This is a genomic window from Streptomyces sp. NPDC051211 (assembly GCF_040689505.1).
Taxonomy (GTDB): Bacteria; Actinomycetota; Actinomycetes; order Streptomycetales; family Streptomycetaceae; genus Streptomyces.
This window is the reverse complement of the sequence record NZ_JBFBAV010000003.1, coordinates 1-56,524: the sequence shown is the minus strand read 5'-3', so window position 1 is coordinate 56,524 and position 56,524 is coordinate 1. Positions and strand designations below refer to the sequence as shown.

At 72.3% G+C, this 56,524-nt stretch carries 51 protein-coding genes and 1 pseudogene (1 of these 52 cut by a window edge); 29 read left to right on the top strand and 23 right to left on the bottom strand.

Annotated elements, in window-relative coordinates; translation table 11 throughout:
• Positions 1-979, top strand: the 3' portion of a protein-coding gene (locus AB0447_RS05395) for an SDR family NAD(P)-dependent oxidoreductase (protein ID WP_366475143.1). The gene continues 512 nt to the left of window position 1, outside the view; only the last 979 of its 1,491 coding nucleotides appear in the window; its start codon lies beyond the left edge, outside the window; its stop codon occupies positions 977-979.
• A 291-nt stretch (positions 980-1,270) separates the two neighbouring features.
• Here AB0447_RS05395 and AB0447_RS05390 read toward each other — a convergent pair whose 3' ends face one another.
• Positions 1,271-1,804: an inositol oxygenase family protein gene (locus AB0447_RS05390; RefSeq protein WP_366475330.1), complete on the bottom strand. Its 534-nt coding sequence runs from the start codon at positions 1,802-1,804 to the stop codon at positions 1,271-1,273.
• A 327-nt stretch (positions 1,805-2,131) separates the two neighbouring features.
• Here AB0447_RS05390 and AB0447_RS05385 point away from each other — a divergent pair, with 327 nt between their 5' ends.
• Entirely contained in the window at positions 2,132-2,302 is a 171-nt protein-coding gene (locus tag AB0447_RS05385) for a hypothetical protein (protein ID WP_366475142.1), read from the top strand.
• A 165-nt stretch (positions 2,303-2,467) separates the two neighbouring features.
• A complete protein-coding gene (locus tag AB0447_RS05380; RefSeq protein WP_366475141.1) occupies positions 2,468-3,448 on the top strand; it encodes an NAD-dependent epimerase/dehydratase family protein in 981 nt (326 codons plus the stop codon).
• On the opposite strand, the gene AB0447_RS05375 is transcribed toward AB0447_RS05380, so the two are convergent.
• Positions 3,434-4,870, bottom strand: coding sequence for a lipase maturation factor family protein (locus AB0447_RS05375; protein WP_366475140.1), 1,437 nt, complete (start codon positions 4,868-4,870; stop codon positions 3,434-3,436). The genes AB0447_RS05380 and AB0447_RS05375 overlap by 15 nt on opposite strands.
• 204 nt (positions 4,871-5,074) lie before the next feature.
• On the opposite strand from AB0447_RS05375, the gene AB0447_RS05370 reads away from it, so the two are divergent.
• The 5 genes from AB0447_RS05370 (at position 5,075) to AB0447_RS05350 (ending at position 11,246) form a co-directional block, all read left to right on the top strand.
• A complete protein-coding gene (locus AB0447_RS05370) occupies positions 5,075-6,556 on the top strand; it encodes a DUF6777 domain-containing protein (RefSeq protein WP_366475139.1) in 1,482 nt (493 codons plus the stop codon).
• 25 nt (positions 6,557-6,581) lie between these two features.
• On the top strand, positions 6,582-8,627 hold the full coding sequence (locus tag AB0447_RS05365) for a SpoIIE family protein phosphatase (RefSeq protein ID WP_366475138.1): 2,046 nt from the start codon (positions 6,582-6,584) through the stop codon (positions 8,625-8,627).
• Between the two features lie 124 nt (positions 8,628-8,751).
• On the top strand, positions 8,752-9,963 hold the full coding sequence (locus AB0447_RS05360) for an MFS transporter (RefSeq protein ID WP_366475137.1): 1,212 nt from the start codon (positions 8,752-8,754) through the stop codon (positions 9,961-9,963).
• A 17-nt stretch (positions 9,964-9,980) separates the two neighbouring features.
• Complete coding sequence (locus tag AB0447_RS05355) at positions 9,981-10,841, top strand: DNA-formamidopyrimidine glycosylase family protein (RefSeq protein ID WP_366475136.1); 861 nt, start codon at positions 9,981-9,983, stop codon at positions 10,839-10,841.
• Positions 10,842-10,856: 15 nt separating this feature from the next.
• Positions 10,857-11,246, top strand: a complete 390-nt coding sequence (locus AB0447_RS05350; protein ID WP_366475135.1) for a hypothetical protein — start codon at positions 10,857-10,859, stop codon at positions 11,244-11,246.
• A gap of 39 nt (positions 11,247-11,285) precedes the next feature.
• Here AB0447_RS05350 and AB0447_RS05345 read toward each other — a convergent pair whose 3' ends face one another.
• Complete coding sequence (locus AB0447_RS05345) at positions 11,286-11,792, bottom strand: hypothetical protein (RefSeq protein WP_366475134.1); 507 nt, start codon at positions 11,790-11,792, stop codon at positions 11,286-11,288.
• Between the two features lie 267 nt (positions 11,793-12,059).
• Positions 12,060-12,593, bottom strand: coding sequence for a sigma-70 family RNA polymerase sigma factor (locus AB0447_RS05340; RefSeq protein WP_366475133.1), 534 nt, complete (start codon positions 12,591-12,593; stop codon positions 12,060-12,062).
• A 260-nt stretch (positions 12,594-12,853) separates the two neighbouring features.
• Here AB0447_RS05340 and AB0447_RS05335 point away from each other — a divergent pair, with 260 nt between their 5' ends.
• Entirely contained in the window at positions 12,854-14,050 is a 1,197-nt protein-coding gene (locus tag AB0447_RS05335) for a CapA family protein (protein ID WP_366475132.1), read from the top strand.
• A 54-nt stretch (positions 14,051-14,104) separates the two neighbouring features.
• Here AB0447_RS05335 and AB0447_RS05330 read toward each other — a convergent pair whose 3' ends face one another.
• Positions 14,105-14,872 carry a sporulation protein gene (locus tag AB0447_RS05330; RefSeq protein WP_366475131.1) on the bottom strand — a complete coding sequence of 256 codons (768 nt, stop codon included), beginning with the start codon at positions 14,870-14,872 and terminating at the stop codon, positions 14,105-14,107.
• 164 nt (positions 14,873-15,036) lie between these two features.
• Here AB0447_RS05330 and lysX point away from each other — a divergent pair, with 164 nt between their 5' ends.
• The 3 genes from lysX to AB0447_RS05315 all read left to right on the top strand — a co-directional run bounded on the left by lysX (position 15,037) and on the right by AB0447_RS05315 (position 20,256).
• Positions 15,037-18,354 carry a bifunctional lysylphosphatidylglycerol synthetase/lysine--tRNA ligase LysX gene (gene lysX / locus AB0447_RS05325; protein ID WP_366475130.1) on the top strand — a complete coding sequence of 1,106 codons (3,318 nt, stop codon included), beginning with the start codon at positions 15,037-15,039 and terminating at the stop codon, positions 18,352-18,354.
• An 89-nt stretch (positions 18,355-18,443) separates the two neighbouring features.
• A complete protein-coding gene (locus tag AB0447_RS05320) occupies positions 18,444-19,271 on the top strand; it encodes a neutral zinc metallopeptidase (protein ID WP_366475129.1) in 828 nt (275 codons plus the stop codon).
• Positions 19,272-19,341: 70 nt separating this feature from the next.
• A complete protein-coding gene (locus tag AB0447_RS05315; RefSeq protein WP_366475128.1) occupies positions 19,342-20,256 on the top strand; it encodes a polysaccharide deacetylase family protein in 915 nt (304 codons plus the stop codon).
• Between the two features lie 27 nt (positions 20,257-20,283).
• Here the strand turns inward: AB0447_RS05315 and AB0447_RS05310 are convergent, their stop codons facing one another.
• On the bottom strand, positions 20,284-20,946 hold the full coding sequence (locus AB0447_RS05310; protein WP_366475127.1) for a class F sortase: 663 nt from the start codon (positions 20,944-20,946) through the stop codon (positions 20,284-20,286).
• 366 nt (positions 20,947-21,312) lie between these two features.
• Between AB0447_RS05310 and AB0447_RS05305 the strand changes: the two genes are divergently transcribed.
• On the top strand, positions 21,313-21,819 hold the full coding sequence (locus AB0447_RS05305; RefSeq protein ID WP_366475126.1) for a hypothetical protein: 507 nt from the start codon (positions 21,313-21,315) through the stop codon (positions 21,817-21,819).
• A gap of 170 nt (positions 21,820-21,989) precedes the next feature.
• Here the strand turns inward: AB0447_RS05305 and AB0447_RS05300 are convergent, their stop codons facing one another.
• The 3 genes from AB0447_RS05300 to AB0447_RS05290 form a co-directional block, all read right to left on the bottom strand.
• Positions 21,990-22,706 (bottom strand): hypothetical protein, encoded by a 717-nt coding sequence (locus tag AB0447_RS05300; RefSeq protein ID WP_366475125.1) that lies wholly within the window; start codon positions 22,704-22,706, stop codon positions 21,990-21,992.
• A gap of 169 nt (positions 22,707-22,875) precedes the next feature.
• On the bottom strand, positions 22,876-23,646 hold the full coding sequence (locus AB0447_RS05295; protein WP_366475124.1) for a hypothetical protein: 771 nt from the start codon (positions 23,644-23,646) through the stop codon (positions 22,876-22,878).
• A 108-nt stretch (positions 23,647-23,754) separates the two neighbouring features.
• A complete protein-coding gene (locus AB0447_RS05290) occupies positions 23,755-23,919 on the bottom strand; it encodes a hypothetical protein (protein ID WP_366475123.1) in 165 nt (54 codons plus the stop codon).
• Positions 23,920-24,790: 871 nt separating this feature from the next.
• Here AB0447_RS05290 and AB0447_RS05285 point away from each other — a divergent pair.
• Positions 24,791-25,621 carry an SAM-dependent methyltransferase gene (locus tag AB0447_RS05285; RefSeq protein ID WP_366475329.1) on the top strand — a complete coding sequence of 277 codons (831 nt, stop codon included), beginning with the start codon at positions 24,791-24,793 and terminating at the stop codon, positions 25,619-25,621.
• Between the two features lie 71 nt (positions 25,622-25,692).
• Positions 25,693-27,807, top strand: a complete 2,115-nt coding sequence (locus tag AB0447_RS05280; protein WP_366475328.1) for an EAL domain-containing protein — start codon at positions 25,693-25,695, stop codon at positions 27,805-27,807.
• Positions 27,808-27,818: 11 nt separating this feature from the next.
• Here AB0447_RS05280 and AB0447_RS05275 read toward each other — a convergent pair whose 3' ends face one another.
• Entirely contained in the window at positions 27,819-28,865 is a 1,047-nt protein-coding gene (locus AB0447_RS05275; protein ID WP_366475122.1) for an FAD-dependent monooxygenase, read from the bottom strand.
• Between the two features lie 157 nt (positions 28,866-29,022).
• Between AB0447_RS05275 and AB0447_RS05270 the strand changes: the two genes are divergently transcribed.
• Together AB0447_RS05270 and AB0447_RS05265 are read left to right on the top strand one after the other, a co-directional pair.
• Complete coding sequence (locus AB0447_RS05270; protein WP_366475121.1) at positions 29,023-29,673, top strand: TetR family transcriptional regulator; 651 nt, start codon at positions 29,023-29,025, stop codon at positions 29,671-29,673.
• A gap of 98 nt (positions 29,674-29,771) precedes the next feature.
• Positions 29,772-30,956, top strand: a complete 1,185-nt coding sequence (locus AB0447_RS05265) for a serine hydrolase domain-containing protein (protein ID WP_366475327.1) — start codon at positions 29,772-29,774, stop codon at positions 30,954-30,956.
• Here AB0447_RS05265 and AB0447_RS05260 read toward each other — a convergent pair.
• Positions 30,942-31,862 carry a LysR substrate-binding domain-containing protein gene (locus tag AB0447_RS05260; protein WP_366475120.1) on the bottom strand — a complete coding sequence of 307 codons (921 nt, stop codon included), beginning with the start codon at positions 31,860-31,862 and terminating at the stop codon, positions 30,942-30,944. The genes AB0447_RS05265 and AB0447_RS05260 overlap by 15 nt on opposite strands.
• A 72-nt stretch (positions 31,863-31,934) precedes the next feature.
• Between AB0447_RS05260 and AB0447_RS05255 the strand changes: the two genes are divergently transcribed.
• The 5 genes from AB0447_RS05255 (at position 31,935) to AB0447_RS05235 (ending at position 38,055) form a co-directional block, all read left to right on the top strand.
• A complete protein-coding gene (locus AB0447_RS05255) occupies positions 31,935-32,630 on the top strand; it encodes a succinate dehydrogenase (protein ID WP_366475119.1) in 696 nt (231 codons plus the stop codon).
• A 2-nt stretch (positions 32,631-32,632) separates the two neighbouring features.
• Entirely contained in the window at positions 32,633-34,582 is a 1,950-nt protein-coding gene (locus AB0447_RS05250) for a fumarate reductase/succinate dehydrogenase flavoprotein subunit (protein WP_366475118.1), read from the top strand.
• The gene (locus AB0447_RS05245) at positions 34,579-35,334 is read left to right on the top strand and encodes a succinate dehydrogenase/fumarate reductase iron-sulfur subunit (protein ID WP_366475117.1); all 756 of its coding nucleotides are present in this window, start codon (positions 34,579-34,581) and stop codon (positions 35,332-35,334) included. The genes AB0447_RS05250 and AB0447_RS05245 overlap by 4 nt, the downstream gene beginning before the upstream one ends.
• 135 nt (positions 35,335-35,469) lie before the next feature.
• Entirely contained in the window at positions 35,470-37,344 is a 1,875-nt protein-coding gene (locus AB0447_RS05240) for a stealth family protein (RefSeq protein WP_366475116.1), read from the top strand.
• A 63-nt stretch (positions 37,345-37,407) separates the two neighbouring features.
• Positions 37,408-38,055, top strand: coding sequence for a hypothetical protein (locus AB0447_RS05235; protein ID WP_366475115.1), 648 nt, complete (start codon positions 37,408-37,410; stop codon positions 38,053-38,055).
• Positions 38,056-38,126: 71 nt separating this feature from the next.
• On the opposite strand, the gene AB0447_RS05230 is transcribed toward AB0447_RS05235, so the two are convergent.
• Positions 38,127-40,532 carry an excinuclease ABC subunit UvrA gene (locus AB0447_RS05230; protein ID WP_366475114.1) on the bottom strand — a complete coding sequence of 802 codons (2,406 nt, stop codon included), beginning with the start codon at positions 40,530-40,532 and terminating at the stop codon, positions 38,127-38,129.
• A 167-nt stretch (positions 40,533-40,699) separates the two neighbouring features.
• Between AB0447_RS05230 and AB0447_RS05225 the strand changes: the two genes are divergently transcribed.
• Together AB0447_RS05225 and AB0447_RS05220 are read left to right on the top strand one after the other, a co-directional pair.
• Positions 40,700-40,942 (top strand): DUF397 domain-containing protein, encoded by a 243-nt coding sequence (locus AB0447_RS05225; RefSeq protein ID WP_366475113.1) that lies wholly within the window; start codon positions 40,700-40,702, stop codon positions 40,940-40,942.
• An 88-nt stretch (positions 40,943-41,030) separates the two neighbouring features.
• Entirely contained in the window at positions 41,031-41,951 is a 921-nt protein-coding gene (locus tag AB0447_RS05220) for a helix-turn-helix transcriptional regulator (protein ID WP_366475112.1), read from the top strand.
• Here AB0447_RS05220 and AB0447_RS05215 read toward each other — a convergent pair.
• The 3 genes from AB0447_RS05215 to AB0447_RS05205 form a co-directional block, all read right to left on the bottom strand.
• The gene (locus AB0447_RS05215) at positions 41,912-42,736 is read right to left on the bottom strand and encodes an SAM-dependent methyltransferase (RefSeq protein WP_366475111.1); all 825 of its coding nucleotides are present in this window, start codon (positions 42,734-42,736) and stop codon (positions 41,912-41,914) included. The two genes, AB0447_RS05220 and AB0447_RS05215, sit on opposite strands and share 40 nt — an antisense overlap.
• A 136-nt stretch (positions 42,737-42,872) precedes the next feature.
• A complete protein-coding gene (locus tag AB0447_RS05210; protein WP_366475110.1) occupies positions 42,873-43,112 on the bottom strand; it encodes a hypothetical protein in 240 nt (79 codons plus the stop codon).
• 354 nt (positions 43,113-43,466) lie between these two features.
• Positions 43,467-44,465 (bottom strand): MsnO8 family LLM class oxidoreductase, encoded by a 999-nt coding sequence (locus AB0447_RS05205; protein WP_366475326.1) that lies wholly within the window; start codon positions 44,463-44,465, stop codon positions 43,467-43,469.
• A 72-nt stretch (positions 44,466-44,537) separates the two neighbouring features.
• On the opposite strand from AB0447_RS05205, the gene AB0447_RS05200 reads away from it, so the two are divergent.
• The gene (locus AB0447_RS05200; protein ID WP_366475109.1) at positions 44,538-45,035 is read left to right on the top strand and encodes a hypothetical protein; all 498 of its coding nucleotides are present in this window, start codon (positions 44,538-44,540) and stop codon (positions 45,033-45,035) included.
• 57 nt (positions 45,036-45,092) lie between these two features.
• On the opposite strand, the gene AB0447_RS05195 is transcribed toward AB0447_RS05200, so the two are convergent.
• Both AB0447_RS05195 and AB0447_RS05190 read right to left on the bottom strand, forming a co-directional pair.
• Complete coding sequence (locus AB0447_RS05195; protein WP_366475108.1) at positions 45,093-45,308, bottom strand: dodecin; 216 nt, start codon at positions 45,306-45,308, stop codon at positions 45,093-45,095.
• 124 nt (positions 45,309-45,432) lie between these two features.
• Positions 45,433-45,585: a hypothetical protein gene (locus AB0447_RS05190; RefSeq protein WP_366475341.1), complete on the bottom strand. Its 153-nt coding sequence runs from the start codon at positions 45,583-45,585 to the stop codon at positions 45,433-45,435.
• On the opposite strand from AB0447_RS05190, the gene AB0447_RS05185 reads away from it, so the two are divergent.
• The 3 genes and pseudogenes from AB0447_RS05185 to AB0447_RS05175 all read left to right on the top strand — a co-directional run.
• Positions 45,536-46,732: an extracellular solute-binding protein gene (locus AB0447_RS05185; RefSeq protein ID WP_366475325.1), complete on the top strand. Its 1,197-nt coding sequence runs from the start codon at positions 45,536-45,538 to the stop codon at positions 46,730-46,732. The genes AB0447_RS05190 and AB0447_RS05185 overlap by 50 nt on opposite strands.
• 157 nt (positions 46,733-46,889) lie before the next feature.
• Positions 46,890-47,663 carry a GNAT family N-acyltransferase gene (locus AB0447_RS05180; RefSeq protein WP_366475107.1) on the top strand — a complete coding sequence of 258 codons (774 nt, stop codon included), beginning with the start codon at positions 46,890-46,892 and terminating at the stop codon, positions 47,661-47,663.
• Positions 47,660-48,235, top strand: a pseudogene (locus AB0447_RS05175) (lysophospholipid acyltransferase family protein); the annotation flags it as partial. The gene AB0447_RS05180 and the pseudogene AB0447_RS05175, both read left to right, overlap by 4 nt.
• Positions 48,236-48,468: 233 nt before the next feature.
• Here the strand turns inward: AB0447_RS05175 and egtD are convergent.
• The 4 genes from egtD to egtA are packed head-to-tail and all read right to left on the bottom strand — an operon-like array spanning position 48,469 to position 52,932.
• A complete protein-coding gene (egtD, locus tag AB0447_RS05170) occupies positions 48,469-49,467 on the bottom strand; it encodes an L-histidine N(alpha)-methyltransferase (RefSeq protein ID WP_366475106.1) in 999 nt (332 codons plus the stop codon).
• Positions 49,464-50,240 (bottom strand): ergothioneine biosynthesis protein EgtC, encoded by a 777-nt coding sequence (egtC, locus tag AB0447_RS05165; protein WP_366475105.1) that lies wholly within the window; start codon positions 50,238-50,240, stop codon positions 49,464-49,466. The genes egtD and egtC overlap by 4 nt, the downstream gene beginning before the upstream one ends.
• Positions 50,240-51,553 (bottom strand): ergothioneine biosynthesis protein EgtB, encoded by a 1,314-nt coding sequence (gene egtB, locus AB0447_RS05160; protein ID WP_366475324.1) that lies wholly within the window; start codon positions 51,551-51,553, stop codon positions 50,240-50,242. The genes egtC and egtB overlap by 1 nt, the downstream gene beginning before the upstream one ends.
• A 17-nt stretch (positions 51,554-51,570) precedes the next feature.
• A complete protein-coding gene (egtA, locus tag AB0447_RS05155) occupies positions 51,571-52,932 on the bottom strand; it encodes an ergothioneine biosynthesis glutamate--cysteine ligase EgtA (RefSeq protein ID WP_366475323.1) in 1,362 nt (453 codons plus the stop codon).
• Between the two features lie 223 nt (positions 52,933-53,155).
• On the opposite strand from egtA, the gene AB0447_RS05150 reads away from it, so the two are divergent.
• On the top strand, positions 53,156-53,983 hold the full coding sequence (locus AB0447_RS05150) for a TIGR02452 family protein (RefSeq protein WP_366475104.1): 828 nt from the start codon (positions 53,156-53,158) through the stop codon (positions 53,981-53,983).
• Positions 53,984-54,353: 370 nt separating this feature from the next.
• Here AB0447_RS05150 and AB0447_RS05145 read toward each other — a convergent pair whose 3' ends face one another.
• Together AB0447_RS05145 and AB0447_RS05140 are read right to left on the bottom strand one after the other, a co-directional pair.
• A complete protein-coding gene (locus AB0447_RS05145; RefSeq protein ID WP_366475322.1) occupies positions 54,354-54,728 on the bottom strand; it encodes a type II toxin-antitoxin system PemK/MazF family toxin in 375 nt (124 codons plus the stop codon).
• A gap of 947 nt (positions 54,729-55,675) precedes the next feature.
• Positions 55,676-56,077 carry a hypothetical protein gene (locus AB0447_RS05140; RefSeq protein ID WP_366475103.1) on the bottom strand — a complete coding sequence of 134 codons (402 nt, stop codon included), beginning with the start codon at positions 56,075-56,077 and terminating at the stop codon, positions 55,676-55,678.
• Positions 56,078-56,524 lie beyond the last annotated feature (447 nt).

Here is a 56,524-nt window from a genome sequence, read left to right as displayed (position 1 = left end):
GCTGCGGCTGCTGCGCGACGGCGCCCACACCACGATCACCACCCGTTTCCCCAAGGACGCCATCCGCCGCTTCAAGGCGATGGACGACTCGGCGGACTGGATGCACCGCCTGGAGGTCGTCGGCATCGACCTGCGCGACCCGGCCCAGGCCGTGGCGCTCGCCGACCAGGTGACCGAGGCCGGTCCGCTGGACATCCTGATCAACAACGCGACGCAGACCGTGCGCCGCCTGCCCTCCGCGTACGCCGCGCTGGTCGAGGGGGAGAGCGCCCCGCTGCCGGCCGGCGAGCTCCCCGCCCACCACGTCATCGGAGCCTTCAACTCCGGTTCGGTCGACGGCCTGGCGGCCCTGCCCGTCGGCGTGAGCGGCCTGGAGGCCCAGAAGGTCGCCGACCTCGCCCTGGTCGCGGGCAACGCCAGCATCGCCCGGCACCTCGACGGCACCGCCATCGACGCGGGCGGTCTGCTGCCGGACGTCGTCGAGACCAACACCTGGGTGCAGACCATCGACCAGATCTCTCCGGTGGAGCTGCTCGAGACCCAGCTGTGCAACTACACCTCGCCGTTCATCCTGATCAGCAAGCTCCGGCCGGTGATGGCCGCAGCCGCCCGGAGGGCGTCCAGCGGGCGCGCGTACGTCGTCAACGTCTCGGCGATGGAAGGCGTGTTCAGCCGCGGCTACAAGGGCGCCGGGCACCCGAACACCAATGCCGCCAAGGCCGCGATGAACATGGTGACGCGGACCAGCGGCCAGGAGATGTTCGAGACCGACCGCATCCTCGTGACCTCGGTCGACACCGGATGGATCACCGACGAGCGCCCGCACTTCGACAAGCTGCGCCTGGCCGAGGAGGGCTTCCACGCCCCGCTCGACCTGGTCGACGGCGCGGCCCGGGTCTACGACCCCGTCGTGCGCGGCGAGCAGGGCGAGGACCTGTTCGGTGTCTTCCTCAAGGACTACGCCCCCGCGAACTGGTAGACCCGGCGGGGGCAACTCCGGCCCCGCCGGCCTTCAAGGCGGCACCGGCGCCGTACCGGCCCTCCGGCAGGGGCGATTCCAGCCTGCCGGCCTTCAAGGCGGCACCGGCGCCGCGCCGGCCCTCCGGCAGGGGCGATTCCAGCCTGCCGGCCTTCAAGGCGGCACCGGCGCCGTACCGGCCCTCCGGCAGGGGCGATTCCAGCCCCGTCGGCGTTTGAGGCGCGGGGGCTCGGGGGCAGCGCCCCCGCAACGGCGCCGCACCGGACCGCCCGCCCTGCCCGCCCCGCAGGGTCAGGCGCGGGCCTCGGCCGGTCGCACCCGGGCGGCGACCAGCTCCAGGACCGGACGCCAGTCCTCCAGCTCGCCGGCGGCCAGGCCGACCACCTTCCCCGCGTCATCGGCCTGCCGCAGGATCACCGCCGCCTCCCCCTCCGGATCCGCCGCAAAACCCCGCACCTCCGCCTCCGTCATCCCCCCGCCCTGCGCCCGCAGCGTCAGCGCGCTCTGCGGCGACAGGATCCGCTCCCGCTCCACCGCCGCCAGGTATCGCTTGGCCGGGACGTGCAGCCGTACCAGGCGGGCCACCCGGTCGCCGAGCAGCGGGCGGACCGCGTCCGCCGCGTGGTCGGCGTGTCCCGCGTCATCACCCGGATGGAGCAGGTGCCCGAGATCGTGTACCAGGCCCGCCACCTGAAGCTCCTTGTCGTACGGATGCGAGCGCCGCAGCAGCGCCGCCGTCTGCAGCGCGTGGTCGTGCAGATCGACCGGATCCCCGCTGCGGTCGGGCGTGTCCCACGCCCCCTTGCATGCGTGCAGCAGGTCCATCAGCTCCTCGACACTGCGGATTCCGCCGTTCTCCGCCACCGCGCATTCCCTCCGTCGACCCCCTGGAATTCCCCCCGAGCAGATCAGCATCGGTCGACACGCCGACGTACGAGGTGCTGAACTCCTGGAGAAGACAAGCCGTCGGGAGTGGATTTTACTCTCCCCTTGAGCGGAACCCCGCTCATATGTGTACCCTGATGCACACGGACGGCCCCACCCGGGCCACGCTCCGTATCGAGAACGACGGCGCCACCGCGACCGGATGCCTTTCATCGACCCGCCCGGCGCGGTACGTCCGCCGGGTTACGCGACACAGAGGAGTGCGCGGTGACACCAGAACTGGCAAAGCACGAGCAGGCTCTGACGGAGGACACGGAGCGGCGCACCCGCTCCGATGAGCTCGGCAGCCTCGAGGTGTGGGCCCGGTCCGCACCGATCCGGCTGGCGGGCTACGAGGAAGACCTCGCCGAGCCGCACATCCTGCCGGGCATCGACTGACCACGGCGGCCCACGGCGACCTCCGCCGCCCCCTCGGTTCCACGGCCTAAACGGCCGAGCCGAGGGGGCGGCGGCATACCCACCGGCCCCGGAGTACGCCCTGAGCGTCATCGCTGTGGGCGATCATCACTTCCCCGGGCCACCCCGGCAGGCAAAGCTGACGCCATGAAACTGTTGATGCTGGGTGGTACCGAATTCGTCGGCCGGGCAATCTCCGAGGACGCCCTCGCGCGCGGCTGGGAGGTCACCGTCTTCCACCGCGGCCGGCACGCGCCCCCGCCCGGGACCGCCTCCCTGCACGGGGACCGGACCGCCCCCGGCGGGCTCGACGCCCTCGCCGAGGGGGAGTGGGACCTGGTCGTCGACACCTGGAGCGGCGCCCCCACCGCCGTCCGCGACAGCGCCCGGCTGCTGCGCGGCCGGGTGGACCGGTACGTGTACGTCTCCAGCCGCTCCGTCTACAGCTACCCTGCGCCGCCCGGCCTGCCCGAGGACGCCGCGATCGTAGAAGGCTCGCCCGACGCCCCCGCGACCGCCTACGCCGAGGACAAGCGGGGCGGCGAGCTGGCCGCCCTCGACGCCTTCGGCGACCGCGCGCTGCTGGTCCGGGCCGGCCTGATCCTCGGCCGGTACGAGAACATCGGCCGACTGCCCTGGTGGCTGAACCGGATGGCCGAAGGCGGCCCGGTCCTTGCCCCCGGCCCGCGCGACATGCCGATCCAGTACATCGACGTGGCCGACCTCGCGCGGTGGACCCTGGACGCGGCCGAAGCCGGGCTCGACGGCGCCTACAACCTGGTCTCCCCGCTCGGCCACGCCACCATGGGCAGCTTCCTGGAGGCCTGCGCCGCGGTCACCGGCGGCACCGCCGAACTCCGCTGGACCGATCCGCAGCGGATCCTGGACGCCGGGGTGCAGCCCTGGACCGAACTCCCGGTCTGGCTCCCGCCGGGCGAGGACCACGACTACATGCACGGCGGCGACGTCTCCAAGGCGGTCGCGGCCGGCCTGACCTGCCGGCCCGTGGAGGACACCGTGGCCGACACCTGGGCCTGGCTCCAGAGCCTCGGCGGCGCGGTCCCGCAGCGGCCCGACCGGCCGAAGCCCGGCCTCGACCGGGAACGGGAGGCCTCACTCCTCGCCTGAGACGGGCGTCGCGAGACGGGTCGGCGGCAGGTACTCGCGGACCAGCCTGCGGTGCCACCACGCACCCGTCTCGCGCAGCTCCCGCCACGTGGTGAACCGGTACCGGTACAGACGGGCCCGGACGTAGACGGGCGGGGCGTCGGGGAACGGATTGTGGCGGATCAGCCGCAGGGTGTCCCGGTCACCGGACAACAGGCGTTCCACGAACGGCCCGAACCAGTCGCGCGCATAACCGGGGGAGAGCGCCGCGAACCACAGCAGCCAGTCCAGCCGCAGGTGGTACGGGGCGAACTGGCGCGGCAGCCGCTTCAGCTCCCCGGGCTTGCCCTTGAAACCGTACTCCTGCCAGTCGCTGTCCTCCCGGGGCACCCGGTCCGTCGTCCCCTCCACCACCACCTCGTCCCGGATCCGGCCCACGGTCCCGAACGCCCCGTACGTGTTGACCAGGTGCAGCACGTCGAAGGACCGGTTCATCACCTGCCCCCGCGACAGCATGTTCCGCACCGGATGCCGGCTGAGGTAGAGCACCAGCGCGGCCACCGCGCACACCAGCACCACGTACCAGACCGGTGCCCCGCGGTATGCGGCGGCCGGCGGCGGGCCCGCGATCCCGGTGAAGTCGACGGCCGGCAGCGCGACGGTGATCGTCACCCAGTTCAGCCAGGCGAAGTTCCCCGACAGCACCAGCCACAGCTGGGTCGCGATGATGATCCCGGCAGCCACCGAGGCCACCGGCTGCGGGGTGAACAGCAGCACCGGAACCACCAGTTGGGTGACGTGGTTGGCCGCGCACTCCACCCGGTGCAGCGGCCTCGGCAGACGGTGGAAGAACCAGCTCAGCGGCCCCGGCATCGGCTGCGTCTCGTGGTGGTAGTAGAGGCAGGTCAGCTTCCGCCAGCAGGCGTCCCCGCGCATCTTGATCAGCCCCGCGCCGAACTCCACCCGGAACACCAGCCAGCGCAGCAGCCACAGCACCAGCACCGGCGGGCCGACGTCCGCGTTCCCCAGGAAGATCGCCAGGAAGCCGGCTTCCAGCAGCAGGGACTCCCAGCCGAAGGCGTACCAGGTCTGGCCGACGTTCACGATCGACAGGTACAGCAGCCACAGCAGCGCCCACATCGCCATCGTGCAGCCCAGCGGCACCGCATCGCCGGCCCCGGCCGCGAGCGCGGCGGCGAGCAGTGCCCCGGCCCATGCGCAGCCCGCGAAGAGCCGGTCGGAATAGCGCAGTTGGAACAGGCTCGGGGCCCGCCGGAAGGGCACGTACCGGACGTACTCCGGTACCGGCAGCATCCCGCGGGCCCCGATCAGGGCCCGGAACTGCAGGGCCGCCCCGAGGAAGGCGAAGAGGTAGACCCCGGCCAGGGCCCGCTGGAAGACCAGCCGGCTCAGCCAGTACCCGGGTGCCGTGAACCAGTCCATCACCTCCAGTATCGGCGCGGGCGCGGCAGACGGCACGATGCCGGCGACGAGGCTGATGCGGTGATACCGCCGTCCGTACCGCCCTGAACGCGTTCAAGGTGGATCCATGACGCCTCTTGGAGCAAGGCGGCGGAACTCGGCTTGCGACACCCCCGGGCGTACGGCAGACAAGTAGGGAGCATCCGGGGCGAAAGGGAGAACCGCGTGAGGCCGAACCACGGGCAGGGACGACCGACACCACCTCAGGCGCCGCGCCGTCACGCACCGGCCGGCGCGGCCCTCTTCGCGCTGCTCGGCCTGCTCGCCGCGGCCTGCGGCAGCGGCGGCTCCGACAAGCCCGCCAAGCCTGCCGAGAGCCAGGAACTCTTCCTCCAGCCCGTCGGAGCGGCCGAACCGGACCCCTTCACCCAGTCGACCGCCACCGGCGAATCCGCCCCCCTCCAGGCCCCGGTCCCCAACCCGACCGGCCGGGGCATCCGCACCGTCGTCGGCGCCACCCCCGGCCTGTACGGCGGCACCCACCGGCTCGGCAGCTGCGACATCGAACAGCAGGTCCGCTCGCTCACCGACGAGAAGTCCAAGGGCAAGGCCGAGGCCTTCGCCCAGGCCGGCGGCATCGAACCGGCCGGGATCGCAGAGTTCCTGCGCGGCCTGACCCCGGTGGTGCTGCGCGCCGACGTCCGGGTGACCAACCACGGGTTCCGCGACGGCAGCGCCCACGGCTTCCAGTCCGTCCTGCAGGCCGGGACCGCCGTTCTCGTCGACAACCACGGCATGCCGCGGGTGCGGTGCGCCTGCGGCAACCCGCTTCAGCCGCCGCGGGCCGCCAAGGGAGAACCCGTCCCCCAGGGCAAGCCCTGGTCCGGCTACCACCCCAACCAGGTCATCGTCATCGAACCGACCAGCCACGTGATCGACAAGCTGGTGATCGCCAACCTCGCGGACAACACCTGGATCGAGCGGAAGACCGGCGACGACGGCGCCCAGGACCGGGCCCCGCAGGTGCTGCCCCCGTACAACCCGGAGGACGGCCTGCCCGCGAACGCCTCCGCCGCCTCCGGCCAGGCCTCGCCCGCCCCCGGAGACCCGTGCACCGCCGCCAACCGCAACCCGGCCCGTACGGCCCCTCCGGCGGATCCCGGCAACCCGGCCGCGGGCAACCCGCCCCCGGGGAACCCGGCCCCCGCGAACCCGGCCCCCGCGAACCCGACCCCCGCGAACCCGACCCCCGCGAATCCGGCACCCGGCAACCCGGCCCCCGGCACTCCGGCCCCCGGTAACCCGGCCGCGGGCACCGCCTCCGGCGCATCCGGTGTCCCGGGCCCCGGAGCCACCGAGTGCCCGCCCGCCAACGCCCCCCGGCAGACCCGCCCGATCGACCCGGGCCCGCTGCCGCCCCCGAACCCGCGCCCGTCGGCACCGCTGCCCGACCAGCCCGGCGAAACCCTGCCCGGCGAGCCCGGACTGCAGCCGGACCAGGCGGCCCCCGTCGACCCGGCCGATCCCTACGCCGTACCGGACGGCAGCGGCACCACCACCGATCCGCTGGACCCGGTCGATCCGCTGGACCCGGTCGACCCGGTCGACCCGTACGCGCCCGCCGAGCCCGAAGCCCCCGCCGATCCGTACGCCGTACCGGACGAGGGCGGCACCACCGACGCGGGCGTGCAGCTGGAGAGCGCCTGACCCGCGGCTGTGTCATGGTGGACCGGTGCCGACCACCGTATCCCTGCCGGACGACTGGCCCGCACACCCGGACCGGTCGCTCGCACTGAACCGGATGGGCAGCTTCGACTGGGACCTGGTGACCGGGCTCATGCACCTGGACGCCCCGGCCCTCGACGTCTTCGACACCACGGCCGCGGAGTACGACGGCCGGCCCGAGTCGCTCTCCCGGCGCGTCCCGCCGGACGAGGCGCACCGGCTCGACGCCCTCGTCTCCAGCGCCCTGAAGACCGGCGTCGCGAGCTACGGCGCCTACTTCCGGATCCGCTGCCAGGACGGGCGGCTCCGCTGGACCCACACCCAGGGCCGGATCCTGCGCAACGGCGACGGCCGCCCGTACCGGATCATCGGCATCGTCCGGGACGCCACCGAGGAGCTCAGCCACTCCGCGGAACGCCTCGGCCTCGACGAGGAACGCCGCCGGCAGACCTCCGTGGTGGAGGCGACCACGGCCGCCCTCGCCCACGCCCGGACCGTCCAGGACGTCATCGACGCGCTCAGCGACGCGCACGGACTGGAACGGCTCGGTTCCATGGGCATGGTGATGGGACTGGTCGAAGCCGGACGGATCCACCTGGTGGCCGAAGGCCCGGAAGGCAGCTTCGTCCCCGGCACCCGCTTCACCCGGATCGAGGAGGAGTACCCGATGAGCGAGGTGGTGCGCTCGCTCCAGCCGAAGTTCATCCACTCCCCGGAAGAGTTCGCGGACGGCTACCCCTACCTCTGGTCGAAGATCACCCACATGGACATCTCGGCGGCCGCCTACCTGCCGCTGATCGCCCAGGCGAGACCGATCGGCGCGATCGGCCTGCTCTACCAGGACAAGGACGGCTTCACCCAGGAGGAGCGGAACCTCCTCGTCGCCCTGGGCAGCAGCATCGCGCAGAGCCTCCAGCGGGCCATGCTGCTGGAACAGGAACACGACCTCGCCGAGGGCCTCCAGCAGGCCATGCTGCCGCGCCGGATCCCGTCCGTGCCGGGCGCCCAGATCGCCGTCCGCTACCGCTCCGCCCGGATGGGCCGGGACATCGGCGGCGACTGGTACGACGTGATCCAGCTGCCCGGCGGCCGGGTCGGCGCCGTCATCGGCGACGTCCAGGGCCACGACACGCATGCCGCCGCCGTCATGGGCCAGCTGCGGATCGTGCTCCGCGCGTACGCCGCCGAGGGGCACGCCCCGGGCACCGTCATGGCCCGCGCGTCGGTGTTCCTCCACGAACTCGACACCGACCGCTTCGCCACCTGCACCTATGTGGAAGCGGACCTCTCCACCGGGGTCCTGCAGCTGGTCCGGGCCGGCCACATCGACCCGCTGGTGCGGTCCCGCACCGGCGACTGCCGCCGGCTGCCGGTGGAGGGCGGCATGCCGCTCGGGCTGTCCGCGGAATTCGGCCGCCTCGAATACCCCGTGACCACCGTCGAGCTCGATCCCGGGGAAACGGTCCTGCTCTGTACGGACGGCCTCGTCGAACAGCCCGGAGCCGACCTCGACGACGGCATCCAGCTGCTCACCTCGATGATCCGCAGCGGCCCCTCCGACCTGCAACTCCTCGCCGACCGGCTGTGCGAGGCGATCGACGAACGCGGCGGCGACGACGACATGGCCCTCCTGCTGCTGCGCCGCCACATCGAGGACACCCCGCAGGGCGGCGGCCGGCTCCAGCAGCACGTCGCCCCCGGCGATCCCGAGGCACTGGTGTCCGCCCGGCACATGATCGGCGCGGCCGTCCGGGCCTGGGGGGCGCGGGACCGCGCCGACGAGATCGAACTCGTCGCCGACGAGCTGATCGTCAACGCGCTGATGCACACCGACGGCCCGGCCATCGTCACCCTCCGCGTCCTCACCGGCCCCGAGCGCTGCCTCCGGGTGGAGGTCGAGGACCGCTCCAGTGCCCTCCCGCGCCGCCGCGAGGCAGGCGACTCCGGCGTCTCGGGCCGCGGCCTGATGCTGGTCGACCGGCTGGCCGACGTCTGGGGAGTGGAGTCCCGGGGCAGCGGCAAATGCGTCTGGTGCGAGTTCGTCGTGGTCTAGGGGGTGTCTTGCCCCGGACCCGCAGGACCGGCCGGGTGCACTGCCGGTCGGCTGCCAATCGGGCTGCTAAAATGACCGCGTTGGCCTTCGGTGTGCCCCGTGCGGGCGTCCGGAGGCTTTTTTCATGCCTTCCGACCACTCCACATCCCCTGCCCCCACCCCGCCCCCCACCACCACCGGCTACCGCGAGCTGCTCCGCAACCGCGAGTTCGCCGGCCTGTACGCCGGCTTCACCCTGACGGTCGCCGCGAGCACCCTGTCCGGCTTCGCCCTCGGCACCCTCGTCAACGACCGCACCCACTCGCCGTTCCTGACGGCCGTGAGCATGTACGGCGCCACCTTCGCGACGGTGCTCGGCGCGCTGACGCTGATGTCGGTCGCGGACGGGAACCGTCCGCGCCGCACCCTCGTCGCCCTCCAGTGCCTCTCGCTGGCCGGGGTCGCCGCGCAGGCCATCCCGGGCCTGCCGCTGGCCGCCCGGTTCGGGCTGCTGCTCCTCCTGGGCTTCTTCCAGTCCCTGGGGACCGGCACCCGGATGGGCCTGCTCGCCGAGGTCGTGCCGCTCTCCGCCTACGCCCCCGCACGTTCGCTGATGAACATCACCTCGGGCGGCACCGCGATCCTCGGTTACGCCCTCGGCGCCGTACTGCTGCGACACCTGAGCCCCCAAGGGGTCTTCCTCCTCGCCGCGGTCCTCACCGGGCTCGGGCTGGCCGCGGTGGCGGCCACCGTGCGGGAGCACTCGATCCGGCTCACCCGCCGCCCCGGACTGCGACGGACCTGGACGACGAACACCGCGCTCTTCTCGCACCCCGGCAAGCGGGCGCTGCTGCTGAACCTGTGGGTCCCCAACGGCCTGGTCGTCGGTTGCGAGGCGCTGTTCATCTCCTACGCGCCGGGCCACGCCGGAACCCTGCTGGCCGCCGGATCGGCGGGCATGCTGCTCGGCGACCTGACCGTCGGCCGGCTGCTCGACCCCGACCGGCGCCGCCGCTGCGCGTTCGCGCTGCGGCTGCTGCTCGCCGTCCCGTACCTGCTGTTCTTCCTCCACCCGCCCGTATGGGTCGCGGCGGCCGCGGTGTTCGCCGCCAGTGCCGGGTTCGCCGCCACCCTGCCGCTGCAGGAGCAGCTGCTCGAACTGACCCCCGAGCCGGTCCGCGGCCAGGTCCAGGGCGTGGAGTCGGCCGGCCGGATGACCTGGCAGGGCCTCGGCGCCGCCCTCGCCGGCGGCATCGCCCAGCACCTCGACCCCGGCACCGCGATCACCGCCGTCGCCGCGGTGTCCGTCGCCGTCACCGTGGGCTCCCGGCCGTTCGTGTCGCGCGCCGCCCGGTGAGCGGCCAGGCTGGGAACATGCCGGAACTGCCGGAGGTCGAGGCACTCAAGGAGTTCCTCGACGAGCACCTCACCGGGCGGACGGTCGAGCGTGTGCTGCCGCTCGCCGTCAGCGTGCTGAAGACGTACGAGCCGCCGCTCACCGCCCTCGAAGGGCAGCGGGCGGGGCCGACCGGGCGGTACGGCAAGTTCCTGGCGCTGCGGATCGGCGAGCTGTACCTGGTCACGCACCTGGCCCGGGCGGGCTGGCTGCACTGGCGGGAATCGATGCCGGCCCAGCCGCCCAGGCCGGGCAAGGGGCCGCTGGCCCTGCGTGTCGTACTGGACGGCGGGGAGGGCTTCGACCTCACCGAGGCCGGCACCCAGAAGCGCCTCGCGGTGTACGTCGTGCACGATCCGCAGGAGGTGCCGGGCATCGCCCGCCTCGGCCCGGACCCGCTCGCCGACGAGTTCGACCGGGAGGCCTTCGCCGCGCTGCTGGCGGGGGAGCGGCGCCAGATCAAAGGGGTGCTGCGCGACCAGAGCGTGATCGCGGGGATCGGCAACGCGTACAGCGACGAAGCACTCCATTACGCCCGCCTGTCGCCGTTCAAACTGGCCTCCTCCCTCGACGAGGACCAGATCACCGAGCTTCACACGGCGGTACGGACCACCCTGCGCGAGGCCGTGGAGCGCTCTCGGGGGGTGGCCGCCGGCAAGCTCAAGGCGGAGAAGAAGACCGGTCTGCGGGTGCACGGCCGGACCGGTGAGCCGTGTCCGGTGTGCGGGGACACCATCCGCGAGGTGTCGTTCGCGGACTCCGCCCTCCAGTACTGCCCCACCTGCCAGACCGGCGGCAAGCCGCTGGCCGACCGCCGGCTGTCGCGTCTCCTCAAATAGCTAGACTCGCTGGCCATGGCCGAGGAAGCGCAGCCGCAGCCCGCCCCGCGCCGGGAGGTCGTCACCGGAGTGCCCCGGGGTGCCCGGCGGCGGCCGCCCGCGCATGCGCCGGCCCGGTCGGAGATCTCCGAGCAGACCACGCTGGGAACCACCTACGTACGGGCCCTGATGCGCAGCCAGCTGCGCGCCGCGCTCGGTGCGCTGGCCGCGCTCGTGCTGCTGGTGGGCAGTCTGCCGCTGCTGTTCGCGCTGCCCCGGGACCCGTCCGGCGCGCTGGTGTGGGCGGTGCTGGGGGTGGCCGTGTACCCGCTGCTGTGGCTGATCGCCCGCTGGTACGTGCACCGGGCCGAGCGCAACGAGGCGGACTTCACCGGCCTGGTCGCCGACCCGAAGGACGCCCCGTAGAAGAGCGCCGCCCGGCCCCGTCCGGCTCCGGGGCGGGGATCAGAAGAGGTGCATGGCCAGGTGGCCCAGGGGCAGTCCGAGTTGCCAGGCCGGGGTCCAGACGCGGGCGTTCTCGTCCAGGGGGGCCGGGCCGTCGGTGTCCGGGTGGGCCGGGAGTCCCGGGTCGAGGTTGGTGGCGAGCAGCTCGGTCCGGTCCAGCCAGGTCCAGGCGGCCCGGGCCAGTTCCAGGTCGGGGTCCTCGGCCGCGCCGCGCTCCCGGGCCTCTTCGCCCAGTTGCAGGAACCGGGTCTGCACCCAGTCCCGCCAGGGGTGTCCGTACGCGGTGAGCGAGAGCCACTCGTCGAGCTGGGAGACCACCCGGATCCCGGAGAGCTCGCCGGCCGCGTCCGAGAGGTAGATGGTGAGGGCGAGGGTGTCCCGCCCGGCCCGGAACTCCAGGGTGCCGACCGGGATCAGCCGGCCCGTGCGCAGCAGCTCGTCCGCGATGTACTCGGCGTAGAGCCATGCCATGGGCACTGCGAGCCCGCCGTCACTGGTGCCGTTCATACCCTCGGGCTGCACCGTTCCACCTTCTCCCGGGTGTCGAGCGTTCCGCCGTCCTGATGAGCCTTCCCTCAGGAGCTCGCAGGATGGGCGATGTTTACTCAACTTGAACGGTCTTATGCCGTTCTCGATGCACTCCGGACATCTGCCGGACAATCAGCGGTCAAACCTCGAGCGGTTCCTGTCAGCCTGCCTGCCGGCCGGGAAGGTCGATTCGGGCCGGTTCGGGCCGGTTGGCGGTTGGCGGTTGGCGCTTCGGGCCGGTTCGGCTCAGGCGCCGATCCCGTACGCCTGGAGATCCTTCCGCAGCGCGCGCAGGGCGTAGTACGTGCGCGACTTGACGGTCCCGGCCGGGATGCCGAGCTCGCGTGCGGCCTCGGCCACCGACCGGTCGCGGAAGTACACCTGCATCAGCACCTCGCGGTGCTCCGGGCCGAGGCTCCCCACCGCCCGCCGGACGTCGATCGCGGTGACCGCGCCGGCCACGCCGTCGACCGGCGCCGCGGCGTGTTCCAGGCCCTGCGGGTCGACTTCCTGCGGGCGGGACAGCCGGGCCCGGCGAGCGTCGATGGCGAGCCGCCGGCCGACGGTGAACAGCCAGGGCCGCATCGAGTCGTGGCCGCTCTCCAGGGCTTCCGGGTGCTGCCAGGCGCGGACCAGGGTCTCCTGCACCAGGTCCTCGGCGCGCTGCGCGTCGCCGTTCGTGAGACCGAGCAGGAAACCGAACAGGGCCCGGCCGTGTTCGCGCTGGAGTTCGGCCAACGCGTCGGCATCCGTGCGCTGGAGGGTGGGAGAAAGGGTCACCGGGTGGCTCCTTCCGGGGTCCGGGGCGGCTCGACAGGCCCACCCTGACCTGCGAGGAGCCCTCCCGGAACCGCCTTGCGCGCGCGTTGCGCCCAAGCACCCGCGCGATCCGATGGACGGCAGGGTTCCGCGACAAACGGTCGAACGGTGCGGCGAACGGGTGGGGGCGGGGCCCGGCCCGGCACCGCTGCTTGACTTCGCCCGCCATCTTCTATGGATTCAGCTCATAGGACAGTCCTACGAGATGAGAGCTGGGGCAGATGACCAAGCGAACCCGGCACAGCCTCGCCGTCCTGCTGTCGGCCGCCGCCGTGGCAGCGACCGCGGCCGGATGCTCCGCGCAGGGGGATTCCGCCCCGGCCCGCCTCGCCGACCGCCGCAGCGCACCGCCCTCCAGCGCCGCGGGCGCCCCGGCCGGCACCGGCTTCACCCTGGTGGCCAGCGGGGACGTACTCCCGCACACCTCGGTCATCAACCGCGCCGCCGCCGACGCGGACGGCGACGGCTACGACTTCCGGCCGATGTTCGCCGGGGTCAAGCCGGTGGTCTCGGCGGCCGACCTCGCGCTGTGCCACATGGAGACCGTGTACGGGGAGGACGACGGACCGTTCAGCGGCTACCCGGCGTTCGTCTCCCCGCCCCAGGTCGCCGACGGCCTCAAGGACGCCGGGTACGACGGCTGCTCCACCGCCTCCAACCACACCCTGGACGACGGCGCGGACGGGCTGCGCCGCACCCTGGACCGGTTCGACAAGGTGGGGCTGAAGCACGCCGGTTCGGCCCGTACGGCGGCCGAGGCGGCGCCGGCGACGTACAAGGCGGGCAGCGCCAAGGTCGCGCACCTCGCCTACACCTACGGCACCAACGGCCATCCGATGCCGGACGGGCAGCCCTGGGCGGTCAGCCTGATGGAACAGGACAAGATCGTCGCGGATGCGCGGGCGGCCCGGCGGGCCGGCGCGGACGTGGTGCTGGTCAGTCTCCACTGGGGCACGGAGTGGGAGACCGATCCCGACGACCGGCAGCTGAGCCTGGGCAAGGCGCTCACCGCCTCGCAGACGGGCGGACGGCCCGACATCGACCTGATCCTGGGCACCCACGCGCACGTCCCGCAGGCGTACGAGAAGGTCAACGGGACGTGGATCGTCTACGGCATGGGCGACCAGGTCGCCGGCCAGATGTTCAACCACTCCGGCGCCTTCGACGCGCGCGGCAACCACGGCTCCATCGCACGGTTCCGCTTCGAACCGCCGGCCGCGGAGGGCCGGCGGTGGCGGGTCACCAAGGCGGAGTTCGTTCCGCAGCTGATGGACCTGGGCAGGGGGCGCGTGGTCAACCTGCCGGCGGCACTGGCGGCGGACCCGGACCGGGAGGACTACGAGAGCGCCCGGGACGCGATCACCGAGGCGGTTCTGAGCCGCGGAGCGGCCAAGGACGGCCTGACCCGGGGCAGCTAGTGCCCTGAGCCGGAGATCCGCCGCCCACTGCCGGCGGATCTCCGACTCAGGACACTAGTCGTGCGCCTGGCCGAGGGCGTCGAGACCGCTGATCCAGCGCCGGGCTTCCTCGGTGAAGTCGAGGCGTCCGACATCGTGGTGGGCAGCGACCAAGCGCAGGGCCGGCCCCTTGTCCTCCCACGAGGTGTGGCGCCGGTAGGCCTCGCGGAGGAAGATCTCGCTGCCGACCGCGTTGGTGTGGAAGGCCAGCTCCAGCTGCCGCGGGCCGGTCAACAGGAAGGTTTGCCGGAGGTGGAGGTGCCATTCGACGTCGGGGATGGCGCGCTGGTGGACGGCCGCGCGGTCGTGGTCGTAGCCCGCGGCGGTGAAGCCGTCGAGGACGGCCTCGTGCAGCGGGAGCGTGGTGACGTGCACCGGGTCGAAGTCCCTCTGGGTCTCGCTCCCCTCGATCTCGACCCCGGTGTTCAGGAACAGGTCGATGCCGCTGAGCTTCCGGCCGCGGGTCTCGGACACCGGGGTCTCCCACCGGAGCCGGTGCTCGAACGGCACCCGGCGCTCCTCGCCCTTGGCGAGGGTGAAGTACCCGTTCGCGTGGAGGTAGTCGATCGTGTCGCCCTTCGCGCCCTCGCCACCGCCCTTCCGGACCTGGGGCGGGTTGTAGAGGAGCGTCAGATTGATGCCCTTCAGCTCTACGGGGCGGTCCGGGGCGCGCAGCACCACCTCGCCGGTGAGCAGTCCGCCCGGGCGGGCCGGTTCGGACTGGACGATCGTGTTCACTTCGAGCGGTATGCCGCCCTTGCCCAGCAGACGTTTGAAGACCATGGGGGCAGGCTAAGCCAGACCGGCCCGCCGATGATCACGCATTCCGGCCGGCGGACAGGATCGGAAGAGACGGCCCGGCGGGCGTTCCCGCCCGCCCCCGTCGCCCGTCCGGCGCTGCTCTGCTCGACGCGCGGACCCCGGCGGCCCTCCCTACAGTGCCAACCATGAGTGTCAGCGCACCGCCGTACGAGGAGACGCACGGCACCCGGAACCGCTTCCTGAGCAGGGTGCCCGACGGATTCGGCGCGTTCTTCGGAGTGCTCGGCCTGCTCTGCGCCCTGCTGGCGCTGTCTCCCACACTGCGCCGGCTGCTGCGGCCGGTCGTACGGTTCCTGGACCTCTTCGTCGTACCCGTCAGCGCCAACCTCGCGTACGCCGTCTTCCTCTTCCTCCTCGCCGCCGCCCTGGGCACCCGCAAGAAGATCGCCTGGTGGATCGTCGTCACCTATCTGGCCCTGCTGATCCTCACTGACCTGCTGATCCTCCTGGACGGCGGCTACCCCCTGTGGGTGACGATCCCGTCGGGGATCCTCGGCATCGCCGCGATCACGCTGCTGGTCCTGGCCCACGAGGAGTTCTACGCGGCCTCCCGGCCCGGGGCCCTTTGGCGGGCCCTGCTCGTCCTCGGGCTCGGACTGCTCGCCGCCGTGTTCGCCGGCTGGGGCCTGGTCGCCCTGTTCCCGGGGACCCTGCCGCGCAGCCAGTGGCTGGACTGGGCGGCCAAGCAGGTCTTCGGCGGCATGTTCTCGGCCCGGCAGTTCGACGGGCGGCCGCCCCGCCCGCTGTACTTCCTGCTCGGCCTGCTCGGTGCGCTGGCGCTGCTGAACGCGGCCGCGACGCTGTTCCGGTCGCAGCGGATGACGGCGGCCCTGCACGGCGACGAGGAGCCCCGGATCCGGGCCCTGCTCGGCGCGTACGGCCGGAACGACTCGCTGGGCTACTTCGCCACCCGCCGCGACAAGGCGGTGGTGTTCGCCCCGAACGGCAAGGCCGCGGTCACCTACCGGGTGGAGGCCGGGGTCTGCCTGGCGAGCGGCGACCCCGTCGGCGACCCCGCTGCCTGGACCCCCGCCATCAACGCCTGGCTGGCCGTGGCCCGCCGCCACGGCTGGCAGCCGGCCGTCATGGGGGCCTCCGAGGAAGGCGCCACCGCCTACGCCCGGTCCGGCCTGAGCGCCCTGCAGCTCGGTGACGAGGCGATCCTGCACGTCGCGCACTTCGACCTGGACGGGCGCGACATGCGGGTCACCCGGCAGGCCGTGAACCGGGTGCGGCGCACCGGCGCCACCACCCGGATCCGCCGGCATTCCGCACTCACCGAGGAGGAGATGCAGCGGATCGTCGACCGGGCCGACCGGTGGCGCGACACCGAGACCGAACGCGGCTTCTCCATGGCGCTGGACCGGCTCGGCGACCCGGCCGACGGCGACTGCCTGCTCGTCGAGGCACTCGACGACCGCGGCGAGCTGATCGCCCTGCTGTCCTTCGTCCCCTGGGGCAAGGACGGCATCTCCCTCGACCTGATGAGGCGCGACCGCGCCACCGCCCCGAACGGGGTGATGGAGTTCATGGTCGCCGAGCTGTGCGCCGCCGCCCCACGGCTCGGGGTCCGCCGCATCTCCCTCAACTTCGCCGTGTTCCGGTCCGCCTTCGAGGAGGGCGGCCGGATCGGCGCCGGCCCGGTGCTGAAGCTGTGGCGCAAGCTGCTCCTGTTCTTCTCCCGCTGGTGGCAGCTGGAGGCCCTGTACCGGTCCAACGTCAAGTACGGGCCCGAGTGGTATCCGCGGTTCCTCTGCTACCAGGACGCGGGATCGCTGGCCCGGGTCTCCCTCGCCTCCGGCATCGCGGAGGGCTTCGTGTCCGTACCGAGCCTGCGCAAGCTGTGGGGCAACGGACACCCCAAGGGCGTGACCGCGCCCGTCACCACCGCGGGCCTGCCCTCCATCGCCTCCCTCGGCCTGGAGGAGGAGGGCGCGGGGGGTACGGCCGCCGCCGAACGGCTGCCCGAGCAGGTCCGGGTCCGGCACGCCAAGCTGGCCCGGCTGGTCGCCTCCGGCACCGACCCCTACCCGGTCGGCATCCCACAGCGCACCCACACCGTGGCCGGGCTGCGCGCCGCCCACCCCGGCCGTCCGAGCGGATCCCGCACGGGCGAACAGGTCACCCTGGCCGGGCGGGTGATGGTGGTCCGCGACCTCGGCGGGGTGGTGTTCGCCGTACTCCGGGACTGGTCGGGGGACATCCAGCTGATGTTCACCCGCGAAGAGTCCGGCCCCGCGGCGCTCGACTCGTTCACCTCCCAGGTCGACTTCGGCGACCACGTGGTGGCGACCGGCGAGGTCGGCGCCAGCAAGACCGGCGAGCTGTCCGTCCTCGTCTCCTCCTGGCAGCTCACCGGCAAATGCCTGCGCCCGCTGCCGGACAAGCGCAAGGGCCTGGCGGACCCCGAGGCCCGGGTCCGCCGCCGCTACCTCGACCTCGTCGCCAGCCCGGAGGCCCGGGAGGTGGTCCGGGCCCGTTCCACGGCCGTCCAGGCGCTGCGCCAGGGGCTGCTGGACCGCGGCTACCTGGAGGTCGAGACGCCGATGCTCCAGCAGATCCACGGCGGAGCCAACGCCCGCCCCTTCCGCACCCACATCAACGCGTACGACCTGGACCTTTACCTGCGCATCGCGCCCGAGCTGTACCTGAAGCGGCTGTGCGTGGGCGGCATGGAGAAGGTCTTCGAAATGGGCCGCACCTTCCGCAACGAGGGCGTCTCGTACAAGCACAACCCCGAGTTCACGATGCTGGAGGCCTACCAGGCCTTCGCCGACTACGACGTGATGCTCGACCTGACCCGCGAACTGATCCAGGGCGCCGCCACCGCCGCCTTCGGCTCCCCGGTCGCCCGCAAGGCCGGCCCCGACGGGAAGCTCGTGGAGCACGACATCTCGGGCCCCTGGCCGGTGAAGACCGTCTACGGGGCGGTCAGCGAGGCGCTCGGCGAGGAGGTCGACGCGGACACGGAGGAGCCGGCGCTGCGCCGGCTCTGCGACCGCGCGGGAGTCCCGCACACCCCGGAGGACACCCGCGGCGACGTGGTCCTGGAGATGTACGAGCGCCTGGTCGAGGAGAAGACCCAGCTGCCCACCTTCTACAAGGACTTCCCGACGGACGTCTCCCCGCTCACCCGCCAGCACCGCCGGGACCCGCGGCTGGCCGAGCGCTGGGACCTGGTCGCCTTCGGCACCGAGCTGGGCACCGCCTACTCGGAGCTGACCGACCCGGTGGAACAGCGCCGCCGCCTCACCGCCCAGTCCTTGCTGGCGGCGGGCGGCGACCCGGAGGCGATGGAGCTCGACAACGACTTCCTGGACGCCCTGGAGTACGCGATGCCGCCGACCGGCGGCCTGGGCATCGGCGTGGACCGCCTGGTCATGTTCCTCACCGGCCTGACCATCCGCGAGACGCTTCCGTTCCCGCTGGTCCGCCGCGGCTGATCCGGCCCGCCCCCGCGGCCGGCGACTCCGGTTGCCCATGGGGTGGGCCGGACGCACGCTGGTAGCAGGGGACCCCCCGGGAGATGGCCATGCGACGACGCGACCGGTTCGGCACCTGGTGCGGAGGATGGATCGCGGCCTTGGCCCTGGTCGCGGGCTCGTCCGGCGCGAGCGCGGCGACCCCGCCGCCCCCCGTCGACCCGGCCCCCTACGGCCGGAAGATCGCCACGGACACGCCCGAGGGGTTGGCCGCCTACCTGCACAAGGCCTTCCGGAGCATCGACGGCTACTGGATCGACCACTTCAAGCAGGTCGGCCTGAAGGGCCCGTCCCTCTTCTACACCCTCCCGATGCCGGGGGACACCGGGTACCAGAGCTCCTGCATGCCGGAGCCCATCGTGCACAACACCCCGAACTTCTACCACTGCCCGACGGACACGCTCACGGAGGATGACGGGACCACCTTCGAGGGGGCGGTCCATTTCCCGGTGACCACGGCCATGAAACTCCGGGACACCACCAATGAATTCGCGGTGGCGACCGTGCTGGCGCACGAGTACGGCCACGAGGCCCAGCACGAGTACATGGAACAGCGGGGGTGGGCGGACATCGTGCAGATGAAGGACGGTGCGCCCGTCCTGGACGAGACCGGCAACACCGTCCCGGTGAAGGAAGCGGAGCTGATCGCCGACTGCTTCAGCGGCAGCTGGGCCAAGTACGCGTACCAGCAGGGTCTGGTGGCCGACACGGACCTGACGATGAGCATCAAGGCGCTGGAGTTGGCGGGTGACGATCAGGTCGGCGTGCCGGCGCCCCACGGCAGCAAGTACGAGCGGACGGCTGCCTTCACGCTGGGTTACAACCAGGGCCCTGAGCAGTGCGTCCGCCACTACTGGGTGACCGAGATCTTCGACTGAACGGGTGGGGGCGGGGCGGGGCGTCCGTGGCTCTCGACTTATGCGGGGATCTCGTTGATACGTAGTAATAATGAAAAATGATGAGCTGTCAGTGGGGTCGACCGGCTTGACCGGTTCGGCCGGGCGGCGGTTCGTGTTGCGGACCGCCGTGTTCCTGGGGGTGACGGCCGCCTCCGGGCTGATCGGCGGCGGACGGGCGGGCACTCCCGGAAGCGAGGCCGGCGGAGGCGCGCCCGGGCCGGGCGCGGGGGGCGGTGCCGGGGCCGCCGGAGCGACCGGGCTGCGGGCGCAGGGGCCGCCCCCGACCACGTACCGGCTGAAGCCCAGCCTCAGCGAAGCCCCGCCCCGCTACCGGCCCAACCGGCCGGCCGTACGCACCAGACCCATCCTGGAGATGCCGGCCACCCCGACCAGCGGCCGCAGCATGGTCCTCACCTTCGACGACGGCCCGGACCCCCGCTACACCCCGGGCATCCTGGACACCCTCGCCCAGTACGGCGCGCGCGCCATGTTCTTCGTCTGCGGGGAGATGGCCACCCTCCACCGCGACCTGGTGCGCCGGATCGCCGCCGAAGGGCATGTCATCGGCAACCACACCTGGACCCACCCGCTCATCCCCAGACTGTCCCGGCCCGCCCTGGCGGCCGAGATCAGCCAGACCAGCGATGTGGTGCAGCAGACGACCGGGCAGCCCCCGCTGTGGTTCCGGGCCCCGTACGGAGCCTGGAACCGGGCCGCCTTCGAGATCGGCGCCGAGCTCGGCATGGAACCGCTGGCCTGGACCGTGGACACCCTGGACTGGAAGGAGCCGGGCGCCGGCACCATCATCTCCCGGGTGCTCAAAGGGGCCGGTCCGGGCGTGATCGTGCTGTCCCACGACGCGGGCGGCGATCGCGCGCAGAGCGTCTCCGCCCTGCGCGCGTACCTGCCCCAACTCATCGACCGCGGCTACGAGATGGCCCTGCCCTCGCTGCCTCCGCGCTGACGGGACGGCCGGCCGGCGGGGGCCCGCTCAGCGGGCCTCCACCATCCGCGCGAACACCACCACGTTGCCGTCGTAGCCCTTGCCCTTCGAATAGCCGCCGCCGCAGGTGATCACCCGGAGCTCGGCGTGCCCGGTGTCACCGTAGACCCGGGCTCCGGGGAAGGCGTGCTTGGAGAACACCTCCACGCCGTAGACCTCGAACACCGCGGTGCGCCCGTCGTACCGCTCCACCTCGATGCGGTGGCCCTTGCGGACCGAGCCCAGCCCGTAGAAGACGGCAGGGCCCTGGGCGTTGTCGACATGGCCGACGATCACCGCGGAGCCCTGCTGGCCGGGCGAGATGCCGTTGAGGTACCAGCCGGCCAGATTGGGGTCCTGGGCCGGCGGCGCGTCGATCCATCCCTCCGCGTCGAGCCCCACCGTCATCACCGGCGCGTCCACGCTGATGGACGGGATCCGGATCCGCTGGACGGAGGAGTGCTCCAGTACCTGAAGGCCCGGCTGGGCCTGGGGCGGTTCCGCGGGCAACTGGTCCGGGGTCACCTTGACCGCTGCGGCAGCGGTGGGCTGCGGCGGGCCCTCGTCGACGTTCGAGCCGTTCCGCATCATGGCGAGGCCGGTGAGCATGACCAGGGCGATGACGCCCCAGGGGGAGCGCCTCCTCGGTGGCGGCTCGTCCTCGATGAACATTGTTCCCTTCCCGACGCGGGGGTCCCGGCCCGCGTTCTTGTCCCCGCCCCTGCGCTGTGTGCTGGACAGCGCCCTTGTTCACGCACGCTAAGCGCGCACGGACGGTACGGCGAGGGGGGAAGGGCGAACGGGTGGCGGGGCCAGAAGGGATGCGCCCATCCAGGTAATCGTCACATAAATGTCTGACGGGCCGTGACCTGCGGCTCCGTCGGCCGGGAGCTCCGCCGCTCGGCGTGTCGGTCAACCGGGCGGCCCAAAGCCGGAAATGCGCTGGTTGCGACGTGCCCCGAGGGTTCGTCGTGGGAGGCGTTCTCGTCGATCATCCCGGGCCACCGCTCTGGGGCGCTTCCCGCTGGAGGTTCCACCATGCGTGCCTTTCGCGCTCTCACCGTGACCGCGGCGGCCTTCGCTGCCGTAGGACTCAGCGCCCCACTCGCCGCCGCGGACCCGCCGGGCACGGGCATTGGGGGAAATGGGCCGAGCAACGTCTCGGTCAACCCGTTCTCCGTCCACCAGGGCTCAACGATGCAGGTGAGCGCCTCCGGCTGCGGCCACGGGGGTACGGTCAGCTCGCCCGGCAACTTTTCGCCGGCGAACCTCTCGGCCGGCACCGTCGGATTCGCGACCGTGCGGATCTTCAACCACGCCTCGCCCGGCACCCACACGCTGCAGGTCAAGTGCAACGACAGCAATCTCATCGCCACCCACCGTTTCCAGGTCCTCTTCGGCAACGGTGCCCAGGGCGGTATCGGCGGGTCCTTCGGCCCGTCCGCCACCGAGACCGTCATCGGCGCGGGACTCGTCGGTACCGCTGCCCTCGGCGCGGGCATCCACCTGATGCGCCGTCGCCGCCCGGCCCGCGGCCGGGCCTGACCGGACGGACCTCCCCGGTCTGAGCTCGAACCGCCGGTCGCCCCGAGTCCTGGCCGGGACTCGGGGCGACCGGCGGTTCAGGGGAGTCGGGCACACGAGTCGGGCAGGCGAGTCGGGTCGAGGGATGCCGGTTCAGGGGCGGCACCGGCGGGTGTCAGTGCCGGTGCGTGTCAGTGCCGGTGGCTGGTCGTCGTGCCGGTGCGGCGGCGGACCGCGTACACGGTGCCGGCCACGCCGGCCAGGAAGAGCGCTGCACCTGCACCGATCTTCGCGGCATCCATGCCCGTCCTGCTGCCGCCGACCCCGCCGCGCACCGCGCCCGGCGCGGTGCGCGTGCCGGTGGTGGTGGGGGTGGTGGTGCTGCGCGGGACGATGCCGGAGGTGGGCCGTGAGGTTGCGGTGGAACGGGCGGTGGGGGTGCTGTTGCCGCCGGCGATGGTCAGGTCCGCGGACCCGGTTTCACCGTTGCAGGTGAAGGCGACGGAGTACTGGGCTCCGGGCCGGGCGTCCCGGTCGATGGTGACCCGTACGGTCTGGCCGCGCGGAATGCTCACGGAGTCGAAGACCCCGGAGTAGGCGGTGGCGAAGGCGGAGTTGCAGGCGGTGACGGAGAGCACCGTGCTGGCGCCGGGGGCGACCGTCGAGGGGGTGATCGCGAAGCCGAACGAGGTGATGCGGGCTGCGGGCGGGCCCCCGGCGGGAGCCGTGCCCGGGCCGTCGGCGGACCAGCCCAGCGCGAGGACGGCACCCGCGGCGGCCGTCGCACCGGCGACGAGCAGGGCTGTGGCAGAGGTACGTATCGCACCCATGGTTGCCTCCGGATCCCCGAGGAGCAGCTGCGGAATGGTTTCCGCACGTGGGGGGTCGTGCACCTCGATGTCCGCCACGCTAGGTGGGTACGCTCCCACCCGCGATCAGGGCCGCGCGAATGGGGCATTGTTGTACGCCGAACCGGGGACGGTGGGCCCGGTCGCGGTTTCGGCGGGGGCGGGCGGGCCCCGGTTCGGGGGGCCGGCGGGCCGGCCGCTCCGTGGGCCGGAGGAGCGCCGGCCGGCGTCAGCCGCCCAGCCTCAGGTCCGGGAACTGCTGGAAGAAGGGATCGGCGGTCGCCGCGATGCCCCGGCTGAAGGGGGCGTCGAAGTCCCAGATGAGGAACAGCAGGAAGGCGATCAGCGCACTGAACAGCCCGGCCAGCAGCAACTCCCGGAACGAGCGCCGGATTTGCAGCATGAAGATCATGCCGACCGTGACCAGCGCGCCGATGATCAGCCCGAACCACACCACCCCGGGCATGGTGGACCCGGCGCTCTGGGCCCGGCTGCTGCGCGCGTCGTCGGCGGCCGCCACCTGGTCGACCAGCGGCTGGTAGGCCTGCCCCTCGTGGTCGGTCTTCGGTTCGTAGTCCGTCACATCGCGGCGGATCCGTTCCAGCAGCCGGGTGCCCTCGGCGGTGACCCGGCCCGAGTCGGCCATTTCCTTCCATTCGGTGGTGATCACGTACGTCACGTAGGCGTCGACGTCGGAGCGGATCCGGTTCCGCACCTCCGCCGGATAGACCTCGGAGCGGATGCTGACCTCGTGCAGGGCCTGGGCCTCCTGCCGTACGTACTCCTGGGCGGCCCCGCGGGCCTCCCAGACGCCCGCGATCGCCAGGCCCAGCACGATCGCGTAGATCACGCCGATCATCATCGTCATGTACTCGATGACGTCGGGGGTTTCGCTCGGATCGTCGTCATCACTGATCCGCCGGTGGTTGAAGAAGGCGATGGACAGCACCACGGCACAGGCCGCGGCCATCGCGAGCGTCAGGACGAGCCATTCCGACAACTGAACTCCAAGAGGGAACGCGGGAACGCAGGAACGCAGGTAATGCGGGAACGCAGGGAACGCAGGGAACGCAGGGAATGCAGGAACGCCGGCAACGGTCGGGCCCGGTCAGCGCGGGCGCAGCGCGACGAGCGCGAACACCGCGGGCGCCGTGGCGAGCAGGGTGAAGGTGACCGGGGAGATCCGGTGCTCGGTGGGCTTCGCGCGGGCCGGGGCACGGTAGGCGGGCCTGGCCACCGCGACGGGGACCGGCGCGGGTGGCGGGGCCGCCACGGGCCGGCTCGGAGCCGGGCGCGGGGGCGGCGGCGGGGGTGGCGCGGGCGCCCGGTGGACCGGGGTCGCCTTCGGGGCCGGCGCGGGCGGCGGCGGTGGCTTCGGCGCCGGTTTCGGCGGTGGCTTCGGTGCGGGGATGGGCTTGGGCGGGGGCTCGGGTTCGGGCGGCGGGGGAGTCGGCTTGGGCGGCGTCGGCTTCGGCGTCGGCTTCGGTGTGGGTGTGGGCTTCGGGGAGGGGGATGGGGTGGGTGTCGGGGTTGGGCAGGGCGGGGGAGGCGGGGGCGGGGGCGGGCAGTGGCGCCCGTGGTGACGTCCGCCGTGGTGACCACCGTGATGTCCGCCACCATGGCCGTGTCCATGACCGCCGCCGCGGCCGCCGTTCCCGGCGGCCGCGACCAGGGTGCGGGCCGTTCCGCCGGGCCCGGCGTCGATGGTCGCGTAGGCACAGCTATCGGCCACGGCCGGTGCCGCGGACAGCGCTGCCCACAGCAGGACCGGAACCGCCAGCAGGTGCCTGGTTGAGGCTCTCTTCACCCGGGGAGCATGGGCCCGGGCGATCCGGCGCACGCCGAGAGCGGACCTGGTTCGCCTGAACGGGCGGAGATCGGACCGTAGAGGTTTGAGCCAGCGGAGGATGGTGTCCGATCGTTCATCCGCCTTTTCCCAAAAGGGATTTGTCGGTTTCGATCAATCCCTGGTGTGTTGGTTCCTCAGGGGGCGGTGGTGGCTTTGGTGTGTGACGAAGAACGGATCGCCAATTTCCGCTTTTGCTCGCCCTGTTGGGAAATGATCAGTACATTCGGCTCGGACAGCAGTCCGACCCCCACCTCCCCACATGGACCAGACCATGGACGACGCCTTGGAGGCCCCGATGGAGCGCCCCGCCTGGGCCCCGCCAGGTATCGACATATCGGTGCCGAGCGTGTCCCGCATCTACGATTACTACCTGGGCGGATCGCACAATTTCGAGGTGGACCGGCAGGCGGCCCGTCGCGCCATGGAATTCATGCCGGGCCTGCCCAAGATCATGCAGGCCAACCGGGCGTTCATGCGCCGGGCCGTGCGGTACGCCGTCGCCCAGGGCGTCACCCAGTTCCTGGACATCGGCTCCGGCATCCCGACCTTCGGCAACGTCCACGAGGTGGCCCAGGCGGCCAGCCCCGACGCGCGGGTCGTCTACGTCGACCACGACCCGGTGGCCGTCGCGCACAGCAGGGCCGTCCTCACCGACGAGGAACGGACCGCCATCACCGCCGCGGATCTGCGCAAGCCGACGGAGATCCTGAACAGCCCCGAAGTCACCGGGCTGCTGGACCTGGACCGGCCGGTCGCGCTGCTGCTCGTCGCCGTCCTGCACTTCCTGGAGGACGCGGACGAGCCGTACGCCGCCGTCGCCGCACTGCGCGACGCACTCGCCCCGGGCAGCCTGCTCGTACTCACCCACGCCTCCTACGAGGGCGTCCCGCTCTCCCGGGAGGTGGCCGGCGGAGCCGTCGGCGTCTACCGCGACATCCGCAACCCGCTGGTGATGCGCACCGGCACCGAGATCGGCCGCTTCTTCGACGGGTTCGAGCTCGTCGAGCCGGGACTGGTCCAGATGCCGCGCTGGCGCCCGGACGACCCGGCCGACGCGGACGCGAACGCGCAAGAGGAAGACCCGTACGCCTTCTCCGGCTTCGGCGGCGTGGGACGCAAGGCGTGAGAGTTCCGGCGCAGACGACGACGGGCCCGGCGGCGCCCGTCGATCCCGTTCCGGGCGGCTCGGAGGACCGCATCGGACGGTTCGCCACCATCTGGAGCCGGGCCATCTTCCCGGTCACGGCCACCTCGCTGACCCGGCCGGAGTTCGAGCAGCACCTCCTCCCGCTCGCCCGCACCCTCACCGAGGCCCTGCACGCCCGGCCTTTCGATCCGGCGGTGGGCCAGCGGGTCGGCGCCGAACTGGTCGCCGTCCACTGCACCGACCCGGAGGCACTGGCCGGCACCCTCGGGGTGGTCGAGGCCTACCTGGTCCTGTACTGCGGCCCGGAAGGGGCCTGCGGCGAAGCGGCCGAGGAGTACCGGGCCCGCTGCGCCCGCCTGCAGCACGGCATCGCCGCGGGCTTCGCCCGTGCCCTGCGTGAGCGCACCCTCCGCGAACAGGAAGCCATCGCCCGCTCCGCGCTGACCGCCCGGTCCGACGCCCAGGACGCCCTGCACGCCAGCGAGGCCCGCTTCCGCGCGGTCTTCGAGGGCGCCGCGATCGGCATCGGCATCGCCGACCTGGAGGGCAACGTCCTGGAGGTCAACGACACCCTGCTGCGCATGTTCGGCGGCCTGGAGGGGCATGTCCGGGGCCGCAACGTCAGCGAATGGGGCCACCCCGACGACGCCCCGCACGTCTGGAAGATGTACGGCGAACTGGTCCGCGGCGAGCGCGAGCACTACCGGGCCGAGAAGCCGTACTACCGGCACGACGGCACCGTGCTGTGGACCAATCTGACGGTGTCGCTGCTGCGCGACGCCGAAGGGCGCCCGCAGTATCAGCTGGCGCTGATGGAGGACACTACGGAGCGGCGGCTGCTTAACCTCCGCCTGCGCTACGAGGCCACGCACGACGCGCTCACCGGCCTGCCCAACCGCACCCTGTTCTTCGAGCGGCTGGAGAAGGCCCTGGCCGCCGGCGGGCCGACCCGCTTCGGCCTCTGCTACCTGGACCTCGACGGGTTCAAGGCGGTCAACGACAGCCTCGGCCACTCGGCGGGGGACCGGCTGCTGGTGGAGGTCGCGGACCGGCTGCAGAGCTGCGCCACCGGCCCCGGCGAGGTGGTGGCCCGGCTGGGCGGAGACGAGTTCGTGGCCCTGACCACCGGTCCGGACACCGAACACAAGGCCGCCGACCTCGCCGTCCGCATCCTGTCCTCACTCTCCGCGCCGATTCGGCTGGACGGCCGCGAGCTGACGGTCCGCGGCAGCATCGGCATCGTCGAGGGCGCGGCGGGCGAACGCACTCCCGCCGAGGTGCTCCGCAGCGCGGACATCACCATGTACCGGGCCAAGGCGGCGGGCGGAAACCGCTTCGAGTTCGCCGACGCGGAGGCCGATGCCCGGGCCATCACCCGGCACGGGCTGACCAACGCCCTGCCGGCCGCCCTGGAGCGGGGCGAGTTCTTCATCGAGTACCAGCCGCTGGTTCACCTCCACGACGGCAGCGTGCACGGCGCGGAAGCACTGGTCCGCTGGTCGCACCCGCAGTACGGGGTGCTCGGCCCGGACCGGTTCATCCCGCTCGCCGAACGGACCGGGCTGATCGTCCCGCTGGGCCGCTGGGTGCTGGAGGAGGCGGTCCGTCAGGCCCGCAACTGGAAACGCGAGCACGGTGGTTCGCTGCGGATCAACGTCAACCTCTCGCCGACCCAGCTCCACCATCCCGGCCTGGTGGCCGACACGGTGGCCGTCCTGGAGAACTCCGGCCTGGCCCCCGGCGCCCTCTGCCTGGAGGTCACCGAATCCGCCCTGATCGGAGCGGACGACGAACTCCTCGAACCGCTGCGCCGGCTCGCCGCCCTCGGCGTGGACATCGCCCTCGACGACTTCGGCACCGGCTACTCGAACCTGGCGAACCTGCGGCGCCTCCCGGTGAGCGTGCTGAAGCTGGACCGCTCCTTCACCCAGGGCATGCAGCAACTGCCTGCCGACCCGGTGGACGTGAAAATAGTGGAGGGCATCGTCGCCTTGGCCCACAGCCTGTCGCTGGCCGTCACGGTCGAGGGCGTCGAGACCGGCGCCCAGGCCGCCCAGCTCCGGGCCCTCGGCTGCGACACCGCCCAGGGCTGGTACTACGCCCGCCCGGGCGCCCCGGACCGGATCCACACGCTCTCGCTGTCGGACGCCGTCCCGCTGCCCTGACCGCTGCCGTCTCAGCCCAGTCCGGCCTCCGTCCCGATGCCGGGGGTCCGGACGGCCTCCACGACCCGCCGCATGCGGGCGGTGGTGTCGGCCAGGAGGCGGGCGGCGGCGGGCAGCCGCTCCCGCTCGTAGGAGTCCAGGGCCGTCTCCCCGCTCAATGCGCGGGCGAGGGCGGCGGCGTCCTGGATGCCGGTGTTCATGCCGAGGCCGCCGGCTATCGGATGGACATGGGCCGCATCGCCGGCCAGGAAGGCGCGGCCCTCCCGCATCCGCCCGGCCTTGCGGACATTGACCCGCCAGGTGGACAGCCAGGAAGGATCGGTCGGCCGGATTCCCGGCATTCTTGCGTGCCGGTCGAAGAGGCGCTGAAAGCCCTCCTCGGAAGGAGGCAGCGGGCGGCCGTCGGCGTCGCGCTCCGGTGACGACTGGAGCTGGAAGACGTCCGTCCCCGGTATCGGGCACAGCATGATCGCCTCTCCGTCCGAGGTGAACCACTGGTGCCAGACGTCGCGGCTCAGCCCCGGCGCCCGCACATCGCCGACCACCATGGCCTGTTGTTCGTCGGTGTGCCCCTCGAAGGGGATTCCGAGCAGCCCGCGGACCGAGCTGCCGCCGCCGTCGCAGCCGGCCAGGTGGTCCGCGCGCAGCGTGCGGCCGTCGCCGAGGGCCGCGGTCACCCCGGCGGCGTCCTGGTCGAGCGCAGTGACCCGGGCGCCGTACTCCACGCTCCCGCCGAGTGCCGTCAGCCGCTCGCGCAGCACCCCCTCGACCTGCCACTGGCCGATGAACAGGGTGCCGTCGACCGGCGTGTCGGCGATGTGCGCGCCGTCGAAGTACTTGCGGAACACCAGCCGCGGATGGCCGATGGCCCTGATCCGGTCGGCGAGGTCCAGTCCTTCGAGCACCTCCAGGCCGCCCGCGTTCAAGGTCTTGCCGCGTGATTCCCGGTGCGGCGCGGACCGCCCGTCGACGACCCGGACGCGCACGCCCCGCCCGGCCAGCTCGCAGCCCAGGGTCAGTCCGGTCGGACCGGCCCCCACGATCAGAACATCCGTCATGACGCTCTTCCCCCTCGCCCTACTCGGCCATCCCATCGGCCGCGGTGCGGGCCGATGACTCAAGGAAAGCGCGCCGCGACAGAAAAAGCAACCCGGTAACGAAAATTTCCGAGGAACAAAATTAACCCGGTCATGATTCTGTGCTAGGCTCGGGCGCATGGAGACCACACCCGGACTGCGAGAGACCAAGAAGCTGCGCACGCGCCGCCATCTGGCGGCCACCGCGCTGGAGCTCTTCCTGGAGCGCGGCTTCGACGCCGTGTCGGTGGCGGACGTCGCGGCCGCCGCGGAGGTCTCCAAGCCGACGCTCTTCCGGTACTTCCCGACCAAGGAGGACCTGGTCCTGGACCGGTTCGCCGACCACCAGGACGAAGCGGCCCGCATCGTCCTGGGCCGCCCGGAAGGCACCGGCCCGGTCCAAGCACTGCACGGACACTTCCTCGGCGCTCTGCGCGACCGCGACCCGATCACCGGCCTGTGCGACCACCCCGAGGTGATCGCCTTCCAGCAGCTGCTGTACTCGGCGCCGGGCCTCCAATCCCGGATCGCCCACTACACGGCCCGCGAGGTCGAGTTGCTCGCGGAGGCGCTGCTGCCCGTGTACGGCAGCCCGCTGCCCGCCCGCCTCGCCGCCCTCCACCTGGTGGCGGTGCGTCATGAACTCGGCCGTGAGAACTGGCGCCGCATATCCGCCGGCCAGAGCGCGGACCAGGCCTACCCCGCCGCGGTCGCCGACGCCGACCGGGCCTTCGGCATGCTGGCCGGGGGACTGGATGCCGAACTCGCCCCGGGAGCGGGGCAGGCCTAGCCTGGGAGCGGGGGTTGGCCCCGTCTGGCAGGAGGCCTGCCGTGAGGTTCTCGCAGAAGCGCTGGCGCAAGGCATGCGTGGGGCTCGCCGCGGCCGGGATGCTCGTGGTCCCGGCCTCCGCCGGGGGCGCGTACGGAGCACCAACCCCGGACGTGACCGTCACCGCCTCCCCGTCGGCCTCGGACACCGACTTCCCGGTCCTCGATGCCGCCATGGCCGCCCGCCTGGACACCGCCATCCAGAAGGTCATGCGCGAGGCCGAAGTCCCGGGTGTGACCGTCGGCCTGTGGGCCCCCGGCAAGGGCGCCTACGTACGCTCCTTCGGTGTCGCCGACAAGGCCACCGGCGCCCCCATGAAGTCCGACTTCTACATACGGATCGGCAGCGAGACCAAGACCTTCACCGTGACCGCCCTCCTCGAACTGGTCGACCAGGGCAAGGTGGGCCTGGACGATCCGATATCCAAGTACATCGACGGCGTCCCCAACGGCGACCGGATCGCCCTGCGCGACCTGGCGGACATGCGCAGCGGCCTCTTCAACTACTCCGAGGACGAAGGCTTCTTCAAGGCCCTCACCTCCGACCCGAAGCGCCCCTTCACCCCGCAGCAGCTGCTGGACTACGCCTTCAAGCACCCGATCCAGTTCCAGCCCGGCGAGCGGTTCGACTACTGCAACACCAACCTGATCCTGCTCGGCCTGGTCGTCGAGAAGGCCGGCGGGCAGCCGCTCGGCGCGTTCCTCAAGGAGCACGTCCTGGATCCGGCCGGACTGCGCCACACCGTGTTCCCGACCGGCGCCGAGTTCCCGAGCCCGCACGCCCAGGGCTACACGAACCAGACCGCCTCCGGTAAGGTCGAGATCAGCACCGACTGGAACCCCTCCTGGGGCTGGGCCGCCGGCGCGATGATCTCCAACCTGCAGGACCTGCGCACCTGGGCCCGGGTCCTGGCCACCGGCACCCTGCTGACCCCCGAGACCCAGGCGGAACGCCTGAAGACCCCGCCGACCGGCATCCCCGGCGCCGGCTACGGTTTGGGCATCTTCAACGTCCAGGGCTGGATCGGCCACAACGGCTCGCTGCCCGGCTACCAGACCCTGACCATCTACCTGCCCGGCCCCCAGGCCACCCTGGTGGTGCTCCTCAACACCGACATCCTGGACGGCGGGATCGAGCCCAGCACCCTGTTCGGGCAGGCGGTCACCCGGATCGTCACCCCCGACCACGTGTTCAACCTGCCCGTCCCCGTGCACGGCACACCGTCCCCCTCACCGGCCTCCTGAACCAGCCGACCCGGCCGGCCCAGCCGACCCGGCCAGCAGGACCCGCCGCAGCGCCCGGGCGGCGCGCGGCGGGTCCACGTCGGTCCGGTGGGCCAGCGCGATCGTGCGCCGCAGCGGGGACCCGGCCAGCGGGGTGACCCGGACGTCCGGCCCGGCGTGGCCGGCCACCATGGCCGGGACCACCGCGAGCCCCAGGCCCGCCCGCACGAAACCCAGGACCGCGTCCATCTCGCCGCCCTCCACCGTGAACACCGGCTCGAAGCCCTCCGCCCGGCAGGCCGCCACGGTCAGCTCCCGCAGGTCGTACCCGTGCCGGAACATCACCATCGGCTCGTCCCGCAGCGCGCCGATGGTCAGCGGCCCGCCCCCGGCCGGCGCCGGCAGGGCGGCCGAGGAGATCACCACCAGGTCCTCCGTCAGCAGCTCCACCGTGGTCAGGGCGGGCGCGGCAGGCGGCAGCGGCAGGGCGATCAGCGCCAGGTCCAGGGCCCCGCGGGCCAGCTCCCGGACCAGGTCGTGGGAACCGCTCTCCTCGATCAGCAGCTGGATCCCCGGATGGGCGGCGTGGTAGTCGCGCAGCACCCCCGGCAGCAGCCCCGTGCACAGACTGGGCGTTGCCCCCAGCCGCACCCGGCCCCGCTGCAGCTGCGCCAGCTCCTGCACCTCCAGCCGGGCCGTGTCGGCGTCCGCGAGGATCCGCCGGGCCAGCGGCAGCAGCGCCTCGCCCGCATCGGTCAGCGCGATGTTCCCGCGGGCCCGGCTGAACAGCTCCGCCCCCAGTTCCTGCTCCAGGGCCTTGATCTGCTGCGACAAGGAGGGCTGGGCCACGTGCACGCGCTCGGCGGCGCGGGTGAAGTGCCGGGTCTCGGCGACGGCCACGAAGTACACCAGCTGCTGAAACTGCATAGGTACTGTCTATCAAGATGACCGTAACCATGTCTTGGACCTTTCGGGTCCTTCGTCCCTACCGTCGAGGACATGGCTCTGGCAACGCGCACCCGGACGGGTCCCACGTCCCTCTGGGACTCCACCATCGGCAAGAAGACCGTCATGGCGGTGTCCGGGCTGATCATGCTCGGCTACCTGGTCGTGCACATGCTCGGCAACCTCAAGATCTTCTTCGGCCCGGACGAGTTCAACGCCTACGGACGCTGGCTGCGGCACATGGGGGAGCCCTTCCTGCACAGCCACTGGGGACTGTGGACCGCCCGGGTGGTGCTCCTCGCCGCCGTGGCCGCGCACGCCGTCTCCGCCTACCAGCTCAGCCGCCGCGACATCAAGGCACGCCCGGTGAAGTACGCGCACAAGCGGCGCCGCGCGAGCTACGCCACCCGCACCATGCGCTGGGGCGGGGTGATCCTCGGGCTCTTCATCGTCTGGCACATCCTCGACCTGACCACCCTCACCGTCAACGAGCGGGCCCTGGAGGGCCATCCGTACGAAAACGTGGTCGCGTCCTTCTCCACCTGGTACGGCAACACGATCTACCTCACCGCGATGATCGCCATGGGCCTGCACGTCCGGCACGGCTTCTGGAGCGCCGCACAGACCCTCGGCGCCGGCAACGCCCGCCGCGACAAGATCCTCAAGTCCCTGGCCAACCTGCTGGCCCTCGTCCTGACCGCGGGCTTCGTCTCCGTCCCGGTCGCCGTCATGACCGGAGTGGTGAACTGACCGTGAGCACATACGCGAACCACACCACCGGCGCCCCGATCGCCGACACCAAGGCGCCCGACGGCCCGATCGCCGACCGCTGGGACCGGCGCCGCTTCGAGGCCAAACTGGTCAACCCGGCCAACCGGCGCAAGCACACCGTGATCGTCGTCGGCACCGGTCTGGCGGGCGGTGCCGCCGGCGCCACCCTCGCCGAGCAGGGCTACCACGTCGTCCAGTTCTGCTACTCCGACTCGCCCCGCCGCGCCCACTCCATCGCCGCGCAGGGCGGCATCAACGCCGCCAAGAACTACCGCAACGACGGCGACTCCATCCACCGCCTCTTCTACGACACCGTCAAGGGCGGCGACTTCCGGGCCCGCGAGTCCAACGTCCACCGGCTCGCCCAGATATCCGTCGAGATCATCGACCAGTGCGTGGCCCAGGGCGTCCCCTTCGCCCGCGAGTACGGCGGCCTGCTCGACACCCGCTCCTTCGGCGGCGTCCAGGTCTCCCGCACCTTCTACGCCCGCGGCCAGACGGGCCAGCAGCTCCTGCTGGGCGCCTATCAGGCGCTGTCCCGGCAGATCGCCGCCGGCAACGTCGAGATGCACGCCCGCACCGAGATGCTCGACCTGGTCGTCGTCGACGGCCGGGCCCGCGGCATCGTCGCCCGCGACCTGATCACCGGCGCGATCTCCACCCACTTCGCGGATGCCGTCGTCCTCGCCTCCGGCGGCTACGGCAACGTCTTCTACCTCTCCACCAACGCCATGAACTCCAACGCGACCGCCATCTGGCGGGCCCACCGGCGCGGCGCGTACTTCGGCAACCCCTGCTTCACCCAGATCCACCCCACCTGCATCCCGCGCACCGGCGACCACCAGTCCAAGCTGACCCTGATGAGCGAGTCGCTGCGCAACGACGGCCGCATCTGGGTCCCCAAGGCCAAGGGCGACACCCGCCCCGCCCACGAGATCCCCGAGGAGGAGCGGGACTACTACCTGGAGCGCATCTACCCCTCCTTCGGCAACCTCGTCCCCCGCGACATCGCCTCCCGCGCCGCCAAGAACGTCTGCGACGAGGGGCGCGGGGTCGGCCCCGGCGGCCAGGGCGTCTACCTCGACTTCGCCGACGCCATCCGCCGCATGGGCAAGGACAAGGTCGCCGAGAAGTACGGCAACCTCTTCGACATGTACGAGCGGATCACCGCGGAGAACCCGTACGAGGTCCCCATGCGGATCTACCCGGCCGTGCATTACACGATGGGCGGTCTCTGGGTCGACTACGACCTCCAGACCACCGTCCCCGGCCTCTTCGCGATCGGCGAGGCCAACTTCTCCGACCACGGGGCCAACCGCCTCGGCGCCTCCGCCCTCATGCAGGGCCTGGCCGACGGCTACTTCGTCCTGCCGTCCACCATCAACGACTACCTCGCCCGTAACCCGCACCACGACGCGGTCGACGCCACCCACCCCGAGGCGCTGGCCGCCGTACGCGAGACCCGCGAGCGCATCGAACGGCTGCTGGCCGTGGACGGCGACCGCACGCCCGACTCCTTCCACCGGGAGATCGGCGAGCTGATGTGGGAGTACTGCGGCATGGCCCGCACCGACGCCGGGCTCCGCAAGGCCCTCGGCCGCATCCCGGAGATCCGCAAGGAGTTCTGGCGGCGGATCAAGGTGCCGGGCAGCGGCGAGGAGTTCAACCAGTCGCTCGAGAAGGCCAACCGCATCGTCGACTACCTCGAGCTCGCCGAGCTGATGTGCCTCGACGCGCTGCACCGCGAGGAGTCCTGCGGCGGCCACTTCCGCGAGGAGTCCCAGACCCCGGACGGCGAGGCCGCCCGCCGGGACGAGACCTTCTCCTACGCCGCCGCCTGGGAGTTCACAAGTAGCGGCTCTGCCCCCGTCCTGCACAAGGAAGACCTGGTCTTCGAGTACGTCCACCCCACCCAGCGGAGCTACGCATGAAGCTCAACCTGCGCGTCTGGCGCCAGAAGAACGCGGACGCCCCCGGCGCCATGGTCACCTACCAGGTCGACGACGTCTCCGCCGACATGTCCTTCCTGGAGATGCTCGACACCCTCAACGAGGACCTCATCCTGCGCGGGGAGGAGCCGGTCGCCTTCGACCACGACTGCCGCGAGGGCATTTGCGGCGCCTGCAGCCTGGTGATCAACGGGGATGCCCACGGGCCCGAGCGGACCACCACCTGCCAGCTCCACATGCGGTCCTTCACCGACGGCGACACCATCGACGTCGAGCCCTGGCGGGCGGCCGCCTTCCCGGTGGTGAAGGACCTGGTCGTGGACCGCTCCGCCTTCGACCGCATCATCCAGTCCGGCGGCTACATCACCGCCCCCACCGGCTCCGCACCGGAGGCGCACGCCACTCCCGTGCCCAAGGCCGACGCCGACCACGCCTTCGAGCACGCCGAATGCATCGGCTGCGGCGCCTGCGTGGCGGCCTGCCCGAACGGCTCGGCGATGCTCTTCACCTCCGCCAAGGTCAACCACCTCAACGTGCTCCCGCAGGGCTCGCCGGAGCGCGAGTCCCGGGTGCTGGACATGGTGGCGACCATGGACGAGGAGGGCTTCGGCGGCTGCACCCTGACCGGCGAATGCGCGACCGCCTGCCCCAAGGGGATCCCGCTGCCGTCGATCGCCGCGATGAACCGGGAGTGGCTGCGGGCCGTGCGCAAGGGCGGCGGACGATCCGCATAGGCTGTCCACAGGATCCGTACGGCCACTTGCGTGAATCATGAACGGCAGGAAAGGTGGGGGTGAACACGGCATCCGCCCCTGCCAGGTCCCGTCACCTCGGGTGCCCAGCAACTGGACGTACCCACGAGGTGACCGATGCGAGGCTTGTCCCGCCTTCCGCTGCCGAAGAAGCTCCGTCGCGTGGCGCGGGCGGCACTGCGCCGCACGCCGGCGGCCGGCGCCGCCCTGCGGTCCGCCGTGCCCGCGCAGCCCGCAGCGGACCAGCGGGAACGGCTGACCGCCCCGGCCGAGGCGCCGCCCGCGCCGCCCAAGAGCCGTGAGGACGAGCTGCTGGAGTCGCTGCCCGGCGTGATCCGGCACCGCGGCCGGCTCGCCCGGGTCCGCGACGACCTGCTGCCCGGCGCCGCCCGGGACGGGAACCTGCGCGCCGCCGCCGAGGTCCTGGAGGCGGCCGGAGTGCCGTACGGCCTGGTGCCGGACGGCGGACTGCTGCACCGCGTCGCGGTGGCCCCCGGCAATCGGGAGGCGGCACTCAAGGCCTGGGGCGAGGCGTTCACCGGCGTCCCGGTGTACGCGCAGCTCCTCGGCGACGAGGGCGAGCTCGGCGACGTCCTGGCGGAACGCCTCCCGGAGGCGGTCGCCGAGCTGGAAGGCCCGCTGCAGGAGGACGAGACGGAAGCCGCGGAGCCGGACGGGGCCGCCGGATCGGACGAGCCCGGCCACGCGGAGGCCGCCGACGCGGACGGCTCCGCCGACGCGCCGCCCGCCGTCCGCGTCAAGGGCCTGCGCCTCTACCAGCCCGTGACCACCACCGGACGGACCCTGTACTACGGCGCCGACCACGGCTGCGAACTCGAGTTCTGGGACCCGGACGGCGACGGCACCGGCGGCATCGCCTCCCTCCGCGAGACCCCCTACGGCTGGTGGGTCCCCTCCCTGGAGGCCACGGCCAGCACCCGCGTCGGCGACCGCGACTACCCCGTCGTCGACGCCTTCGCCCGCAGCTTCGCCTCGGACGTCGACTTCCCCGTCGACGCCGTGATCACCTGGGTCGACGCCGCCGACCCCGAATGGAACAGCCGCCGGCAGCAGGCCCGCGCCGACCGGGGCATCGAGGCGGCCCCCGTCGACGACGCAGACCACCGCTACCGCGACCGCGGCGAGCTGCGCTACTGCCTGCGCGCCATCGCCGCCTACGCGCCCTGGATCCGCCGGATCTTCCTGGTCACCGACAACCCCACCCCCGACTGGCTGCTCACCGACCACCCCGGTCTCACCGTCGTGCGCCACGAGGAGCTCTTCGCCGACCCCTCCGCCCTCCCGGTCTTCAACTCGCACGCCATCGAGAGCCAGCTCCACCGCATACCCGGGCTCGCCGAGCACTTCCTCTACTTCAACGACGACATCTTCGTCGGCCGCCCCCAGCTGCCCGGCGCCTACTTCCTCCCCTCCGGCCTGCCCAAGGTCTTCCACGACTGGCGCGCCATCCCGCCGGACGTCCCGGGCGCCGAGGACGACGTCTACACCGCCTCGCAGAAGGCCACCCGCCAGGCCGTGGAAGACGCCGCCGGGCGTACCTACGTACGCATCCTGGCCCACACCCCCTACCCGCTGAGCCGCTCCCTGTGCGCCGCCGCGGAGGAACGATTCCCCGAGGAGCTGGCCGCGACCAGCCGCTCCGCCTTCCGCAGCGCCACCGACCTCGCCCCGGTCACCCTGGCCGCCCACCTCGCCCTGGCCACCGGCCGCGCCGTGGAGGGCGACCTCGCCCACGAGTACTTCGGCACCGGCTGGAAGGACGACATCCACCGGCTCCCCGACCTGGTCCACCACCGCTGGGCCGACGCCTTCTGCCTCGCCGACGACGCGGGCGACGAAGTGACCCCGGCCGAGCAGCAGCGCGCCGTGTCCGCCTTCCTGGAGGCGTACTTCCCGGTCCCCTCCCCGTACGAGCACCCGCGCGCCGAACCGGCCGCCGGGGCCGCGCCGCCGTCTGAGCCGATCGGCTGACCGGCACCCCCTACGACGTGCCGCGCCCCGGGGCGCTCGCGGGCATCGGCGACAGTGTGGCCCATGGCAGACGCACCCTCCCCGGCAGGACCCCGGCGCCGCACCGTACTGGCGGCGCTCGCCCCGCTGGCGGCAGGGGTGGTGACCGGGTGCTCGGCCGGGGAACCTGCGCGCAGGCCGGCGGCCGGCCCGCAGCAGCCCGCCGAGGACGCCCTGATCATGCTGATCCGGCACGCGGAGAAGCCGTACGCCGGCGACACCGGCGAGGACGAGGAGGGCAACGACGACCCCGGCTCGCTGGCCTACCGCGGACACCGCCGCGCCGAGGAACTGCCCCGGCTGTTCCCCCCGAACCGCGGGTCCGTCCTGCCCCGTCCGGCCGCCGTGTTCGCCCCGGCCGGGGAGATCGCCCGGTCCCGCCAGACGGTGGCCGGACTGGCGGAGTCACTGCGCCTGCCGGTCCGGGCGGACATCCCCACCGGCCGGGAGGCGGCCCTGGCCCGCGCCGCCCTCGCCGCGCCCATGCCGGTCCTGATCTGTTGGGAACACACCGGCTTCCCCCGCCTGATCCACGCCCTCGGCGCCGACCGGGTCCCTTCCGTCCCGGCCGGCTGGCCGGACCGCTACGACCTGGTCTGGCTGCTCACCCGCCGCCACGGCCGGTGGAGCTTCCAGGAGATCGGCCAGCGCCTGCTGCCCGGCGACGCCTAAGGCCCGGCCCGGCCTGCCGGCCCGCCACCCGCGAGGGGACCGGCGACGCGCACCCCGGGCGGACCGAGGGGTCAGCCGGGGGAGGGCCGTAGCGCACGCGCCAGGTACTGCGCCGTGCGACCGGCGTGCGTGCGGGCCACCTCCGCCGGGGGGCCCGAGGCCACCACACGGCCGCCCGACGTGCCGCCGCCCGGCCCCAGGTCGATCACCCAGTCCGCGCTCGCCACCACCGCCATGTCGTGTTCCACGACCACCACCGAGTGCCCGCCGTCGACCAGCCCGTGCAGCTGCCGCAACAGCACCTCCACGTCCGCCGGGTGCAGTCCGGTCGTCGGCTCGTCCAGCAGGTACAGGGTGTGGTCCCGGCGCAGCCGCTGCAGTTCCGTCGCCAGCTTGATCCGCTGCGCCTCGCCGCCCGACAGCTCGGTGGCCGGCTGCCCCAGCCGCAGGTAGCCGAGCCCGATGTCCTGGAGCGCCCGCAGGCTGCGTGCCGCCGCCGGGACGTCCGCGAAGAACTCCGCGGCCGACTCCACGGTCAGCCCCAGCACCTCGGCGATGTTCAGCCCCCGGTGCCGTGCCCGCAGGGTTTCCGCGTTGTAGCGGGCGCCCGCGCACTCCGGGCACGGGGCGTACGTACTGGGCAGGAAGAGCAGCTCCACCGAGACGAAGCCCTCGCCCTGGCAGGTTTCGCAGCGGCCGCCCGCCACGTTGAACGAGAACCGGCCGGCCTTCCAGCCGCGGGCCAGGGCCTCCTCGCTCGCCGTGAACAGCTTCCGTACGACGTCGAACAGCCCGGTGTAGGTGGCCAGGTTGGAGCGCGGGGTCCGGCCGATCGGCTTCTGGTCGACCTCCACCAGCCGGCGTACCGGGAACTCCCCGTCCGCCGCGATCCGTTCGGCCGCGGCCTCCGCCAGCACGCTCCCCACCAGCGTGGACTTGCCCGACCCGGACACCCCGGTGACCGCCGTGAACACCCCGAGGGGAAACTCCGCGGACAGATCCCGCAGGTTGTTCCGGTGGACCCCGGACAGCCGCAGCGATCCGGACGGGCTGCGCGCCGGCCGCGCGGGCCCGGCCGGGGTCCCGAACAGGTACCGGGCCGTGGCCGAGTCCGTCCGTCCGGCCAGCGCTGCCGGGGGCCCGCTGTGCAGCACCTGCCCGCCGTGCTCCCCGGCCAGCGGACCCACGTCCACCAGCCAGTCCGCGTGCCGCACCACATCCAGGTGGTGTTCCACCACGAACACCGTGTTCCCGGCCTCCTTCAGCCGGTCCAGTACGCCGAGCAGCGCCTCGGTGTCCGCCGGATGCAGCCCGGCCGAGGGCTCGTCCAGCACGTACACCACCCCGAACAGCCCGGACCGCAGCTGGGTGGCCAGCCGCAGCCGCTGCAGTTCGCCCGCGGACAGGGTCGGCGCCGTCCGGTCCAGGCTCAGGTAGCCCAGGCCCAGCTCGGTGACCGGCCCGATCCGGGACCGCAGATCGGCGGTGAGCACCCGGGCGGCCTCGTCGGTGCCGGCCGCATCGGCCCGTACGTCGGCGAGTATGTCGGCCAGTACGCGGTCCAGCTCGGTCAGCGGCAGCGCGGCCAGCTCGGCGATGGTGCGGCCGGCGAAGGTCACGGCGAGCGCCTCGGACCGCAGCCGGCGGCCCGCGCACACCGGGCACGGCGAATCCGCCAGGAACTTCTCCGCCCGCGCCCGCAGGGTGGGGCTCTTGCTGTCGGCGAAGGTGCGCATCACCCAGCGGTGGGCGCTCATGTAGGTGCCCTGGTAGGGGCGCTGGATCCGGTCGGCATCGCGCACCGGGTGCACGGTGACCACCGGCTGCTCCTCGGTGAACAGGATCCACTGCCGCTCCTCGGCGGGCAGCTCCCGCCAGGGCCGGTCCACATCGTGTCCGAGGGTTTCGAGGATGTCCCGCAGGTTCTTCCCCTGCCAGGCGCCCGGCCAGGCCGCGATGGCTCCCTGACGGATCGACAGCTCGGGGTCGGGGACGAGTAGTTCCTCGCTGGTGCGGTGGATCCGTCCGATCCCGTGGCACTCCGGGCATGCGCCGGCCGCGGTGTTCGGCGAGAAGGCGTCGGAGTCGAGCCGCTCGGCGCCCGGCGGGTAGGTGCCGGCCCGCGAGTACAGCATGCGCAGCGAGTTGGAGAGCAGGGTGACGGTCCCCACCGAGGACCGCGAGCCGGGGGCGGACCGCCGCTGCTCCAGCGAGACGGCGGGCGGCAGCCCGGTGATCGAGTCCACCTTCGGCGCGCCGATCTGGTGGATCAGCCGCCGGGCGTACGGCGCCACCGATTCGAAGTAGCGGCGCTGGGCCTCGGCGTAGACGGTCCCGAAGGCGAGGGAGGACTTGCCGGATCCGGAGACCCCGGTGAACACGGTCAGCGCATCGCGCGGAACGTCCACGTCGACCCCGCGCAGATTGTGCTCCCGGGCGCCCCGGACGCGAATGAAGGAGTCGGTGGGCTGGTGCATTCGCCCCAGTTTAGGGGATGCCTGTCAGCTCGCTCCGGGCCGGGGCACCCCTTCGGGGGAGTTACGCGGCCGAGGCGGCTCACTAGGCTCGTCTCACCAACCGGCCCGACGGAATTGCAAATGGGATGGGTGGGTGGCCGTTTATGGGAAACGGAGAGGTGGGCTATATGGGGTTCGAGAACGGCGTGGCGGCGGACGAGATCCATTCGGTGCGCTGGGTGAAGAGCAGTGCCAGTTCGGGCATCGGCAACTGTGTGGAGGTGGCGGCCCTGCCCGGCGGTGACTTCGCGGTGCGCAATTCGCGTTTTCCGGCAGGCCCGGCGTTGATCTTCACGCAGGACGAAATGACCGCCTTCGCCGCGGGTGCCAAGGCCGGGGAATTCGATCGACTGCACGAGGTGAGCGCGTAGGGTCACCTCTTGGCCAATGCTTGTAGGGGCGGGCGTACGGGTTCCAGACTGTGCCGCTGAAACGGTTTTCAGTCATCAAGGAGCACGTATGCCCGTCGGTCGTCCGCCTGTCAGCGCCGTCGGCCGGGAACTCGCGGCGCGCTCGCTGGGCGAGCTGTTGCGGCAGCACCGGCTGAAGGCGGAGATGTCGCTCGTCGAGGCCGCGGAGAAGATCCGCGGATCGTCTTCCAAGCTCAGCCGACTGGAGCGGGGAGAGAGCCCGCCGAAGGAGAAGGACGTCTGGGACCTCGTCCGCCACTACCGCGTCGACGTGTCGGTACAGGACGAGATCCACGAGCTCCTGAGCCAGATCCTCGCCGAACACCGGGGCCGCCGCCGGTACAGCGATCTGACGCCCGACTTCCTGCGCCGGCTGATCATGCTGGAGGCCGATGCGGCCCGGATCACCACGTACGAGACCCACGTCGTGCCCGGCCTGCTGCAGACCCGGCGGTACTCCCAGACGCTCGTCGCCCTGGCCATCGGCGAACAGGGCGACCAGGTCGACGTCGACCGTTACGTCAGGGTCCGCCGGGACCGCCAGGCCCTGCTGTCGAAGCCGCAGCGGCCCGAGCTCATCGCGATCCTCGACGAGAGCGTGCTGTACCGGGCGGTCGGGGGCCCCGGGATCATGTGCGAACAGCTCCAGTGGCTTCGTGACATCGCCGGGGAGAACATGCCCAGGGCAAGCATCCGGGTGCTGCCGTACGAGCACGCCAATGTGGGGATCGCCCCCAGCTTTCCGCTCACCCACCTGGAGTTCGCGGACGGCAGCCAGGGTGAACTCGTCTATCTGGAACAGATGGAGAGCGCCGACTACCTGACGACGTCCGGGCCGGTGCAGCGGTACCGCAGCGTCCTGGACGCGCTCATGGAGCGGGTGCTGGGCTGGGAGGAGACCCTTGCGCTGCTCGACGAGCGGATCGCCCACTACGAAGGGCGGCTCGCCACCTCGGAGGACGAGCTCTGACCGGGGAGCCGCCCGACCCCGCCCCAGGCGATCAGCTCGGCCTCGTGCGCACGGATTCCGCGCGGACGGTCGGGCAGCCAGTCCGCGACATCGCCGAGGCCCGGCCCGATGATGTCCAGTCCGGCCAGATAGCCCCGGACCTCCTCCGCCTCGCGCAGCCGGCCCCAACCGCCCGAAGTGGCCTTCCGCATCAGGGCCGTGACCTGCTCGCGGACTGCCGGATCCGGGCTGGTGAACTGGCACATCACCAGGAAACTGCCGGGTGCCAACCGCTCCTTCACCTGCTCGATCATGCGCGAGACCTCCTCGTCGCGGAGACACTGCGAGACGGAGACGAAGAGGGCCGCGGTCGGCTCCGCGGGGCGGATCAGTCGCCGTACCGCCGGGTCGGCGAAAACGGCTTCGGTGTCGCGGACATCGGCGTTCACCACGGCGGTCCGGCAGTTCTCCACCAGCCGGGCTCGGGCGTGGGCCACGACCAGAGGGTCGTTGTCCACGTACACCACCCGTGACTCCGGGGCGATGCGCTGGGCCACCTCGTGGACGTTGTCGCGGGCCGGCAGCCCACAGCCGTGTTCGAGGAATTGCCGGACCCCGTATTCACGGGCCAGAACCTCGACCACGCGGCTCAGAAAGGCGCGGTTGGTGCGGGCGACGGCTCTGGATCCGGGGGCGATGTCGAGGAGTTCCCGGCAGACCTGCTGGTCGGGGGGATAGTTGTCGATTCCGCCGATCAGCCAGTCGTAGATCCGCGCGACGCTTGGTCTGCGTACGTCATGGTGCATCGGCCATCCCTCAACCCGGGTCAGGAGTTGCGCTGGTTCGAAGTGCCCATCCTAGGGGGGTTCTTGGTCGAACGGTGTCCCCTGATGGGGTGGAGCCGGGACATCCCGGCGGGACGTCCCGGCTCCGGTGGAATACTCAGCCGCCGGAGCGTCCGAGAGCCCACAGGGCCAGCGCGAGCCCGGTCACGTCCACGATCTGTGGCCCCGCCGTTAGGTTGAGGGCCAGGCTGGCCGTCAGACAGAGGGCGAACGGAAGAGAACCGGACTTGGTGCCCAGATCTGTTTGCGGACTGCTGAGCTGCGGGATAATCCGCGTACGGAGCGCCGTGATCAATGCACGCAAGGCGGAGGTCGGGTAGCGCGACGGGTCGGTCAAGGGGATTCCTCCTTGGCTCGACGGACGGCCCCGGGCGGTGCAACGCCCGGGGCCGTCGTCATGTGGACGATGGGAACGTGAATCTACCGTCCGACGGGCCTTCATGACTTCCCGTCAAAGCCCTAGCGAGTACCGGCGAATGGGAAAGCGCATCCACCTATTGTGTGTATGCAGACGTCAACCGTCACAGAAGGCCAGCTGGGCGGGCCTGTGTTCGCAATAACCCCTCTGTCCAGCGGAACTCTCGGAGTTTGATCCCGAAAACAAGTTCACCCTCAAGGGTGAACTGATGTTCTTGTCCGATTGGCTCGCGCTGTCCCAGTGGCCCCAGCCGGACCGTGCATATGCAAGGGTTCAGCCATCGGCCGGCAGTGCCAGCCGCGCCAGCCGGGTGAAGGAGTCCAGCAGGGCCTCGCGGTCGTACGTGGACGTGGTGACGAGCAGCTCGTCCGCGCCGGTCGCGGACGCCAGCTCCGCCAGGTCCGCCGCCACCTGCTCCTCCGTGCCGTGGATGTGCCCGGCCAGGGCCTGCTCGTACCGCTCCCGCTCCTTCGCCGACATCGTGAGCCCCTCCACCTGCTCCGCCGGGACCAGGGGCGGGAAGCTGCCGTGGGTCCGGGAGTACGCCACCGACCACGCCTCCGGGACCAGCAGGCGCCGCGCGGCCTCCTCGGTGGCGGCCACCGCGACGGTGCCGGAGGCGACCACGTACGGGCGTTCGCCCCACGGCGAGGGGCGGAACTGCCGCCGGTAGTCCTCGATGAGCTCCATCAGCCGGTCCCGGTTCCGCATGTCGCCCACCACCACCGGCAGCCCGGCCCGGGCCGCGATGCCCGCGCCCTCCCCGGTCGCCAGGACGAACGCCGGGACGCGCAGCCCCTCGGCGGGCCGGGCGTGCACCTGGGGGTGGGCCTGCTGGGTGCCGTCGAACCAGCCGAGCAGCTCCGCCAGCCCGCTCTCGAAGCCCTCGGCGTCCGCGGTGTCCCGGCCCAGGGCCCGCCGGATACCGCCGGTGAAGCCGACGGAACGGCCGAGGCCCATGTCGATCCGGCCGGGGAAGAGGGACTCCAGCACCCCGAACTGTTCCGCGACCACCAGGGGCTGGTGGTTGGGCAGCATCACCCCGCCGGTGCCTACCCGGATCCGCCCGGTCGCGGCGGCGACCGCGGCGGCCAGCACGGTGGGCGCGGACCCTGCGACGCCGGGCACGCTGTGGTGCTCGGACACCCAGAACCGGTGGTAGCCCAACGCCTCGGCATGCCGGGCCAGCGCCACGGTGTCCCGCAGCGCCCGGGGCCCGTCCGCGTCCTGGCGGATGCGGGACCGGTCGAGGATCGACAGCTTCGGGATCATCGGCGTCATACGCATGTCAACGCACGGGGGCGGCCGGGATTCCCGGCGGGACGCCCTCATAGGCTGGCACGCATGAGCGAAACCAGCCGCACGCGGCGCCCGCTGGCCGTCTTCGACATCGACAACACCCTGGCCGACACCGCCCACCGGCAGCACTTCCTGGAGCGCCGGCCCCGGGACTGGGCCGGGTTCTTCGCGGCCGCCCCGGCCGACCCGCCGCTGCCGCGCGGGGTGGCGCTGGCGATGGAGAGCGCCGCCGACTGCGAAGTGGTGTACCTGACCGGACGTCCGGAGCGCTGCCGGGCGGACACCCTGGACTGGCTGGACCGGCACGGTCTGCCCGAGGGCCGGGTGTGGATGCGGGGCAATGCGGACCGCCGGCCGGCCCGGCTCACCAAGCTGGACGTGCTCGGCCGGATCGCCCGCGGGCGGGTGGTGCGGATGCTCGTGGACGACGACGAGTTGGTGTGCCAGGCGGCGCGGGCCGCCGGGTTCACCGTCCTGCTCGCCGACTGGGCGGCCGAGGCCCCGGAGCTGAAGCAGGCACAGGAGGGCGAGGGCCGGACCTGAGCCGCAGGGCCGGGTCGGGCGGGGCGGGCGGGGCGGGCAGGGCGCCGCGGGGCCCGCTCAGTCCTCGCCGTCGAGGCGGAAGCCGACCTTCAGGCCCACCTGGTAGTGCGCGATCTCGCCGTTCTCGATGTGCCCGCGCATCTGGGTGACCTCGAACCAGTCGAGGTTCCGAAGGGTCTGTCCGGCCCGTGCGACGCCGTTCCGGATGGCCTGATCGATGCCTTCGTGAGAGGTCCCGACGATCTCGGTCACGCGGTAGGTGTGGTTCGACATGGGTTCTCCCGACGGTGTGAGCGGTGCCTTGTTCCACGGTGCCCCAGTACCGTCCGGTCCGCGAGATTTGCGTAGAGAATCCCGGGCGAAAGGCTCTTGATCCGGCACTTGGTCTATGCCAATTTCAAGCCATCTTGTTCGACACCCAGAAGGTGACCTTCGTGAAGATGCGCTTCCTCGCCGTGTGCACCGCCCTTGCCGCGGCAGCCTCACTCACGGCCTGCAGCATGTTGCCCGGATCGGACGGCGGGACCGAAAAGGTGACGCTCTGGCTCATGAAGGGCAGCGCCTCGGACGAATTCATCCAGAAGTTCACCGACAGCTACGAGCAGGAGCACCCGGACGTCGACCTGGAGGTCAGGACCCAGGAGTGGACCGGCATCGGCGACAAGGTCAACGCCGTCCTCAAGGGCACGGCCCCCGAGCGCGCCGACGTCATCGAGGTCGGCAACACCCAGGTCGCCCAGTACGTCGAGACCGGCGGGCTCGACGAGCTCACCCTCGAAGGCCTGCGCGACTGGGGCAGCAAGGACTGGCTCCAGGGCCTCGCCGACCCCGGCAGCATCAACGGCGCCCAGTTCGGCGTCCCCTGGTACGCAGCCAACCGCGTGGTCATCTACCACAAGGAACTCTTCGCCGACGCCGGCATCAAGACCGCCCCGAAGACCCGTCAGGAATGGCTGGCCGCCACCCAGAAGCTCGACAAGGGCAAACAGCAGGGCATCTACCTGCCGGGCCAGAACTGGTACGTCCTGGCCGGCTTCATCTGGGACGAGGGCGGTGAACTCGCCGTCGAGGGCGGTGGCGTGTGGACCGGCACCCTCGACACCGAACAGGCCCTCGCCGGCATGGACTTCTACAAGCAGCTGCACGCCCTCGGCGACGGACCCGACAACGCCGACGAGGAGACGCCCCCGCAGTCCGAGGTCTTCTCCCGCGGCCAGGTCGCCCAGATCATCGCCCCGCCCGGCCAGGTCGCCCAGATCGAAGCCCTCAACCCCGCCCTCAAGGGCAAGCTCGGCTTCTTCCCGATACCCGGCAAGACCGCCGACAAGCCCGGCGCCGTCCTCACCGGCGGCTCCGACCTGATCATCCCGGAGAACACCCGGAACCGGCGCGCCGCCGTCGACGTGATCACCGCACTGGTCAGCGAGAGATGGCAGACCGAGCTCGCCCGCACCATGAGCTACGTCCCCAACAAGACCACCCTCGCCCACGTCGTCCAGGGCAACGACGGCGCCACCGCCATGACCTCCGGCGCCGCCCAGGGCCGCGCCACACCGAAGTCCCCCCGCTGGGCCGAGGTCGAGGCGAAGAACCCGATCAAGCCGTACATGACCGCCGTCCTCACCGGCCAGGACCCCCGGCAGGCCGCCAAGACCGCCTCCGAAGCCATCGGCAAGATCCTCAGCTCCGACCGCTGAGACCCCGCCCCCGGGTACCGAATCCGGCCATTCAGCGTCCGCACATCCACGTGCCGCCGATCGGTCATGTCGAATCCAGCCGGTCACGGAAGAAGTAACGGGAGAGCCAGACCACACACCGCCGGCCTGGCTCCCCGAATCCGGACCAGGAGCCGCCATGACCATCGCCCCCCTCTCCCCCGTCCAGCCGCTCACCCCTGTCGCCCCCCGGTACGCCGTACGGCTCGCCCGCAACGAGTCCGAGGTACGCGCCGCCCAGCGCCTGCGCCACCAGGTCTTCGCCGGCGAGCTCGGCGCCCGCCTCGACGGCCCCGAGCCCGGCCTGGACTCCGACGCCTTCGACGCGTACTGCGACCACCTGCTCGTCATCGAGGAGGAGACCGAACAGGTCGTCGGCACCTACCGGCTGCTGCCACCCGAGCGGGCCGCCATCGCCGGCCGCCTCTACTCCGAGGGCGAATTCGATCTCACCGCCCTCGCCCCGATCCGCCCCGACCTCGTCGAGGTCGGCCGCTCCTGCGTACACCCCGACCACCGCAACGGCGCCGTCATCGCCCTGATCTGGGCCGGACTCGCCCGCTACATGGACCGCACCGGCCACAACTGGCTGGCAGGCTGCTGCTCGATACCGCTCTCCGACGGCGGCCTCCTCGCCGCCGCCACCCGCGAGACCGTCCTCTCCCGCAACCTCGCCCCCGAGGAGTACCGGGTCACCCCGCACCGCCCCTGGACGCCCGCCCCCCTCACCCTCCCCGACCGCACCGAACTCCCCCCGCTGCTCCGCGGCTACATCCGGCTCGGCGCCTGGGTCTGCGGCGAACCCGCCCTCGACCTCGAATTCGGCTGCGCCGACCTCTACGTCCTGCTCTCCCTGCGCCGCACCAACCCCCGCTACCTCAAGCACTTCCTCTCCCTCGCCCCGGTCGCATGAGCACCTGGCTGCCCACCGCCCCCTGCACCCCCGCGGCCTGCACCACCCACCCCGGCCCGGCCGCGGGCGTCCCCCGCGCCCTGCTCCGGCTCGCCGCGGCCGTCGCCCTGGTCCTGCTCGGCATCCTCGGCGCCCCGCCCGTCCGGCTGCTCCCGCCCGGCCCCCGCCACACCGTCATCCGCGCCTGGTCGGCCGCCCTCCTGCGGGCCTTCGGCCTCCGGGTCACCGTCCACGGCAGCCCCGGGCCCGACGGCGGCCGACTCCTCGTCCCCAACCACATCTCCTGGCTCGACATCCCCCTGGTCGCCGCCGCCCTGCCCAGCCGGATGCTCGCCAAGAGCGAGATCGGCCGCTGGCCCGTCCTGGGCCGGCTCGCCGCCCGGGCAGGCACCCTCTTCATCGAACGCGACCGGATCCGCGCCCTGCCCGCCACCGTCGCCACCCTCACCGAAGCCCTCCTCAAGGGCGACCGGGTGACCGTCTTCCCCGAAGGCAGCACCTGGTGCGGCCGCGCCCAGGGCAGGTTCCGGCGGGCCGCCTTTCAAGCCGCCCTCGACGCCCGGGTACCCGTACAGCCCGTCCGCCTCGCCTACCTGCTGCCCGACGGGCGCACCGCCACCGCGCCCGCCTTCGTCGGCGACGACCCGCTCCCCGCCTCCCTGTGGCGGATCGCCCGGGCCCGCGGGATCCGCGCCGAGATCACCCTGCTGCCCCGCATCCCGGCCGGCCGGCACCCCGACCGCCGGTCCCTGACCGCGGCCGCCGAATCCGCGGTCGGCACCGCCGCCGGGGTGCCCTTCCTGCCCTACCCCGCCGCCGGTTCCGCCGGCCTCAGCCCCGGCCCGTCCGCCACCGACAGCGACAGCGCGAACCGGCCCGCCGCATCCGTCCACCACTGGACCAACTCCAGCCCCGCAGCAGCCAGTTCGCTCCGAAGCCCGTCCTGACGGAACTTCGCCGAAACCTCCGTCAGGATCTCCTCACCCGCCGCGAACGGCACCACCAGGTTCAGGGCCCGGATCTTCACGCTCAGCTCCGACCGGGCCCGCAGCCTCATCTCGATCCACTCCTGCTCCCGGTTCCACAACGCCACGTGCTCGAAATCGTCCGGACGGAAATCGGCGTCCAGCTCCCGGTTGATCACCGCCAGCACGTTCCTGTTGAACTCCGCCGTCACCCCCTGCGCATCGTCGTACGCCGCCACCAGCACCGACTCCTCCTTCACCAGGTCCGTGCCCATCAGCAGCGCGTCCCCGGGCGACAGCATCGCCCGCACCGCATGCAGGAACTCCGCCCGCTCCGGCGGCCGCAGGTTCCCGATCGTGCCGCCCAGGAACACCACCAGCCGGGGCCCCGGCGTCTCCGGCAGCTGCAACGGCCCCGTGAAGTCCGCCAACAGCGCGTGCACCCGAAGCCCCGGATGCTCCGCCAGCAGCGTGTCCGCCGCCCCGGCCAGCGCACTCTCGCTCACGTCCACCGGTACGTACGTGTCCAGCGCAGGCAGCGCCTCGATCAGGTGCCGGGTCTTCTCCGAGGACCCGGACCCCAGCTCCACCAGCGTGCGCGCACCGCTCTCCGAGGCGATCTCCCGCGCCCGCTCCAGCAGGATCTCCCGCTCCGCACGCGTCGGGTAGTACTCCGGCAACCGGGTGATCTCCTCGAACAGCTCACTGCCGCGCGCATCGTAGAACCACTTGGGCGGCAGCACCTTAGGGGAGCGGGTCAGACCGTGCAGCACATCCGCGCGCAGCGCGACCTCCGAAGCGTGCTCGTCCAGGGTGCGGGTCAACTCGAAGTCACTCACGGGGCGTTCTCCTTGAGCGGGGTGATGGCCACCCGGGTCCGGGAAGCGGTCAGCAGACTCCGGTCCGGCACCTCGCACCAGCGCGGATCGTCGTCGTGCGGCTCGGACGCGACCACCGTCCGCCCACCCCCCGGACCCTCCGGCTCGGCCAGGTACCAGAGCGAATCCCCCCACGCCGTCGCGGCGATCCCCACCCCGTCCGTCAGCAGCAGGTTCAGCCGCGACCCCGGCGCCGCCGCGGACACCCCCCGAACCGCCTCGGCGAGCGCCGCCCCCAGCTCCGCGCCCGCCCGCAACCGGTGCAGCACCAGAGCCCACACCAGCGCCGAATCGGTACGGGCGGCCAGCTGAAGCAGCGCCTGAGGCGGCAGCCCGCCCGCCGGACCGCCCGGACCGGCCACCGCATCCGGCCAGTCCCGCAGCACACCGTTGTGGCTGAACAGCCACGGCCCGTCCGCGAACGGCCCCGCGGCCGCCTCCCCGTCCGCACCGGGCTCGGTCGCATCGCGTACGGCGGCCAGCACGGCCCCGCTGCGCACCACCCGCGCCAGATCCGCGAAGGTCAGGTCGCCCCACACCGGACCCGCGCGCCGGTACCGGGCCGGCACCGGATCGCCCGGCGCGTACCAGCCCACCCCGAACCCGTCCGCGTTGATCGTCCCGTGCCGCTGCCGGCGCGGCGCCCACGCCTGCCGCACCAGTGAGTGCTCGGGCTCCGTCAGCAGCCGCCCGAGAGGCACCGAAGGTCCCACATAGGCGAGATGACGGCACATCAGGCGTCCCTCGCAGTACGGAACCCGGAGAAGATCTGCCGCCGCACCGGCAGGTCCCAATTCCGGAAGGTGCCGCGGCAGGCCGCCGAATCCACCGCGAAGGAGCCGCCGCGCAGCACCTTGTGCGCGGACCCGAAGAACACCTCCGAGTACTCCCGGTACGGGAACGCCCGGAACCCCGGATACGGCAGGAAATCGCTCGCCGTCCACTCCCACACGTCACCGATCAGCTGCCGCACCCCGAGCGGCGAGGCACCCGCCGGGTAACTGCCCGCCCGGGCCGGCCGCAGGTGGCGCTGCCCCAGATTGGCGAGCTCCGGCGCGGGGTCGGCATCACCCCAGGGATAGCGCCGGGACCGCCCGCTCACCGGGTCGTACCGGGCGGCCTTCTCCCACTCGGCCTCGGTGGGCAGCCGCCGGCCCGCCCAGCGGGCCCATGCGTCCGCCTCGTACCAGCTGACGTGCAGCACCGGCTCCTCCGGCGGCACCGGCTCGGCCACCCCGAACCGGCGGCGCAGCCACTGCCCGGCCTCCCGGTACCAGAACAGCGGGGCCCCGATCCCGTGCCGGCGGACCTGCTCCCAGCCCTCGGCGGCCCACCAGCGGGGCTCGCGGTAGCCGCCGTCCTCGATGAAGGCCTGGAAGGCGGCATTGGTGACCGGCACGGTGTCGAGGAAGAACGGCTCCGTCTCCCGCGGATGCGCGGGCCGCTCGTTGTCCAGCGCCCAGCCCTCGGTGGAGGTCCCCATGGTGAACGGGCCGCCGGGCACCAGGACTTCCCGCGCAGGCGGGGGATCGTAGGGGGCATCGGGATCCGGCGCCGCCAGCACCGCCGGCCCCTGCCTCAGCTGATGGGTGATCAGCATCGTTTCATCGTGCTGCTGTTCGTGCTGGGCGATCATCCCGAAGGCGAAACCGCCGTCGAGCAGCGGACTCCCCTCCAACGGAGTCCGCTCCAGCAGGTCGAGGACCCGGCCGCGCACCTCCGCGGCGTACCGGCGGGCCTCGGACGGCCCCAGCAGCGGCAGTTTCGGCCGCTCCGACCGGGGATGCACGAACGCGTCGTACAGCGAATCGATCTCGGGGCGCATCGCTTCCCGCCCCTCGACCCGCCGCAGCAGCCACAACTCCTCCTGGTTGCCGATGTGCGCGAGGTCCCAGACCAGCGGGGACATCAGCGGGGAGTGCTGTGCGGTCAGGTCCGGATCGGACACCACATCGGTGAGGGAGGCGGTCCGCAGCCGCGCCGCGGCCAGGGCGCCGTACGCCCGCTCGCGCAGCACGGACGGCGTCGCCGGGGAACCGGCGGGCATCGGTCGGTCCTCGGTGGTCACGTGAGCGGATCCTTCCCGGAAGGCGGTACCGGCCGCTGCGGTTCGTCCGCGGGGCACCGGCCCCGCAGCACGTACCGCTCGGTGAACGCACCGACGGTGTCCTGGACGTGCCGGGAGGCGCCGAGCCGCGGCAGCGCCTCGGCAGCCGCCCGGAAACAGGCGATGCCCGCGGCCTTCAGCTCCGGATCGGCCGGCCCGTACCGGGCCGCCGCCCGCCACAGCGGGTTGCGCGGCGCCGGATACGGCCCGTACTCGTCGGCCAGCCCCTTCACCGCCCGGTACGCCGTCTCGGCCGCCTCCGGATCGTCGAACAGCGCGTGCACCACGGCCGCCGGCACCAGCCAGCCGTCCGCCCCGGGCTGCGCGTCGATCATCCGCAGCTCCAGGTGGCCGCGCGGCCGGACCGGCGGGAACAGCGTGGTCAGGTGGTACTCCAGGTCCCGCCGGGTGGGCGGGCGCGGGCCGCCGCCGCGCAACCACTCCCGGAAGGTGAGCCGCCGGGGCACGTGCCACGCGCCGTCGCCGTCGCCGTCGTGGCCGGCGTCGTGGTCGTGGTTGCCGTCGTGATCGTGGTCGCCGTCTGCATCGGCCTCGCAGTCCGCCGGCCGTACGCACATCACCTCGGTGTCCAGGGCGTGCCGGGCCCAGGCCGCCCGGGGATCCCCGTCCAGCTCCGGGGCGAGCGTCCGACGAGGATCGAGATCGGCCCACACCCCCTGCCGGGAACACGGCCAGCCGGCGTACCGGCCCTCGGTGGCGGGGGAGTTGGCGAAGGCGGACACCAGCACCGCCCCGAGCAGATGCGCCATCCGCCAGCGCCGGTCCTGCCCGAGCGGGCCCGGCTCCTCGTACCCCGCGTCCACGCACACCTGCACGGAGGCAGAGCCGCACATCATGGCGCGCCCGGCCGGGCCGGTCCGGTCGAGATACGCCTCCATCGCGGCATAGCGCGGACTGCCGATCAACAGCCGGCGCAGCGGACGGCGCGGATCGCTCCCGCTGCCGTGCAGGAACAGACCGCGCTCGCGCAGGACCGCCCGTACGGCGTCCAGATCGGCCTGCAGGCCGTCGAGGCACTCCATGAGCGAGCCGGCGGGCGCCGAGCTCAGCTCCAGCTGACCGCCGGGCTCCACGGTGAACCGGGAGCGGAGGGACAGGCCGCCGGCCTCGTCGAGCGCGGCGGCCAGCCGCTCGGCCGGCAGCGGGCGGTCGGGGTGCTCGGCGTCGAGCACCAGCCACTCGAGCTCGGCACCGACGAGCCGGGGCGGCCCGTTCTTGAAACAGACGCCGCGGACCAGATCCTCGGCCTCGGACTCACCGAGGGGCGGCAGAGGAGGCACGGACACGGGCGCAGACATGGACATGCCCGCGGACGTGGGCGCGGACGTGGGCATGGGCATGGGCTCTGAGGCACGCGACGCAGCGGGCGAGTCCTGTGGCATGACCGGATCCTTGTCTCCCGTCGTACACCGTGAGGTCACCCGTCCCTACCCGTCCGTCTGGGGCCGCGAATCGTGTGGTGGTGACGATCGCAGGAACAATTCCATTGCCGCCGCCCGCCTGGATCTTCAAAATTGCGGCATGAGCGGCAGATTGCGCGCAATAGCGCAGGAGAATGCGGACATCGTGGCGACCGGCGGTTACCGGACGCGATCGGGGCGGGAGGTCTCCCTCGCCGCCGCCGTGGCGGAAGCCAAGGCAGGAACCAGGATATATGGGCCCAACGCGGTCATTCCAGGCGAGGCGTCCCTCGCTGCTCCCTTCGACACGACCGTGGAGGTCACGGGGGAGAGCAGCACCGTGGCCGCTCGCAGGCTCGCGGAAGCCGGCCCGGTGGCCGTCCTGAACTTCGCCTCGGCCCGCAATCCGGGCGGCGGATACGTCCGCGGAGCCAAAGCCCAGGAGGAGGCGCTGTGCCGGGCCTCGGCCCTGTACGAGACCCTGCTCCAGGCGCCGGAGTACTACGCGGTGCACCGCGCGCTGCGCAGCACCTTCTACACCGACCGGGTGATTCACTCCCCCGGGGTACCGGTCTTCCGCGACGACGGCGGCGAACTGCTGGAAACCCCCTTCCGGGCCGGCTTCCTCACCTCCCCGGCCCCCAACGCCGGCACCATCCGCCGCCAGGAACCGGACCGCGCCCAGGAAATCCCGACCGCCCTGGCCCGCCGCGCGGAACGCGTCCTGGAAACCGCCGCCCTCCACGCGTACCCGCAGCTGGTCCTCGGCGCCTGGGGCTGCGGGGTGTTCCAGAACGACCCGGCCGAGGTGGCCGGCGCATTCCGCAACCTCCTCACCGGCGAGGGCCGCTTCACCGGCGTCTTCGACCACATCGTCTTCGGCATCCTGGACCGCGCACCGGGTCCACGGCGCGCCTTCGAGGAGGCGTTCGGGGGTGTGGGGGGCTGAGTGGGCTGGGCGGGGCGAGGAGGGGGCGATCCCGGGCGGGGGGTGCTCCCGGCGGGGGCTGCTCCGGGCGGGGGCTGCTCCCAGCCGGGGGCGCGGACTCCCTGCCGGCGGTGCGGGCTCCTTGTCGGCGGTGCGGGCTCTGCTGCGGGTGCGGGCTCCCGGCCGGGGGGCGGGGCGTACTCCGGCCGGGTAGGCGACTGACTCCCAGTCGGGTCGGGACTTACGCCACGCCGAGGGGGACACCCGGCCGAGGGGAGCTCTCTCAGCCGAGGGGGACACCCGGCTGAGGGGAGCTCTCTCAGCCGAGGGGGACACCCGGCTGAGGGGGGCACGCCCCGCCGAGGGGGACAACTCTCTCAGCCGAGGGGGACTACTCCCAGCCGTACCGCTCGGCCAGTCGTTCGACCACGAGCCGGAACCGCCCCCGGTCCAGCGCACAGGCCTCCCGCCGCATCCCCGTCTCGTGGACCCGCAGGATGCGGTCCACATCCACCCAGGACTCCCGCCCCGCCCGGTCCCACGGCCCGGTACCGATCGGAACCCACTCCCGGTCCCGATCGTGCCGCTTGCTGGACAGTTGTACGGCGAGCAGGGTGCGCCCGGTGGCCTCCCGGGCCACCACCAGCACGGGCCGGTCCTTGCCGCGTCCGTCGTTCTCTTCGTAGGGAACCCAGGTCCAGACGATTTCGCCGGGATCGGGATCCCCGTCGTGATCGGGGGCGTACGAGGTGCGTACCAGCCCGATGCGGTACGGATCGGCCTCGGTGGTGGCGTCGTGACCGTCCCGGCCCGGCTGGTGGGTGTAGGAGGAGGTCTGCTGTCATTCGAGCAACGGTACGCGGGGTAGGACGGGGCAGGTCGCGGCACTTGGGCCGCGGTCCCGCATTTCAGCCTCGCCGGTGTATGAGGCGGGGGTCCGGGCGGAGCCCGCTTTCGAGCCTGGCGGGCGTTCGAGGTGCGGGGTGGGGGCGGAGCCCTGCCCACCCAGCCTGGTCGGCGCCGAGGCGTGGGGTTCGGGCGGAGCCCGTCCGGACAGCTTGGCTGGCGCTGAGGCGCGAGGTTAGGGGCGGGCTTGGTTTCCAGCCTGGAGGGGAGTGAGGTGTGGGGGTTGGGGCGGAGCCCCACCCACCCAGCCTCGCCGGCGTTTGAGGCGCGGGGTCTGGGGCGGAGCCCCCACGCGGCGGAGCCGCATATCAGGTACTGCGGGGAGGGGCGGGGTGGGGGAAGGATCCGCGCAGCGGCCCACCGGGCCGCGACCGCTCAACTGCTGGACGGCGGCTGACCGGGGCGCGCCCTCCCAGAGCCGGGCTGGTCTGTTGGGCGGGGTCGGGGGTTGCCGGGGCTTCGCCTGGGCGGAATCGAAGGAGCAGGCGGGGGGCCTTCCCGGCAGTCCCAGTGTCATTCCGTGTCCGTCCGCCCTGTCAAGGGCGCTCCTTCGTCGCGTCGCTTCGCGATGTCGCTGCGCTCCACCCTTGACAGGCCGGCCGGCCCCGGAAAGACAAGGACTGTCGGGAAGCCCCGAAAGAAGGGCAGGGGGACAGGACCCCATACGGCCCCGCCAGGGAAGCTGGGCGGCGGCTGCCGCCCGACCGGCCGCCCTCCGGGCGGACAGCTCCACTTCCCCGAAGCCAGAGCCGGTCAGCCGAGCCAGCCCCCCCCAGGCACCCCAGATCGCTACGCGCTCCTGCCGTCTCAGTGGCCGCCGGGCCGTCCGTGGCCGGACTGGAGGAGGGCGATCTCCTCTTCCACGGCGCTGAGTTCGGCCAGGCGGTTCATGAAGCTCAACTGCTTTCCGTAGCGGGTCAATGCGGTGATGAGGAGCTGTGACCGTCCGGCCTCCATCGCGCACATGCGACGCGCGGCGGCGACGGACTCGGCCCGCAGGGCCAGCGCTATCTCGGGCTGGTGGGCGAACTCTTGGCGGCTGTACTCGTACAACGCAACCGCCAATCGCGGCAGATACGCCAACGGGCTCACCTGGACGAGAACGCGGTAGGCCGCGACCTGCTGTCGGACCGGCAGCGTCTCCGATCCGAGAAGGGCCACCCTGGCTCGAAGTACCGCGTCGTGATTGATGTTCCCCGTGTGATCCATGACGGTGATTCTGAAAGCCGCACGGGTGCCCAAACAAGGGCATTCGACTGTGCCCTTGGTCCTACGAAAACGACGTCTGACCTGTCATGATGGGTACGTCTTCACCCCTGCGCCCCGCCCAGACGGTCCGTCAGCCGCCAATCGGGCAGAAGCGCGTAGCGATCTTTGGCGTTCTCTTGCCGACCACGGTCGGTCCGCCACTCGCCTAACGGCCTGGGCCCGTGGTGGCCGTTGGCGGTCTATGTCCGGCCACGGGCGGTCCGGGGACGCTATGCCGAGAGAAGCGCGTAGCGATCCGGCGCGCCCCGGGGCTCCGGGCCTGCTGCCCGGGTCTGGTTTCGGGGAAGTGGAGCTGTCCGCCCGGAGGGCGGCCGGGGGGGGGGGGGGCCCCCCCCCCCCCACCCCCCGGGGGGGGGGGGGGGTTAATAAACCACCCCAAAAATAAAG

Bases quoted from the DNA above. Each gene is read 5' to 3' on its own strand.
- AB0447_RS05260 (WP_366475120.1), bottom strand. From the start codon at position 31,862: ATGCAGTTTCAGCAGCTGGTGTACTTCGTGGCCGTCGCCGAGACCCGG.
- AB0447_RS05215 (WP_366475111.1), bottom strand. From the start codon at position 42,736: ATGCACCATGACGTACGCAGACCAAGCGTCGCGCGGATCTACGACTGG.
- AB0447_RS05255 (WP_366475119.1), top strand. From the start codon at position 31,935: ATGGCTCTGGCAACGCGCACCCGGACGGGTCCCACGTCCCTCTGGGAC.
- AB0447_RS05195 (WP_366475108.1), bottom strand. From the start codon at position 45,308: ATGTCGAACCACACCTACCGCGTGACCGAGATCGTCGGGACCTCTCAC.
- AB0447_RS05320 (WP_366475129.1), top strand. From the start codon at position 18,444: ATGCGACGACGCGACCGGTTCGGCACCTGGTGCGGAGGATGGATCGCG.
- AB0447_RS05220 (WP_366475112.1), top strand. From the start codon at position 41,031: ATGCCCGTCGGTCGTCCGCCTGTCAGCGCCGTCGGCCGGGAACTCGCG.
- AB0447_RS05380 (WP_366475141.1), top strand. From the start codon at position 2,468: ATGAAACTGTTGATGCTGGGTGGTACCGAATTCGTCGGCCGGGCAATC.
- AB0447_RS05330 (WP_366475131.1), bottom strand. From the start codon at position 14,872: ATGGTCTTCAAACGTCTGCTGGGCAAGGGCGGCATACCGCTCGAAGTG.
- AB0447_RS05355 (WP_366475136.1), top strand. From the start codon at position 9,981: ATGCCGGAACTGCCGGAGGTCGAGGCACTCAAGGAGTTCCTCGACGAG.
- AB0447_RS05270 (WP_366475121.1), top strand. From the start codon at position 29,023: ATGGAGACCACACCCGGACTGCGAGAGACCAAGAAGCTGCGCACGCGC.
- AB0447_RS05390 (WP_366475330.1), bottom strand. From the start codon at position 1,804: ATGGACCTGCTGCACGCATGCAAGGGGGCGTGGGACACGCCCGACCGC.
- AB0447_RS05140 (WP_366475103.1), bottom strand. From the start codon at position 56,077: ATGGATCACACGGGGAACATCAATCACGACGCGGTACTTCGAGCCAGG.
- AB0447_RS05200 (WP_366475109.1), top strand. From the start codon at position 44,538: ATGAGCGAAACCAGCCGCACGCGGCGCCCGCTGGCCGTCTTCGACATC.
- AB0447_RS05225 (WP_366475113.1), top strand. From the start codon at position 40,700: ATGGGGTTCGAGAACGGCGTGGCGGCGGACGAGATCCATTCGGTGCGC.
- AB0447_RS05235 (WP_366475115.1), top strand. From the start codon at position 37,408: ATGGCAGACGCACCCTCCCCGGCAGGACCCCGGCGCCGCACCGTACTG.
- AB0447_RS05305 (WP_366475126.1), top strand. From the start codon at position 21,313: ATGCGTGCCTTTCGCGCTCTCACCGTGACCGCGGCGGCCTTCGCTGCC.
- AB0447_RS05275 (WP_366475122.1), bottom strand. From the start codon at position 28,865: ATGACGGATGTTCTGATCGTGGGGGCCGGTCCGACCGGACTGACCCTG.
- AB0447_RS05285 (WP_366475329.1), top strand. From the start codon at position 24,791: ATGGAGCGCCCCGCCTGGGCCCCGCCAGGTATCGACATATCGGTGCCG.
- AB0447_RS05310 (WP_366475127.1), bottom strand. From the start codon at position 20,946: ATGTTCATCGAGGACGAGCCGCCACCGAGGAGGCGCTCCCCCTGGGGC.
- AB0447_RS05185 (WP_366475325.1), top strand. From the start codon at position 45,536: ATGTTGCCCGGATCGGACGGCGGGACCGAAAAGGTGACGCTCTGGCTC.
- egtC (WP_366475105.1), bottom strand. From the start codon at position 50,240: ATGTGCCGTCATCTCGCCTATGTGGGACCTTCGGTGCCTCTCGGGCGG.
- AB0447_RS05190 (WP_366475341.1), bottom strand. From the start codon at position 45,585: ATGAGCCAGAGCGTCACCTTTTCGGTCCCGCCGTCCGATCCGGGCAAC.
- AB0447_RS05245 (WP_366475117.1), top strand. From the start codon at position 34,579: ATGAAGCTCAACCTGCGCGTCTGGCGCCAGAAGAACGCGGACGCCCCC.
- AB0447_RS05150 (WP_366475104.1), top strand. From the start codon at position 53,156: ATGAGCGGCAGATTGCGCGCAATAGCGCAGGAGAATGCGGACATCGTG.
- AB0447_RS05205 (WP_366475326.1), bottom strand. From the start codon at position 44,465: ATGATCCCGAAGCTGTCGATCCTCGACCGGTCCCGCATCCGCCAGGAC.
- AB0447_RS05315 (WP_366475128.1), top strand. From the start codon at position 19,342: ATGAAAAATGATGAGCTGTCAGTGGGGTCGACCGGCTTGACCGGTTCG.
- AB0447_RS05360 (WP_366475137.1), top strand. From the start codon at position 8,752: ATGCCTTCCGACCACTCCACATCCCCTGCCCCCACCCCGCCCCCCACC.
- egtB (WP_366475324.1), bottom strand. From the start codon at position 51,553: ATGCCCGCCGGTTCCCCGGCGACGCCGTCCGTGCTGCGCGAGCGGGCG.
- AB0447_RS05375 (WP_366475140.1), bottom strand. From the start codon at position 4,870: ATGGACTGGTTCACGGCACCCGGGTACTGGCTGAGCCGGCTGGTCTTC.
- egtA (WP_366475323.1), bottom strand. From the start codon at position 52,932: ATGTCTGCGCCCGTGTCCGTGCCTCCTCTGCCGCCCCTCGGTGAGTCC.
- AB0447_RS05350 (WP_366475135.1), top strand. From the start codon at position 10,857: ATGGCCGAGGAAGCGCAGCCGCAGCCCGCCCCGCGCCGGGAGGTCGTC.
- AB0447_RS05335 (WP_366475132.1), top strand. From the start codon at position 12,854: ATGACCAAGCGAACCCGGCACAGCCTCGCCGTCCTGCTGTCGGCCGCC.
- AB0447_RS05345 (WP_366475134.1), bottom strand. From the start codon at position 11,792: ATGAACGGCACCAGTGACGGCGGGCTCGCAGTGCCCATGGCATGGCTC.
- lysX (WP_366475130.1), top strand. From the start codon at position 15,037: ATGAGTGTCAGCGCACCGCCGTACGAGGAGACGCACGGCACCCGGAAC.
- AB0447_RS05240 (WP_366475116.1), top strand. From the start codon at position 35,470: ATGCGAGGCTTGTCCCGCCTTCCGCTGCCGAAGAAGCTCCGTCGCGTG.
- AB0447_RS05265 (WP_366475327.1), top strand. From the start codon at position 29,772: ATGCTCGTGGTCCCGGCCTCCGCCGGGGGCGCGTACGGAGCACCAACC.
- AB0447_RS05180 (WP_366475107.1), top strand. From the start codon at position 46,890: ATGACCATCGCCCCCCTCTCCCCCGTCCAGCCGCTCACCCCTGTCGCC.
- AB0447_RS05230 (WP_366475114.1), bottom strand. From the start codon at position 40,532: ATGCACCAGCCCACCGACTCCTTCATTCGCGTCCGGGGCGCCCGGGAG.